This is a genomic window from Mycobacterium sp. GA-1199, from assembly GCF_001500045.1.
Taxonomy (GTDB): Bacteria; Actinomycetota; Actinomycetes; order Mycobacteriales; family Mycobacteriaceae; genus Mycobacterium.
Map to the genome: position 1 here is coordinate 452,770 of NZ_LQIX01000012.1, position 57,671 is coordinate 510,440.

The 57,671-nt window shown below is 63.0% G+C and carries 13 protein-coding genes and 4 pseudogenes (1 of these 17 running past the window's edge); 13 read left to right on the forward strand and 4 right to left on the reverse strand.

Annotated elements, in window-relative coordinates:
- The 7 genes and pseudogenes from AU198_RS11265 to AU198_RS11290 all read left to right on the forward strand — a co-directional run.
- Window positions 1-935, forward strand: partial view of an MMPL/RND family transporter gene (locus AU198_RS11265; protein WP_064348148.1) — the 3' portion only. Its footprint begins 1,945 nt before the window's first position; 935 of the gene's 2,880 nt are visible here — the last part of the coding sequence; the start codon falls outside the window, past its left edge; its stop codon occupies window positions 933-935.
- A 48-nt stretch (window positions 936-983) separates the two neighbouring features.
- Entirely contained in the window at window positions 984-3,857 is a 2,874-nt protein-coding gene (locus AU198_RS11270; RefSeq protein WP_064348149.1) for an MMPL/RND family transporter, read from the forward strand.
- Between the two features lie 364 nt (window positions 3,858-4,221).
- The gene (locus tag AU198_RS11275; protein WP_064348150.1) at window positions 4,222-4,560 is read left to right on the forward strand and encodes a hemophore-related protein; all 339 of its coding nucleotides are present in this window, start codon (window positions 4,222-4,224) and stop codon (window positions 4,558-4,560) included.
- Between the two features lie 680 nt (window positions 4,561-5,240).
- Window positions 5,241-5,471, forward strand: a complete 231-nt coding sequence (locus AU198_RS11280; protein ID WP_064348151.1) for an MbtH family protein — start codon at window positions 5,241-5,243, stop codon at window positions 5,469-5,471.
- Window positions 5,472-5,606: 135 nt separating this feature from the next.
- A pseudogene (locus AU198_RS27020) lies at window positions 5,607-6,632 on the forward strand (condensation domain-containing protein); the annotation flags it as partial.
- Window positions 6,633-6,788: 156 nt separating this feature from the next.
- On the forward strand, window positions 6,789-32,882 hold the full coding sequence (locus AU198_RS11285; protein ID WP_502689281.1) for a non-ribosomal peptide synthase/polyketide synthase: 26,094 nt from the start codon (window positions 6,789-6,791) through the stop codon (window positions 32,880-32,882).
- A pseudogene (locus AU198_RS11290) lies at window positions 32,873-43,174 on the forward strand (amino acid adenylation domain-containing protein); the annotation flags it as partial. The gene AU198_RS11285 and the pseudogene AU198_RS11290, both read left to right, overlap by 10 nt.
- Before the next feature lie 297 nt (window positions 43,175-43,471).
- On the opposite strand, the gene asnB reads toward AU198_RS11290, so the two are convergent.
- Complete coding sequence (gene asnB / locus AU198_RS11295; RefSeq protein WP_197416080.1) at window positions 43,472-45,262, reverse strand: asparagine synthase B; 1,791 nt, start codon at window positions 45,260-45,262, stop codon at window positions 43,472-43,474.
- A 170-nt stretch (window positions 45,263-45,432) separates the two neighbouring features.
- Between asnB and AU198_RS11300 the strand changes: the two genes are divergently transcribed.
- The 3 genes from AU198_RS11300 to AU198_RS11310 all read left to right on the forward strand — a co-directional run bounded on the left by AU198_RS11300 (window position 45,433) and on the right by AU198_RS11310 (window position 49,689).
- On the forward strand, window positions 45,433-46,911 hold the full coding sequence (locus tag AU198_RS11300; protein WP_156431555.1) for a VOC family protein: 1,479 nt from the start codon (window positions 45,433-45,435) through the stop codon (window positions 46,909-46,911).
- A gap of 185 nt (window positions 46,912-47,096) precedes the next feature.
- Window positions 47,097-48,065 carry a sulfotransferase family protein gene (locus AU198_RS11305; RefSeq protein WP_064348238.1) on the forward strand — a complete coding sequence of 323 codons (969 nt, stop codon included), beginning with the start codon at window positions 47,097-47,099 and terminating at the stop codon, window positions 48,063-48,065.
- Between the two features lie 43 nt (window positions 48,066-48,108).
- Window positions 48,109-49,689: an MFS transporter gene (locus AU198_RS11310; RefSeq protein ID WP_082690965.1), complete on the forward strand. Its 1,581-nt coding sequence runs from the start codon at window positions 48,109-48,111 to the stop codon at window positions 49,687-49,689.
- 57 nt (window positions 49,690-49,746) lie between these two features.
- Here AU198_RS11310 and AU198_RS11315 read toward each other — a convergent pair whose 3' ends face one another.
- Window positions 49,747-50,721: a TauD/TfdA family dioxygenase gene (locus tag AU198_RS11315; RefSeq protein ID WP_197416081.1), complete on the reverse strand. Its 975-nt coding sequence runs from the start codon at window positions 50,719-50,721 to the stop codon at window positions 49,747-49,749.
- A 454-nt stretch (window positions 50,722-51,175) separates the two neighbouring features.
- Between AU198_RS11315 and AU198_RS11320 the strand changes: the two genes are divergently transcribed.
- Both AU198_RS11320 and AU198_RS25770 read left to right on the forward strand, forming a co-directional pair.
- Window positions 51,176-52,057, forward strand: a complete 882-nt coding sequence (locus tag AU198_RS11320; protein WP_197416082.1) for a cupin-like domain-containing protein — start codon at window positions 51,176-51,178, stop codon at window positions 52,055-52,057.
- A 294-nt stretch (window positions 52,058-52,351) separates the two neighbouring features.
- Window positions 52,352-52,543: pseudogene (locus tag AU198_RS25770) on the forward strand (IS481 family transposase); the annotation flags it as partial.
- A gap of 241 nt (window positions 52,544-52,784) precedes the next feature.
- Here the strand turns inward: AU198_RS25770 and AU198_RS11325 are convergent.
- Window positions 52,785-53,876: pseudogene (locus tag AU198_RS11325) on the reverse strand (IS110 family RNA-guided transposase).
- A gap of 275 nt (window positions 53,877-54,151) precedes the next feature.
- Here AU198_RS11325 and AU198_RS11330 point away from each other — a divergent pair.
- Entirely contained in the window at window positions 54,152-54,922 is a 771-nt protein-coding gene (locus AU198_RS11330) for a phthiotriol/phenolphthiotriol dimycocerosates methyltransferase (RefSeq protein ID WP_064348158.1), read from the forward strand.
- A gap of 947 nt (window positions 54,923-55,869) precedes the next feature.
- Here AU198_RS11330 and AU198_RS11335 read toward each other — a convergent pair.
- Window positions 55,870-57,381: an MFS transporter gene (locus AU198_RS11335; protein ID WP_082690968.1), complete on the reverse strand. Its 1,512-nt coding sequence runs from the start codon at window positions 57,379-57,381 to the stop codon at window positions 55,870-55,872.
- Between the last annotated feature and the right edge of the window lie 290 nt (window positions 57,382-57,671).

Consider the following 57,671-nt stretch of genomic DNA (forward strand, 5'->3'; position numbering starts at 1 on the left):
CCGGAACGATATCTCTCATGGAGGAGGGCAGCGAGAACGCCACCGCTATGGGTAAGGCATTCGACGCGGCCAAAAATGACGACTCCTTCTACCTCCCGCCGGACATATTCAAGAACAAAGACTTCAAGAAGGTCATGGATGTTTTCCTGACGCCGGACGGGAAGGCTGCGCGGATGCTCATCACGCAGCGCGACGACCCTGCGTCACCGGAAGGCATCTCGCGGGTGGAGCCAATAAAAACGGCTGCCGAGGAGGCGCTGAAGGGAACGCCTCTAGAAAGCGCCAAAATCTCAATGGGAGGCACCGCGGCGCTCGCGAAGGATCTGGTCGAGGGCTCGACATACGACCTGTTGATTGCGGGTGTGGCGGCTCTTTGCCTGGTCTTCATCATCATGCTGATCATGACTCGGAGCTTTGTTGCGGCGTTGACCATTGTCGGCACGGTCGCGATGTCGCTCGGTACGGCATTCGGGCTATCCGTCCTCATCTGGCAGCACATCCTCGGCATCCAGATCCACTGGGTGGTCCTTGCGATGTCGGTGATCGTCCTCTTGGCTGTCGGTTCCGATTACAACCTCTTGCTGGTCTCCCGGATAAAGGAGGAAATAGGCGCCGGGTTGAATACCGGCATCATCCGGGCGATGGCCGGTACCGGTCGGGTGGTGACCGCCGCAGGCCTGGTGTTCGCCTTCACGATGTTCGCGATGTTGGTCAGCGACCTCCGAACGTTGGGCCAAGTGGGCTCCACCATCGGGATCGGTTTGCTCTTCGATACGTTGATCGTGCGTGCGTTGATGACACCGTCCATCGCTGCGCTGCTCGGACGCTGGTTCTGGTGGCCGCGCCGTGTACGCCCCCGCCCATCTAGTCAGATGCTTCGGCCCTTCGGGACTCGTCCACTAGTACGTTCCCTGCTGCTGAAACAGGACCGTTAGGGCATTGGTGACCGTGAACGATCCGTCTTTGCGCGTGCCGAAGACAGTATGAGCGACCCGCAGACCGCCAGCAGACCGCCGTTCATCGCGCGGGCGGTTTACCGACTTTCGGTGCCGATCATCATTGTCTGGTTGGCGATCACTGCGTACCTGTTCTTCGGGATCCCTTCGCTCGAGCAGGTCGGCAAGGAACGATCCGTATCGCAGGTACCTGAAGATGCCCCGTCGTACCAGGCGATGAGGCATATGGGCGAGGTGTTCAAGGAATCCGATTCCGACTCCTTCGCGATGATCGTGTTGGAGAGTGACAAACAGCTCGGGCCCGACGCGCATGTCTATTACGACGAACTGATTCGTCAATTGCGCGCCGACCCAGGACATGTGAACCATGTCCAGGATTTCTGGGGGGACCCCCTAACGGCGCCTGGTGCGGAGAGTAGCGACGGCAAGGCCGCCTACGTTCAGGTCAATCTCGCGGGTGACCAGGGCGAGGCGCTGGCGAACGAATCCGTTCGGGCAGTTCGAGACATCGTCGATCGAGTGCCCCCGCCACCGGGCGTCTCCGCCTACGTGACAGGTCCCGCGCCGTTGGTGGCCGACATGAACAGGGCCGGCGACGACTCCATCCTGAAGATCACCATAGTGACCCTCGTGGTCATCCTCGTGATGCTGCTTTTCGTCTACCGATCGATCGTGACGGTCTTCTTCGTACTGCTCAGCATGGGCATCCAGGTGCAGGTGGCCAGAGGAGTCGTCGCAATCCTGGCCATGCACGAGATTATGGATCTCTCGACGTTCGCCGTCAGCCTGTTGGTGTCACTCGGCATCGCGGCGGGCACGGATTATGGGATCTTCTTCTTCGGGCGATATCACGAGGCGCGCCAAGCCGGTGAGGACCCGCGGACCGCGTTCTACACCACCTACCGCAGCGTCACCAAAGTCGTATTGGGTTCCGGTCTGACCATCGCCGGCGCGATCTACTGCCTGAGCTTTACCCGACTGCCGTACTTCGAGACGCTCGGCGTTCCCGGGGCGGTGGGCATGCTCATGGTGGTCGCGGTGGCGATCACGCTCGTTCCGGCAGTGATCGCGGTGGGTGGCAGGCTAGGACTGTTCGAGCCCAAGCGCAGGGTCGCCGTTCGACGGTGGCGACGGTTGGGCACGGCTATCGTCCGGTGGCCCGGCCCCATTCTGGCTGCGACTTGCGCGGTAGCGCTCGTGGGACTGCTGGCGCTCCCGGCATATCGGAGCAGCTTCAACGACCGCGAGTATGTGCCGCAAGACATTCCCGCCAACCTTGGGTATGCAGCCGCTGAGCGGCACTTTCCTCAATCCCGGATGATGCCTGAAATTCTGATGATCGAGGCAGACCATGATATGCGTAATCCCACGGACTTCCTGGTCCTGCACAAACTCGCCAAAAGCGTTTTTGCTGTGCCCGGAATTGCGCGGGTGCAGGGAATAACGCGGCCCGAAGGGACCCCAATCGAACGCACCTCGATACCGTTCTTGATCAGCATACAGATGGCCAGTCAAAAACAGATGTTGCCCTTTCAGCAAGCCCGCATGGAGGGTTTGCTGAAGCAAGCTGACGATATGAGCAAGATGATCGGCTTGATGCAGCGAAATTTTGAACTGACGCGGCAACTTTACGAGATCACCCACCGCATGAACGGCCTCACGCACGAGATGGAAGATACGTTGAATGAGTTGCGAGACAACATCGCCGATTTCGACGACTTTTTCCGCCCACTTCGCAATTACTTGTACTGGGAGCCGCACTGTTTCAACATCCCCATTTGCTGGGCCATCAGGTCCATATTCGACACTCTCGACGGCGCCGATAGAGTCAGCCTGAAATTGCGCCAGCTGGTCACCGAAATGGATCACCTCGATCAGCTTATGCCGCAATTGCTGGCCGTGATGCCCGAGATGATCGAGTCGATGAAGACGATGCGGATGATGGTCTTGACCATGCACAGCACCATGTCGGGATTCCTCAGCCAGATGGAGGAATCGACTGAGGATGTAACCGCCATGGGCAGGGCTTTCGACGCCGCAAGAAACGATGACTCCTTCTTTTTGCCCCCCGAAGTCTTCGAAAACGAGGACTTCAAACGCGCCATGGACCTCTTCTTCTCACCGGACGGCAAGGCGATGCGTCTGATGATTTCGCATCGCGATGAGCCCGGGACGCCGGAGGCGCTCGCACGAATCGATGCAGTACGCGTCGCTGCCGAGGAGGCGCTCAAGACGACACCACTCAAGAATGCGCAGATCTACCTCGGCGGAACTGCGGCGACATATAAGGACATGCAAGACGGCGCTACCTTCGATCTCTTGATCGCAGGCGTAGCGGCGCTGTGTCTCATTTTCGCCATCATGCTGATCATCACGCGAAGCCTGATGGCCGCACTGGTCATCGTGGGGACCGTTGCGCTTTCGCTCGGAGCGTCCTTCGGAATCTCAGTCCTAATCTGGCAGCACATTCTCGGAATCGAATTGCACTGGCTTGTGCTCGCGATGTCGGTGATCATCCTCTTGGCGGTGGGGTCGGATTACAACCTACTGCTGGTATCGCGGATGAAAGAGGAGATAGGCGCCGGTCTGAACACCGGCATCATCCGGGCAATGGGCGGTACGGGGAAGGTCGTCACGTCCGCGGGCCTGGTGTTCGCGTTCACGATGATGTCCATGGTCGTCAGCGACCTCCGCATCATCGGTCAGGTGGGCACCACCATAGGGGTCGGTCTTCTGTTCGATACCTTGGTGGTCCGGGCGTTCATGACACCGGCGATCGCCGCGCTGATGGGACGTTGGTTCTGGTGGCCGCAGAGAGTGCGACCCCGCCCGGCAAGCACGATGCTCGACCCGTACGGCCCACGACCCCTGGTTCGTGCGTTGCTTGGCCAACAGCGGTAACGCCGGAACTGGGCTGGCTCTCCGGGCTCTCCGATGGCTCGCAGATGTGGGTCACAGTCGTCTAGCGTTGTTCGCGGCCACGCTCGCGCGCCGTTGGATTCTTTCTATCACCGGTTGATTTGCTGACTCGCTGTTTGGTTGTCGGCGAGCTGGTATCGTCGATCGAGCGTCAACGTGGGTAGCGTGGCAAGGCAAGACCGGCGTTTCATAGCGAATCGGGCTTGTCGCCGGCAGCCGATAGTGCACGAGGGGGGCTTGGGGGAGTTGGTTTGAGCGCGCCGATCGCAGGGCAATGAAACGTTCGAAGGCGGCCGAACGATCAAACGCAATGGAATCTGCATTCATCCGAACGAGAGGTACACACATGATCAGACTGACGATGACCCGAGTTGCCGTTGGCATCGCGGGCCTGGCGCTGTCGGTGAGCGCGGGGGCCGGGGTAGCGTCGGCAACTCCTGACCTCGGTCCGGCTGTAAACACCACCTGCACGTACCCGCAACTCATGGCGGCGTTGAACGCCGCAGATCCAGTGGCCGCGTCGGTTTTCAATGCGTCTGAGCCGATGAAGGCCGGTCTGCAACAATTCCTCGCCTCCCCACCGGATCGGCGCCAGCAGATGGCACAGCAGATTGCGTCGTCGCCGGAGAACCAGCCGTACATCGGTCTCTACCAAACAGTCTTCACCACTTGTAACAACTTCTAGGACACCGGGAAACTCGCTTCGATCCAGGCGCCAACCGTGCGGGCTGCACGGCGAGCCATGCTGAATGGTTGAGCTTATTTACTTACGCCTGGCATCGAAATCGATTTGATCGGGTCCAGTCGGCGTGCGGGCTGATTCGAGTAGTACTCCTCGTGTCAGTCCGCACGCTGTGCTTTCAACCAGTGCGTCTTTGCGAGACACTCGTGACGCCGCCTGCCAGTTGTTTGCCTGTGAGACAGGACTGCATTTCCTGTGGGGCGCCGCTTTTCGCGGCACGGGTTCGCTCGCGCTGCTGACGTGTGTGCATGATTTTGCTGGCCGACGACCATCTCGGCCGGCAGATGAGCATCGGGTGAACCCAGCGTCATATAGCTGCCGCGGAGTCTGGCCCAGGGCCCGACATTTCGGCTTTTCCATTTGTATCCCTGCCTGAAGGCCTCGGGTTCGTGGGCAACGATCTCCTGAGTCAGGGGCGGACACCGGCCGTCAACTCGGCCGACGGTTCGCCGCAGCACAGCCTGATCTCGCTGTGCTCATCCGCCAACATCGTTTGCTGAAACGCTCCGCACCTGCGGAGATGAGGTCGCAAGAAAAAATTTGCCAAACGCCTGAAACGCGTCGGCTCACTTAAGTATGGTTTGGTGCGGTCGCACCCATTAGACGACGCGGTCAGGAGGACTGTGAGTACCAATCCATTCGACGACGACAATGGCACCTTCTTCGTATTGATCAACGAAGAGGAACAACACAGCCTGTGGCCGACTTTCGCCGATGTTCCAGCGGGCTGGCGCGTCGTTTACGGAGAAGCCGATCGCACGTCGTGTCTTGACTACATAGAGCAGAACTGGCCCGACATCAGGCCCAAGAGCCTTCGCGACAGGCTCGCACAGGCCCGAGGTTCTGAAGCCTAAACCGACTGGTTTCTTGGGGGGCTGGTGGATAGCGACAACGAAACACTTCAGCTGACACGGGGGAACGCTTCTGCCTCGCTCGGTGAGGCGCTTCAGCTGACGCGGGGACAACTCGATATATGGCTTGCACAGCAGATGGGCCAACTCGCTACGGAGTGGCACGTCGGCCTGTTCGTGAGGATCGACGGTCGGATTGACCGCGACGCTCTCGAGTGGGCGATCGCCCGTGCGGTGCGCGAAGCCGAGCCGGGGCGGGCTTCGTTCTTCGAAGAAAACGGCCAGGTACTTCAGAAGGCGGTCGATTATCCCGACATCGAGTTGCCGTTCTATGACCTGACCGACTCTGACAACGCGCTGGAAGAAGCCTATCGGATGGCGTTGTCGATCCAAGACACGCCGATGCCTCTCAGCGGGCCGCTGTTCAGATACGCACTGTTCCAGACGCGCGCAGATCAATTTCATCTGTTCGCAGCGTGCCATCACATCGTCGCAGATGGAGCTGGGCTCGTCCTGGTTGGCCATCGCGTTGCATCTCTCTACTCGGCGATCGTTTCCGGTACGCCGATCCCCCCCTCGGTGTTCGGCTCGCTGCGAGACTTGGTGAATTGCGAGTCGGAGTACCAAGCGTCCGATGCATATCAGGATGATCTGGAGTATTGGACCAAGAACATTCCGGGCGAGAGCGCGACCTCCTATCAACTGCCCGGGACGCCGCACCAGCAGGATGCGCAATCGTCCTCCGTGCCAGTGCCATTGGATCGGACGCTGCTCCAGCGAGTCGACGAGATGGCCGACGCCTGGAAGGTGCCCCGATCGTCGGTGATCACCGCGGCATGCGCCCTCTTGGTGTGCGAGTGGAGCGTCGAGGGCGCAGAGGTGGTGCTCGACTTCCCCGTCAACAGAAGGGTCCGTCCCGAGCTGAAGACGCTTCCCGGCATGGTTGCCGGTGTGGTTCCGCTGGTTCTGGCGGTCTCGCCGGAGTCCACGGTGGCCGACTTCTGCGGGTATGTCGACACCCGAATCCGAGAAGCGTTGCAGCATCAGAGGTTTCCGGTTCGGTCCCTCGAGCGAAGGACTCGTGCAGCCGGTCCCCTCCAGTCGGGCGACCGGGTGACGGTCAATTTCCTCCCGTCCATATTCAATCTGTCCTTCGCGGGCGTTGCGGCGTCTGCGTCGTTCACCAATCCTGGCGCCGCCGGCGACGGCTTCGGGTTGCTCTTTCTCAGCGAGGGTGACCAGCTTTTCCTAGGTGTTTCAGGGGCTCTGCAGCCATTCTCGAGTTTTGACGCCGCGGACTTGACGGGCCGCTTGGAGCAAGTGCTGACGGCGATGACCGTCAATCCGAATCGGCGCCTTTCGTCGATTGAACTGCTCGCTGGGACCGAGCGTGCTGATCTCGATGGGTGGGGCAATCGGGCGCTGTTGACCCGGCCGCCAAGTTCGACAGTGTCGATTCCGGTCATGTTCGCAGAGCAGGTAGCGCGCGCCCCGGAGGCGGTGGCTATCCGGTGCGATGGGCGAACGTGGACTTATCGGGAATTGGACGAAGTCAGCAATCGTCTGGCGCACCTGCTGATCGCGCAAGGAGCAGGTCCGGGCCGATGTATCGCCATAATGTTCCCGCGCTCGGCCGATGCCATCATCGCGATCCTGGCGGTCCTGAAAACGGGCGCGGCCTATCTACCGATCGATCCCGCACATCCGCCTACGCGGATCGAATTCATGGTCGCCGACGCGGCGCCGCTAGCGGCAATCACCATTTCAGAACTGGCGGACCGACTGGCTGGCTGCGACCTACCGGTGATCGACATCGCCGAATCAAGCATCGACAGGTACCCCGCCACGAGCGTGCCGGCGCCCGCCGCAGACGATATCGCCTACATCATCTACACCTCCGGGACGACCGGCACCCCCAAAGGGGTGGTGATCTCACATAGCAACGTCACCGAATTGATCGGCTCTCTGGATCCCGGTCTGGTCGGACCCGATCAGGTCTGGTCTCAGTGGCACTCCTACGCCTTCGACATCTCCGGCTGGGAGATCTTCAGTGCGCTTCTGCATGGCGGGCGACTCGTCGTGGTGCCTGAATTGGTGGCCAATTCGTCAGAGGACTTCCACGACCTGGTGGCGGCCGAGAAGGTCACTATCTTGTGCCAAACTCCTTCTGCCCTGGGGATCTTGAAGCCAGAACTTCTGGACTCGGTCACCGTGATGGTGGGCGGAGAGGCTTGTCCCACCGAGGTTGTCGATCGGTGGGCTGCCGGGCGGGTCATGATCAACGAATACGGCCCGACCGAGGCGACGATGTGGGTGGCGCTCAGTGCACCGCTTGCCACGGGTACGGATGTGCCGCCGATCAGCCCGCCGTTGCCGACTGCGGCATTTTTCGTGCTGAACAAGTGGTTGCACCCGGTGTCGGCCGGCGTGGTCGGCGAATTGTATTTGGCTGGTCCCCAGCTGGCGTACGGGTACGTGCGACGCGCGGGGATGACCGCTTCGCGGTTCGTGGCCTGCCCCTTCGGGGAGTCCGGGGCGAGGATGTATCGCACCGGGGATCTGGTGTACTGGGCCGCTGACGGCCAACTGCGGTATCTGGGACGAGCCGACGAGCAGGTCAAGATACGCGGGTATCGCATCGAACTCGGTGAAATCCAGGCCGCGCTGGCCGGTCTCGATGGGGTGCAACAGGCGGTGGTGATCGCTCGGGAGGATCGGCCCGGCGACAAACGTCTGGTGGGGTATTTCACCGGAACTGCAAACCCAGTCGACCTTCGTGCCGCGTTGGCGGACCGGCTGCCTCCTTACATGGTTCCAGCCGCTGTCGTGGCGATCGAGGCGCTGCCACTGACGGTCAACGGCAAGCTCGACAAGCGCGCCCTGCCCGCGCCGGAGTACAAAGCGGTCGATAGCTATCGCGCTCCGAGCACCCTCACGGAGGAAATCCTGGCGGGACTGTACGCCCAGGTGCTCGGTGTGGAGAGAGTCGGGGTCGACGATTCGTTCTTCGACCTGGGTGGAGATTCACTGTCCGCGATGCGAGTCATCGCCGCCATCAACACCAGCCTGGATGCCGGTCTCGCGGTGCGCGCGTTGTTCGAGGCGCCCACGGTAGCCCAGCTGGCTCTCCGTATCGGGGGAGATGCGGGTCGGCGTAAGCCGCTGGTGGCCGGTGAGAGGCCTTCGGTGGTGCCCCTGTCATTCGCACAGAACCGGTTGTGGTTCCTCAACCAGTTCGAGGGCGGGGCTGCAACATACAACATTCCGACCGCTTTCCGGATCACAGGTGCGCTGGATGTAGAAGCGCTCGACGCTGCCCTCGACGACGTCATCGCCCGCCATGAAGCTCTGCGCACCACCTTCCCAGACATCGACGGAGTCCCGTTCCAGGAAGTGCTGCCCGCCGGGCGGGGGATGTGGCGACGCGGACCCGCAGTGGTCTCGGCCCGCGAAGAAGATGTGGCCGCCGAGTTGGTGGCGCTGGCGGGGTACAAATTTGATCTGTCCGCTGAGATCCCGATCCTCGCGCGAATCTACTCGGTGGGGCCAGAGCATTACGTCGTCGGAATTGTCGTACACCACATCGCTTTTGACGGATGGTCGCTGGCGCCGATGGTACGTGACGTGGCTGAGGCGTATCGCGCCCGCCAACAGGGGCACGCGCCTGAGTGGGAGCCGTTGGCGGTGCAGTACGTCGATTACACCTTGTGGCAACAGGATTGGCTCGGTTCCGAGCACGATCCCGACAGCGTGATCGCGAAGCAACTGCAATATTGGCGACAGGAGCTGGCGGAACTCCCGGAACTGGTCACGCTTCCACCGGACCGAGCACGCCCGCCGGTCGCCAGTTACCGCGGCGACGAAGTGGAACTCCGCATCGAACCCCAGTTGTGGGCCGGGGTCAAGCAGTTGGCGGCGGCGCATAACGCAACGGCTTCGATGGTGTTGCAGGCCGTCATGGCGGTTGTGCTGCACCGCGCCGGCGCAGGCGAAGACGTGGTCATGGGCACCCCAATCGCCGGACGGTCCGACCAAGCGCTCGACAACCTTGTCGGATTCTTCGTCAACACCTGGGTTTCGCGGGTGGGCGTCAAGTCGGGACAGCCGTTCAGCGATGTGCTGGCCGAAGTGCGTCGTAAAGCTCTCGATGCCTACAGCAACCAGGATGTTCCGTTCGAGTTGCTCGTCGAACAGCTCAACCCGACGCGGTCGACTTCGCACAACCCGCTCTTCCAGGTGCTGATGGTCTTCCAGAACAACATGCGTCCCGAGGTTCTGGCGCTGGACGAGGTCGGCATCGAACAGCAGGCGGTCACCACCCGCACGGCCAGGTTCGATCTCGATATCGAGCTGGGGGAGGTACCCACCGAAGATCCGGCCGCGCCGATGGCCGCCGGAATGGTGTTGTACGCCACGGACTTGTACGAACGAGCCACCATCGAGCGGTTTGTCACCTGGTTCGGTCGAGCGCTCGAGGCAGTGGTCGCCGATGCCTCGGTGGTGGTCGGAGACGTGGCGCTGCTCGAGGACGACGAGCGTCAACTGGTGCTGCAGGAGTGGTCGGGTAATTCGGTGACGGCGCCGGTGGGAGTGGCGCCACAGCTGCTGGCAACCACGGTCGCCAGCGACCCGGATGCCGTGGCCCTCGTCGATGGCAACAGGGAATGGTCGTATCGCGAGCTGGACGAGTGGTCGACGCGTCTGGCGCGGGCACTGATCGAGACAGGTGTGGGTCCGGAGCGCGCCGTTGGCGTGGCGATGGAACGCTGCGCGGAACTGGTCGTGGCTTGGTGGGCGCTGATGAAGGCCGGTGGGGCGTACGTGCCGGTGGACCCCGCCTATCCAGTGGAGCGGATCACCACTGTGTTGAATGCGGTTTCCGCGGTGTGCGTTCTGGCCTTCGGAGAGGGCAGCATAGCCGGAACAGGGGACCGCCCGGTGCTGCGTATCGACGGTCTGGATCTATCGGCGCAACCCGCGGATCCCATCACCGACGCGGATCGGTTGGCACCGCTGAAGGCGCACAACACCGCTCACGTGATCTTCACTTCGGGATCCACCGGCACCCCGAAAGGAGTGGCGGTCAGCCACGCCGGCCTGTTGGGAGTTGCCGCGCTTCACGAGGTGTACAGGATGGGCGCGGACACGCGCCTGCTGTTGGTGGCCGCGCCGACCTTCGATGTGTCGATCGGAGAGGTGCTGCTGGCGGTCGGTTCGGGCGCGGCTTTGGTGGTGGCGCCACCCGATGCATACGCCGGTGAGGCGCTGACCAGACTGCTGGAAAACCAACGGGTCAACGCCGCAACGCTCACGCCGACGGTGCTGTCCACGCTGGATCGTAGTCGACTCCGCGACGTGAGCACGCTCATCACGACGGGCGAAGCGTGCCCGACGGAACTGGCGGCCGCCTGGGCGAGGGGTCGCCAGATGTTCAACGCCTACGGCCCCACCGAGACCACGATCTGGGCCACTTCCAGTTCGACGCTGGAGCCTGGGGAGGCAGTGGGAATAGGCGCCCCCATCGCCGGGGTGTCCGCTCTTGTCCTCGACGCGCGGCTGAACCCGGCGCCGGTCGGAGTGGTGGGCGAGCTCTACCTGGGCGGTCCCGCGCTGGCGCACGGTTACGTCGGTAGGCCGGATCTGACCGCCGATCGGTTCGTCGCAAACCCCTATGGGCCGGCGGGAACACGCATGTACCGAACCGGCGACCTGGTGCGTTGGACCCGCACCGGGACGGTGGACTACCTTGGTCGCGCCGACACCCAGATCAAACTCCGCGGACAGCGCATCGAGCTGGGTGAAATCGAGAACTCACTGCTCGCATGCGAGCAGGTCACCCAGGCCGCCGCGCTGGTCCATCGCGGCAACACCGGTGCACACCTCGTCGCCTATGTCACCCTCGATCGCAGCCGCGCCGGCGATCACGACGCCGAAATCGTCAATCAGTGGCAGCACGTCTACGACGAGTTGTACGACACCGAGGTCGACGCGCGCGACTTCGGGAAGGACTTCCGGGGTTGGAACAGCAGTTTGACCGATGGCCCGATTCCGCTCGAGGAGATGCTGGAATGGCAATCGGCCACCGTCGACCGGATCATGGCCCTACGGCCGCAGCGGGTGTTGGAGATCGGTGCGGGCTCCGGTTTGGTGTTGTCTCAGATCGCTCCGCTCTGCGACGAATATTGGGCGACAGACTTTTCCGCACCGACGATTCAGGCCCTACAAGCGGCGGTGGCTGCTCAGCCGTGGGGCGAGCGGGTGCACCTGTTGGTGCAGCCGGCCGATGTGGTCGATGAGCTCCCCCAAGACCATTTCGATGTGGTGGTACTCAACTCGGTCATCCAGTACTTCCCAAGCGCGGCGTACCTGACCGAGGTGCTCGCGGTGGCGATGCGGTTGCTCGCGCCCGGTGGCTCACTGTTCATCGGTGATGTTCGCAATCACACGCTGCACGGTGCGCTCCAAACAGCGGTTGCATTGGCCCGTACGGAGGCCGGCGATACCAACGAGATTCGTGAGCGCGTCCAGCGCGCTCTCGTCAGCGAGGTCGAGTTACTGCTGGCGCCAGAGTTTTTCACCGCCTGGGCTGCCGATCAGCCAGTCGTGGCCGGACTCGATATCCAGACCAAACGGGGTCGAGCCGACAACGAACTGACCCGCTACCGATATGACGTCGTAGTCCACAAGTCGCCTGTCGCGGTGCGCTCGATGGCTGAGGTGCCGTCCTGGGAGTGGAGCGACTGTGCGGGCCTTCGTGGACTGCAGGACCAGTTGACCGCCCAGCGCCCCGTGGTGGTCCGAGTCACAGAGATCCCCCGAGCCGGTCTCGTCACAGACGTCTACATCGAAAAAGCCTTGGCTGCAGGCGAATCTCTCGATGATGCACTCGCCGAAGCGATCGCGGTGAACCAAGAAGCGGTGACGCCTGAACAGCTGCACCGCATCGGTGAAGCTGCAGGTTATCGAGTCGCGGTCACCTGGGGTGCGGAACCCGGTTCCGTCGACGCCGTTTTCCTGGGGGGACAACAGGATTCACTGCTGACTGACCTGTATTCCCCCTCCAGCGGGGTGCGTCAGCGGATCACCACTGCCAACGACCCGGACACCAACACAAAGCTCACCGCGGTGCGGCAGCAGCTGAGCGCGCGGTTGCCCGAGTACATGGTTCCGTCGCAGATCGTGGTGCTCGAGGAGTTCCCCCTGACCTCGTCGGGGAAGATCGACCGGAAATCGCTGCCGGAACCGGTATTCGCTGCGACCCCCTTCCGGGCGCCGGAGACCGAGACCGAGGAGATCGTCGCCGGCATCTTCGCCCAGGTGTTGGGGTTGGAGCGGGTCGGAGTAGATGATTCGTTCTTCGATCTGGGTGGCGATTCGCTACTCGCTATGCGGGTGATCGCTGCAGTCAACGCGGGACTGGATGCCGGGCTTTCGGTGCGCGCGGTGTTCGAGTCGCCATCCGTGGCACAGTTGGCGTCCCGCGTCGGTGACGAATCAACGCAGTTGGAGCCGTTGGTGCCGGTGCAGCGGCCTGCGGTGGTGCCGTTGTCGTTTGCCCAGAACCGGTTGTGGTTCATCGACCAGTTGCAGGGGCCGTCACCGATCTACAACATGGCGGTAGCGTTTCGACTGAGTGGTGCCCTCGACGAAGGCGCGTTGGCTGAAGCGTTCTGGGATGTGGTCGCCCGCCATGAGAGTCTGCGCACGTTGTTTGTGGCTCCCGATGGAGTTCCGCAGCAGTTGGTGGTTCCGGTCGATGAGGTTGATTTGGGTTGGGGCGTCATCGATGCCAGTGAGTGGCCGGATCACCAACTGACCGAGGCCATCGACGCTGCGGTGCAGCACCCCTTCGACCTAGCCAGTGAACTTCCTTTGCGGGCAACGCTTTTCCGGGTTAGCGACCGTGAGCGGGTGTTGGTGGCAGTGGTCCACCACATCGCTGCGGATGGCTGGTCGATCACGCCATTGGTCACGGATATCGCGGTCGCGTACGCCGCCAGGTGTTCCGGTCGGCCTCCGGGCTGGGAGCCCTTGCCGGTGCAATACGTCGACTACACGCTGTGGCAGCGAGTGCAGTTGGGGGATCTGACCGATCCGCACAGCCGTATCTCTGAGCAGTTGGCTTACTGGGAGCAGGCGTTGGCCGGCCTTCCGGAGCGGTTGGAGCTGCCGACGGACCGGCCGTATCCGCCGGTGGCCGATTACCGCGGCGCCACCGTCGAGTTGGAGTGGTCGGCGGAGTTGCAGCAGCGGGTCGCCGCGGTGGCGCGCGAGTACGACGCCACCAGCTTCATGGTCGTGCAGGCGGCGCTGGCGGTGTTGTTGGGCAAGGTCAGCGCCAGCAGTGACGTCGCGGTCGGCTTCGCGATCGCCGGCCGCAGTGACCCGGCCCTCGACCGCCTCGTGGGCTTCTTCGTGAACACATTGGTGTTGCGAGTCGACTTGGCGGGCGATCCCACATTTGCCGACCTGTTGACGCAGGTGCGGGGACGCAGTCTGGCTGCCTATGAGCACCAGGACGTGCCATTCGAGGTGTTGGTGGATCGGCTGAATCCGGCCCGCTCACTTACGCATTCGCCGCTGGTGCAGGTGTTGTTGGCGTGGCAGAACTTCACTGGTCAGGACAATGACGTCGCCGGTTTGGGCCTGGGTGACGCAGACGTCACACCGATGCCGGTGGACACTCGTACCGCGCGCGTGGACTTGACCTTCACGCTGGGGGAGTACTGGAGTGGTACCGGCGAACCCGAGGGCATACGCGGCGAGGTGGAATTCCGCACCGATGTGTTCGACCCCGCCAGCATCGACACGCTGATCGAGCGGTTGCAGCGGGTGTTGGTGGCGATGACCGTCGAACCGATGCGGCGACTTTCGTGGGTGGACCTGCTCGACGAGGCTGAGCATGCCCGCATTCACGGGTGGGGGAACCTCGCGGCGCTGACCCGGCCGGCATCTGAGACATTGTCGATACCGGCGCTGTTCGCAGAGCAGGCGGAGCGCACCCCCGAGGCGGTGGCGCTGATCCATGGGCAGCAGTCGTGGACCTACCGGCAGTTGGACGAGGCATCGAACCGGCTGGCGCACTTATTGATTGGGTATGGTGCGGGCCCCGGACAGCGGGTCGCGCTGCTTTTACCGCGGTCGGCCGAAGCGATCACAGCGATCGTGGCGGTACTCAAGAGCGGGGCGGCCTACCTGGCGATCGACCCAGCGCACCCGGACGCGCGGATCGAGTTCATGCTCGGCGATGCTGCGCCGATCGTCACGATCACCACCAGCTTGTTGGCTGAGCGGGCGCCGCTCCTCGGGTCGGTGACCATCGACATCAACGACGCCAGAATCGAGGACCAGCCGAGCACGGCCCCGCCCGCGCCGATGCCCGACGATATCGCGTACCTCATCTACACCTCAGGCACGACCGGTACGCCCAAGGGCGTGGCGGTACCGCACAAGAACGTGATCCGGCTGCTGGAGACGTTGGATTCCGAGGTGCCCGCCGCTGGCGTGTGGTCCCAATGTCATTCTCTCGCTTTCGATTTTTCGGTATGGGAGATGTGGGGCGCGCTGCTGCGCGGGGGCCGGCTTGTCGTGGTGCCCGATACGGTCGTCCGTTCGCCCGAGGACCTCCACGCACTCTTGATCAGTGAGGAAATCAGTGTCCTGAGCCAGACGCCGTCGGCGTTCTATGCGCTCCAGGCCGCCGATGCCTTATCACCCGAGGCGAGGTATCGAATCGCGCTCGAGACCATTGTGTTCGGCGGCGAGGCGCTCGAACCACATCGTCTCCGGACATGGCTGCAAAGTCACCCGGGAGCGCCTCGGCTGCTCAACATGTACGGCATCACCGAAACCACGGTGCATGCCTCATTGAGGGAAATCGTCTCGGGTGACACCGGCAGCGTAGTCAGCCCGATCGGGGTTCCGCTGGCCCACCTCGGCTTCTTCGTGCTCGATGGTTGGTTGCGTGCGGTGCCCGTCGGTGTGGTCGGCGAGTTGTACGTCGCCGGGTCCGGGTTGGCATACGGGTACGTGGGTCGTGGCCCGTTGACTGCCTCGCGGTTCGTGGCGTGTCCCTTCGGCGCGGCGGGTCAACGGATGTATCGCACCGGCGATCTGGTGCGGTGGGGCCCCGATGGACAGGTCCAGTATCTGGGGCGCGCTGATGAGCAGGTCAAGATTCGCGGCTACCGCATCGAACTCGGTGAGGTCCAAGCAGCGTTGAGCGCTCTAGACGGAGTGGAACAGGCGGTAGTCGTCGCCCGTGAGGATCGCCCCGGCGACAAGCGTCTTGTCGCCTATGTGACGGGCGATGCCGGACCGTCCGAGATACGGGCCGCGCTGTCTGAGGGGCTTCCGGCCTACATGGTCCCCGCGGCGGTGGTCGTCATGGCCGCGATACCCCTGACAGTCAACGGCAAAGTCGACAAGCGAGCCCTGCCCGCACCCGAATACGCCGACGTCGATCGTTACCGCGCGCCGGCGACGTTGACCGAAGAAATCCTGGCCGGCATTTATGCCGAGGTGTTGGGATCGGAGCGGGTCGGAGTCGACGACTCGTTCTTCGACCTCGGTGGCGACTCGCTGTCGGCGATGCGGGTGATCGCCGCGATCAACAAGGCGTTCGATGCCGGGCTTTCGGTTCGCGCGTTGTTCGAGGCTCCCTCGGTCGCCCGATTGGCTTCGCGTGTGGGTGAAGGCGGCGCGGTGGAGCCGTTGGTTCCGGTGCAGCGGCCTGCGGTGGTGCCGTTGTCGTTTGCGCAGAACCGGTTGTGGTTCATCGATCAGTTGCAGGGTCCCTCGGCGATCTACAACATGGCGGTCGCTCTGCGGTTGGCGGGGCGTCTGGACACTGACGCGCTGGGTGCGGCGTTGGCGGATGTTGTGGCCCGCCACGAGAGTCTGCGCACGATGTTCGTGGCTCCCGAGGGTGTCCCGCAGCAGCTGGTGCTGCCGGTCGAAGAGGCTGACTTCGGCTGGCAGGTTGTCGATGCCAGCGGTTGGCCTGCAGACCGGCTGACCGAGGGCATCGATGCGGCGAGGCTGCACACGTTCGACCTGGCGAACGAAGTCCCGCTGCGCGCAAAGCTTTTCCGGCTCGCTGACGATGAGTATGTGCTGGTTGCGGTTGTGCACCATATCGCCGCGGACGGTTGGTCGGTGACCCCGCTGGTTACCGACTTGGGGGTGGCCTATGCGGCGCGGTGTTCGGGTCAGACCCCGAGCTGGGATCCGCTGCCGGTGCAGTACGTGGATTACACGCTGTGGCAGCGCGCTCAGCTCGGGGACATCAATGATCCAGACAGCCGCATCACGACCCAGTTGACGTATTGGGAGCAGGCGCTGGCCGGAATGCCCGAACAGTTGCAGCTACCGACCGATCGGCCCTACCCGCCGGTGGCCGATTACCGGGGAGCTTCGGTGGCGCTTCAGTGGCCTGCCGAGTTGCAGCAGCAGATCGCCCGGCTGGCTCGTCAGCACGACGCGACCACCTTCATGGTCGTCCAAGCCGCCTTGTCGGTGCTGTTGGCCAAGTTGAGCGCCAGTGATGATGTGGCCGTAGGGTTTGCGATCGCCGGACGCGGCGACCCCGCACTCGAGAAATTGGTCGGTTTCTTCGTCAACACGCTGATACTTCGCGTTGAACTGGAGGGTGACCCGACCGTCGCGGAGCTTCTCACGCAGGTCCGCGCGCGCAGCCTCGCCGCCTACGAGCACCAGGATGTGCCGTTCGAGGTGCTGGTGGAGCGGCTCACAACCACGCGGTCTCTGACACGCTCGCCGTTGGTCCAGGTGCTGTTGGCCTGGCAGAACTTCGCCGGCCAGGACAACGACTCGACCGGTCTGACGCTGGGAGATCTGGAAGCGACACCGTTGCCATCGGAGACCCGCACCGCCCGCATGGACCTGACGTTCTCGATGGCCGAACGTTGGAGCGAAAACGGTGAACCCGCCGGAATTGCGGGATCCGTGGAGTTCCGCACCGATGTGTTCGACGCAACCAACATCGAGAGACTGATCGGACGGCTGCAACGGGTCTTGGTGGCGATGACCACCGCGCCGACCCTACGGTTGTCGTCGATCGATCTGCTCGACGAGGCCGAACACGCGCGCCTGGATCAGCTTGGTCACCGAGCAGCGGTGATGACCGCGCCGGCGCCGGCGTCGGTTTCGGTCCCAGCGGCGTTCGCCCGGCAGGTCGCCACTACGCCTGGAGCGGTGGCACTCAGCGATAGCGGACGTTCGTGGACATATCGCGAACTGGACGAAGCGTCGAATCGCTTGGCGCACTTACTGGTCGAATATGGGGCGGGCCCAGGTGAGTGCGTGGCGCTGATGCTGCCGCGCTCAGCTGAAGCGATCGTGTCGATTCTGGCGGTCCTCAAGGCTGGTGCGGCGTACCTGCCGATCGACCCGACGCTGCCGTCAGCCCGAATCGAGTTCATGGTGGGCGATGCCGCGGTGATCGCGGCGATCACCAATAGCAGGCTTGCCGAGCGTCTGGCCGGATGTGACGTGCGGATCATCGACACCGACGATCCACGCATCGAGGTCAAACCGGCCACGGCTTTGCCCACGCCCGCGCCCGATGACATCGCGTACCTGATCTACACGTCGGGGACCACCGGTGTGCCGAAGGGGGTGGCGGTTGCTCATCGCAACGTGACCCAGTTCGTAGCGGGTGTCGACGCCGACGTCTCGGTGGCGGGCGTTTGGTCGCAATGGCATTCGTTGTCTTTCGATGTCTCGGTGTGGGAGATCTTCGGGGCGTTGTTACATGGTGGCCGGTTGGTGGTGGTGCCGGAACGGGTGGCCGCTTCACCGACCGACCTGCACGCGTTGCTGGTGGCCGAACAGGTCGATGTCCTTTGTCAGACCCCGTCCGCGGTGGGCATGTTGTCGACGGAGGGGCTGGAGTCGACCGCGCTGATGGTCGCCGGTGAGGCGTGCCCGACCGACGTGATGGATCGGTGGGCCCGGGACCGGGTGATGATCAACGCTTACGGTCCGACCGAGGCCACCGTGTACGCGGCGATGAGTGCGCCGCTGATCCCCGAATCGGGTATCGCGCCGATCGGCTCGCCGGTGTCGGGGGCGGCGTTGTTCGTGCTCGATGCAGGTTTGCGCCCGGTGCCCGCAGGTGTGGTCGGCGAGTTGTATATCGCCGGTGGCGGTGTCGCAGTGGGGTATTGGCTGCGCAGCGGACTGACCGCGTCGCGGTTTGTGGCGTGTCCGTTCGGTGCGTCGGGTCAACGGATGTATCGCACCGGGGATCTCGTGCGCTGGGGTGCCGACGGGCAGTTGCAGTATTTGGGGCGCGCTGACGAACAGGTCAAGATCCGCGGATTCCGAATCGAACTCGGCGAAGTGCAGTCCGCGTTGGCCGCGTGTGAGGGTGTCCGGCAGGCGGTGGTGCTTGCCCGTGAGGACCGCCCCGGTGACAAGCGTCTCGTGGGCTATGTGACCGGCACCGCCGATCCGTTCCGGACTCGCGCCGCGCTGGCCGAGCGCCTGCCGGCCTACATGGTGCCCGCGGCGGTGATCGTGATCGAGACGCTGCCGCTGACTCCGAACGGCAAGCTGGATCGACGCGCCTTGCCGGCGCCGGAATATCAGGACGTCGGCAAGGTCTATCGGGCGCCGACAACTCCCACCGAAGAGATCCTGGTCGGCATTTACGCCGAGGTGTTGGGACTGGAGCGGGTCGGTGTCGACGACTCGTTCTTCGAACTCGGTGGCGATTCGCTGTCAGCGATGCGCGTGATCGCAGCGATCAACACGAGCCTGGATACCGCCGTTTCAGTGCGCACCCTGTTCGAAGCGTCGACGGTGGCGCAGTTGGCGCCCCGTCTCGGCGAGGAGTCAACCCGCCTCGAACCCTTGGTGCCGGTGCAGCGACCTGAGGTGGTGCCGCTGTCGCTCGCGCAGAACCGACTGTGGTTCATCGATCAGCTTCAGGGTCCCTCGCCGATTTACAACATGGCGGTGGCGCTGCGATTGACCGGGGACCTTGCTACGGCGGCGCTGGCGGCGGCGCTGACCGATGTGGTCGGCCGTCACGAAAGCCTGCGCACGGTGTTCCCGACCGTCGACGGTGTGCCACAGCAGATTGTGCTTCCTGTCGAGGAGGTCGATTTCGGGTGGGAGGTCATCGATGCCACCGGGTGGCCGAAGCACCGCCTGCACGACACCATCGATCAAGCAGCCGGCTACACTTTCGATCTGGCGGGGGAGATTCCGTTGCGGGCGCGGCTTTTCCGCGTTGCCGAGGATGAGCATGTGTTGGTGGCGGTGGTGCACCATATCGCCGCCGACGGCTGGTCGGTGACCCCGCTGGTTCGCGATCTCGCGGTCGCCTATGGCGCCCGGTGTGCCGAACAGGCGCCGGACTGGGACCCGCTGCCGGTGCAGTATGTCGACTACACGTTGTGGCAGCGAGCACAACTGGGCGATCTGAGCGACGGTGGCAGCCGCCTCGGCACCGAGGTGGCGTATTGGGAGCAGGCGTTGGCCGGGCTGCCGGAGCGCTTGGAATTGCCCACCGATCGGCCGTATCCGGCGGTTGCCGATCACCGCGGAGCCACGGTGGAGCTGCGCTGGCCGGCGCAGCTGCAGCAGCAAGTGGCTGCGGTGGCGCGCGCACACAATGCGTCGAGTTTCATGGTGGTGCAAGCGGCGTTGGCGTTGCTGTTGGGCAAGGTCAGCGCGAGCAGTGATGTGTCGGTCGGGTTCGCGATCGCTGGACGGCGCGATCCGGCGCTCGAAGACTTGGTGGGCTTCTTCGTCAACACGTTGGTGTTGCGTGTTGACCTGGCCGGCGATCCCACGGTGGGTGAGTTGGTGGCGCAGGTGCGCTCGCGCAGCCTTGAGGCTTACGAGCATCAAGACGTGCCGTTCGAGGTGTTGGTGGAACGTCTCAATCCCACCCGGTCGTTGACGCATCATCCGCTGGTGCAGGTGATGTTGGCGTGGCAGAACTTCGCCGGGCAGCGCACCGCTCCGGCCGAACTGAGCTTGGGGCAGGTGCAGGCCACGCCTCTGCCGATCGAAACCCACACTGCCCGCATGGATCTGACGGTGTCGCTGGGCGAGGAATGGATGGAGACAGGCGAGCCCGCCGGGATCGCTGGGGTCGTGGAGTTCCGCACGGATGTGTTCGATGCGGCCAGCGTCGAGGCGCTGATCGGGCGGTTGCAGCGACTGCTGGCAGCGATGACCGCCGAGCCGACCCAGCGGGTTTCCTTGGTGGATTTGCTCGATGACGCCGAGCACGCTCAGCTGGATCAGATCGGTCATCGCGCGGTACTGACGCAACAACCGGCGCGGGAGCCGGTGTCGATCACCGAATTGTTCGGCGATCAGGTAACGCGCATACCCGATGAGGTAGCGCTCCGATGCGGGGACCGTTCGTGGACCTATCGGGAGCTTGACGAGGCCTCGAACCGATTGGCGCACTTGTTGATTGGCATTGGCGCTGGCCCCGGTGCATGTGTTGCACTGCTGTTGCCGCGCTCGGCCGAGACGATCGTGGCGATCGTCGCAGTGCTCAAGACCGGAGCCGCTTATCTGGCCGTGGATCCGGCGCATCCCGACGTGCGGATCAAATTCATGCTCGACGACGCCTCACCTGTCGCGGCGGTCACTACCGAAGGCTTGCGGGCGCGGTTGGACGGGTACGTCCTGCCGGTCGTGGACGTCGACGATCCCCGTATCGACGCGGAAGCCAGCACTGCACTACCCGGCCCGGCTCCCGATGACCTCGCCTACATCATTTACACGTCCGGCACCACGGGGGTGCCCAAGGGGGTGGCTGTCAGCCATCACACCGTGACCCAGATGTTGGGGTCGATGCCGGCGCATCTCCCGCTGTCCGGCGTATGGACGCAGTGGCATTCTTATGGCTTCGACGTCTCGGTTCAAGAGATCTGGGGTGCACTTCTTCACGGCGGTCGGCTGGTGGTCGTGCCCGACGCTGTGGTGCGCTCACCGGAAGAGTTCCACGCTCTGCTGATCGCTGAGCAGGTCACGGTTCTGAGTCAGACCCCATCTGCCTTGGGCGTGCTTTCGTCGCAAGGCTTGGATTCGGTCGAGTTGCTCATCATGGGCGGCGAGGCTTGCCCCGTCGAACTGGTGGATCGGTGGGCCCCGGGCCGACTGATGATCAACGTCTGCGGTCCGACCGAGACATCGATGTTCGCGGCGATGAGTGCACCGCTGACCCCCGGTACGGGTGCGCCGCCGATCGGGTCCCCTGTGCCGGGTGCGGCGTTCTTTGTGCTGGACCAGTGGTTGCGGCCAGTCCCGATGGGTGTGATCGGCGAGCTGTACGTCGCCGGGCGGTTGGGGACGGGTTACGTGCGGCGGCCCGCGCTGACCGGGTCGCGGTTCGTGGCGTGTCCGTTCGGCGGGGCGGGCGAGCGGATGTATCGCACTGGGGACCTGGTGCGCTGGGATCCCGACGGTCAGCTGCAGTACCTCGGACGGGCTGACGAACAGGTCAAGATCCGTGGATACCGCATCGAGCTCGGTGAAGTGCAGGCGGCGTTGGCGGGATGCGAAGGTGTGGAGCAAGCCGTGGTGCTCGCACGCGAGGACCGCCCCGGCGACAAGCGGCTGGTGGGTTATGTCACCGGCACCGCCGAGCCGGCCGAGATCCGCAGCGATCTGGCCGAGCGGCTTCCGGCCTATATGGTGCCGGCGGCCGTGGTGGTGATGGCCGCGCTTCCGCTGACACCGAATGGCAAACTCGACAAGCGTTCTCTACCGACGCCCGAATACACCGACGGCGAACAGTACCGCCCGCCGGCCACTTTGATCGAAGAGATGCTCGTCGCGATCTTCGCTCAGGTGCTGGGACTGGAGCGGGTCGGCGTGGATGACTCGTTCTTTGACCTGGGCGGGGATTCGTTGTCGGCCATGCGGGTGATCGCCGCGATCAATAAGTCCTTCAATGCCGGACTTTCGGTGCGCGCCTTGTTCGAATCGCCTTCGGTGGCGCAGTTGGCGCCGCGCGTGAGCGAGGGCGGCGGGATGGAACCGTTGACGCCGGTCCAGCGGCCCGCTGTCGTGCCCTTGTCGTTCGCGCAGCAACGGTTGTGGTTCATCGATCAACTCCAGGGACCGTCCGCGATCTACAACATCGCGGTCGCACTGCGACTCAGTGGGCGTCTGGATACCGGTGCGTTGGGTCAAGCGCTGGCCGACGTCATTGGCCGTCATGAGAGTCTGCGCACGTTGTTCGTGGCGCCTGAGGGGGTCCCCCAGCAGCTGGTGATTCCTGTCGAGCGCGCGGAGTTGGGCTGGCAGGTCATCGACACCGCCGGTTGGCCCGAGGGTCGGCTGGAAGAGGCCATCGACGCCGCGGTGCGGCAGCCTTTCGACCTGGCAGCCGAAATTCCTTTGCGGGCACAGCTGTTCCGCATCTCCGAGGACGAGCACGTAATGGTGACGGTGGTACACCACATCGCCGCCGATGGTTGGTCGGTCAGGCCGCTGGTGGCAGATCTCGCGACTGCTTATGCGGCCCGGTGTGCGGGGCAGGCTCCGCATTGGGCCGACCTCCCGGTGCAGTATGTCGACTACACGCTGTGGCAGCGGGCGCAACTTGGTGACATCAACGATCCCGACAGCCGCATCGCCGCGCAGCTGAATTATTGGGAGCAGGCGCTCGCCGGAATGCCCGAGCGACTGGAGTTGCCCACCGATCGTCCGTACCCGTCGGTGGCGGATTACTGCGGTGCCCGGGTGCCCGTGGAATTGCCAGCAGAGCTGCAACTGCAGGTTGCCCGCCTGGCCCGTGAGCACAATGCGACCAGCTTCATGGTGGTGCAGGCGGCCCTAGCGGTTCTGCTGTCCAAGATAACGGCCGGCAACGACGTCGCAACGGGTTTCGCGATCGCCGGGCGCGGCGAGAGCGCGTTGGATGCTTTGGTTGGCTTCTTCGTCAACACGTTGATACTCAGGGTCGACCTGTCTGGGGACCCCACAGTCGAAGAGGTGCTGACCGAGGTGCGCGGGCGCAGCTTGGCTGCCTACGAGCACCAGGATGTTCCGTTCGAGGTGTTGGTGGAACGGCTCAACCCGACCCGGTCCCTGACGCATTCTCCTCTGATTCAGGTGCTGTTGGCCTGGCAGAACTTCACCGGTCAGGCCGGTGACCCCGCCGGCGGTATGGCTCTGGGTGATCTGGATGCAACGCCGCTGCCGGTGGATACCCGCACCGCCCGTATGGATCTCACGTTCTCTCTCGGCGAGCACTGGAGCGAGGACGGTGAGCCGACGGGGATCCGCGGAGAGGTGGAGTTCCGCACCGATGCCTTCGACGCGGCCAGCATCGAGGTATTGATCGACCGGTTGCACCGGGTGTTGACCGCGATGACATCGACTCCCTCCCAACGGCTCTCGTCGATCGAACTGCTCGATCACCTCGAACATGCCCGCCTCGACGAGATCGGCAACCGGGTCGCATTGACACGGTCGATGACCGAGTCGCAATCGATCCCAGCGTTGTTTGCCGCCCAGGTCGCACGTACGCCGGAGGCGGTCGCGGTCACTTGCGGTGAGCGCTCGTGGACCTACCGTGAACTCGATGAAGCGTCGAATAGGTTGGCGCACATGCTACTCGAGTACGGGCTGGGTCCCGGGCAATGTGTAGCGCTGCTCCTGCCGCGGTCGGCTGAGATGATCGTCGCCATCTTGGCGGTGTTCAAGAGTCGAGCTGCCTATCTTCCTATCGACCCGGCGCTGCCGAAGGCCCGCATGGACTTCATGGTGGCCGATGCCGAACCGCTCGCGGCGATCACCGCCGGGGGGCTAGCCGACCAGCTGAAGGCTGGTCTGGCGGTCATAGATATGGATGACCCTGAGATTCACCGTTATCCAGCAACGGCTTTGGCGGCACCGGAGCCCGATGACATCGCATACCTCATCTACACCTCGGGCACGACGGGTGTGCCCAAAGGCGTCGTTGTCAGCCACCGCAATGTCACACAGCTCCTGCGAGTTCTAGGCGACTACCTGCCGGTGGCGGGGGTGTGGACTCAATGCCATACCTACGGTTTCGACACGTCCGTGTGGGAGACGTGGTCGCCGCTGCTGCACGGTGGCCGCGTGCTGGTAGTGCCGGACTCGGTGGTGCGGTCGCCTGAAGACTTCCAGGACCTGTTGGTCGCCGAGCAAGTCAGCGTGCTCACCCAGACCCCCTCGGCGGTGGGCATGTTGTCGCCGGAGGCTCTGGGTTCGATGGCGTTGGTGGTGGCCGGTGAGGCCTGCCCAACCGAATTGGTGAATCGGTGGGCGCCGGGTCGGACGATGATCAACGCATACGGCCCGACCGAGACGACGATGGTCGTAATGCTCAGTGCGCCGCTGGCGCCTGCTTTGGACGTCGTGCCGATCGGCTCGCCGGTGCCTACCGCCGCCTTGTTCGTGCTCGACACCGCGCTTCGTCCCGTACCCGTTGGTGTGGTGGGTGAGTTGTATGTGGCCGGTGCTGGGTTGACGAGTGGATATGTTCGCCGACCGGGATTGACGGCCTCGCGGTTCGTCGCCTGCCCGTTCGTCAGTGCTGGTACAACAGGCCAAAGGATGTACCGCACCGGTGATTTGGTGCGTTGGGGCGCGGACGGACAGCTGCAGTACCTGGGGCGTGCTGATGAGCAGGTCAAGATTCGCGGCTACCGCATCGAACTCGGTGAGGTACAGACGGCATTGAGTGCAGTAGCCGGGGTGCAGCAGGCGGTCGTGATCGCCCGCGGGGATCATCCGGGTGACAAACGCCTGATCGGGTATTTCATCGGAAGCGCCGACCCCATCGAGGCACGCGCCGAACTGGCCGAGCGGCTGCCTGCGTACATGGTGCCCGCGGCGGTGGTGGCGCTCGACGCGTTGCCCTTGACGGTCAACGGCAAGTTGGACGTCCGCGCCCTACCAGCGCCGGAGTACCAGAGGGCCGAACATTACCGGGCCCCGAGCAACGCCATCGAGGAGATTCTGGCCGGCATCTACGCCCAGGTGCTCGGGTTGGACAGGGTTGGTGTGGACGACTCGTTCTTCGAACTCGGCGGGGACAGCATCTTGTCGATGCAGGTGGTCGCCCGAGCGCGAGCGGCCGGCGTCCGGTGCCGTCCGCGAGACCTCTTCGTCGAGCAGACGGTTGCTCGGCTGGCGCGGGTGGCCCAGGTGGCCGATGACGAGGCCGGGCCGGTCGACGAGGGCACCGGCGCAATCATCGCGACACCGATCGTGCGTTGGCTGCAAAGCGTCGACGGCCGGGTTGACGAGTTCAACCAGACGATGGTGGTGCAGGCACCGGCCGATGTGACCGAGGCCGATGTGGTCGTGGTGTTGCAGGCTTTGATCGATCGGCACGCGATGCTGCGTTGCCGCGTCGAGGATGACGGCGCGGGCGAGTGGTTGCTGCGGGTGCCGGAGGTCGGCTCGGTGAATGCTCGCGAGTGCCTGCAGTCGGTGGAGGTGCTCTCCGAAGAACTGCTCGTTCATGCACGGTCCCTTTTGAACCCCAGCACCGGAACGATGGTCAGCGCGGTGTGGGCGGACACCACCGGTCAGCTGGCATTGATCGTCCACCACCTTGCGGTCGATGGCGTGTCGTGGCGAATCCTGTTGGAGGACCTCAACATTGCGTGGGCGCAGCATCACGGTGGCCAACCGATTGCGCTGCCTGCGCCGGGAACCTCGTTCGCCCGGTGGGCATCGCTCCTGGCTGAACATGCGCTGACGACGGAGGTGGTGAAGCACGCCGAGGTGTGGCGGCAGGTTGCGACGACCCCGGCGGCGTTGCCCGCCGTCCAGCCGGCGGTGGATACGTTCGCCACGGCCGGTCGGTTGTCGGCGGCGCTGGACGTCGAAACGACACGGATGCTTCTCGGCGAGGCCCCGAGGGCGTTTCACGCTGGGGTGCAAGACATTCTGTTGATCGCGTTCGGGTTGGCCTGCGCCGAGCTGTTGAGCCTTGGGGATTCCCCGCTGGCTATCGACGTCGAGGGCCACGGTCGCGACGAGGACTTGGCCAACGGAATAGACCTGACACGTTCTGTCGGCTGGTTCACGACCAAGTACCCGGTGCGGTTGACCGTAGGTGGGTTGAACTGGGCGCAGGTGATCGCGGGCGAGGCGGCGCTCGAATCGGTGATCAAGGATGCCAAGGAGCAGCTGCGCGCCCTGCCTGACGGGCTGACATACGGGCTGCTGCGTTATCTGAACCCCGATGTCGACCTGAGCGGGCCGGACCCGGCCATCGGGTTCAACTACCTGGGCCGGCTCGGCGCGGCGGCAGCCGAGCTCTCTGAGGACCTGTGGCGAATCAGTCATGAGGGCTCGTCGTTGACCGGCGCGGTCGCAAATACGCCAATGCCGTTGGCGCACACGGTCGAGCTCAACGCCGGCACCGTGGAGACCGACAGCGGTCCACAGTTGCACGCCAATTGGACGTGGGCATTCTCAGCGGTTGCCCCCGACCAAGTCGACCGGCTGAGCCGGCTGTGGTTCGAGGCCCTGGCCGGTATTTGTGCGCGTGTGCGCGCCGGTGGCGGCGGGTTGACCCCTTCGGACATCTCACCGGCTCATCTGAGTCAGCCGCAACTCGATGAGCTGCAGCGGCAATACCGCGTCGCCGATGTGTTGCCGCTGACCCCGCTGCAGCAAGGGTTGCTGTTCCACGCGAGCACCGCCCAAAACAACGACGATCTTTATGCGGTGCAGTTGAATATCACCATAACCGGCAGGCTCGACGCGGACCGGCTGCGTGATTCCGTCGGTATGGTGGTGACCCGGCATCCGAACCTAGTTGCCCGCTTCTGCACGCAGTTCGACGAGCCGGTTCAGGTGATCCCGGCGGATCCGACGGTGGCGTGGCGTTATGTCGATCTGCGTGCAGAGCACGACGAGCTCGACCGCGAAGAGCGGGCGCAGGCGTTGTGCGCCGCCGAACGTGCCGCCGTATGCGATCTCGATCAGCAGTCGGCACTGCGGGCGATACTGATCCGGACCGCCGAAGATCGACACCGGTTCGTCCTGACCAATCACCACATCGTGATGGATGGCTGGTCTCTGCCAATCTTGCTGCAGGAAATCATCGCTGGGTATTACGGGCAGCGACTGCCCGCGCCGCCGTCGTACCGCAGCTTTGTCAGCTGGCTGGCCGACCAAGATCGGGCTGCCGCACAAGCAGCGTGGGCCGAACTGTTCGCAGGATTCGAAATCCCAACGCTTGTCAGTCCGCCAGGACGGGTGACACTCGGGCCACGGGGCGTGTTTTCGCATCGGCTCCCTGAGCAGACCATGCAAGCCCTCACTGAGTTGGCGCGCTCTCACCACACCACGGTCAACATCGTGCTGCAAGGCGTCTTCGCGCAGCTGCTGTGCCAGCTGACCGGCCAACACGATGTTGCTTTCGGCACCGCGGTGTCGGGGCGTCCGGCCGAGGTACCGGGCGCGGAATCGATGGTGGGTCTTCTGCTCAACACGGTGCCCGTGCGGGCCAAGCTGACTGCGACGACCACGACCGCCGACCTTCTCGATCAGTTGCAGCGTGCGCAGAACCAGACCCTCGAGCACCAGCACGTTGCGCTGCCGGACATCCATCGCATCACCGGACATGACGAATTGTTCGACACGCTATTCGTTTTCGAGAACTATCCGATCGACACGTCCGCGCTGGCGGGCGCCCACGACATTTCCATCGCCGACTTCTCCACTCGCGAATACAACCACTACCCGTTGACCGTGGCGGCCCTGCCGGGCCGTGAGCTCGACCTGCGCGTCGAATACGACACTGATGTGTTTGATGCTGTTGGTGTTGAGGCGCTGGTTGGTCGGTTGGAGCGGGTGTTGGTGGCGATGGCGGGGGAGCCGGGTCGGCGGTTGTCGTCGGTGGATGTGTTGGGTGTTGGTGAGCGTGTTCGTTTGGATGAGGTGGGTAATCGGGCGGTTTTGGTTGGTGGGGCGCGGGGGTCGGTGTCGATTCCGGTGTTGTTCGCTGAGCAGGTGGCTCGTGCTGCGGATGCGGTGGCGGTGAGTTATGGGGCGCGGTCGTGGACGTATCGGGAGTTGGATGAGGCGTCGGATCGGTTGGCCTATGTGTTGATTGGCCGTGGGGTGGGTCCTGGTGAGCGGGTGGGGTTGTTGTTGCCGCGTTCGGGGCAGGCGGTTGTGGCGATGTTGGCGGTGTTGAAGTGTGGGGCGGCTTATGTGCCGATGGATCCGGCTCATCCCGATGCGCGTATTGGTTTTGTGGTTGCTGATGCTGGGCCGGTGGTGGTGATCACGACTGCGGAGTTGTGTTCGCGGGTCGATGGGCATGGTGTTGGTGTTGTGTTGGTTGATGATGTTGGGGTGGGGCAGCGGGGTGCGGTGTTGCCGGTGCCGGGGCCCGACAGTGTGGCGTATGTGATTTACACCTCGGGTACGACTGGTGTGCCGAAGGGGGTGGCGGTTCCGCATGGCAATGTGACTCGGTTGTTGGAGACGTTGGATGCTGATGTGCCCGGTGCGGGGGTGTGGTCGCAGTGTCATTCGTTGGCGTTTGATTTTTCGGTGTGGGAGGTTTTTGGGGCGCTGTTGAGTGGGGGCCGGGTGGTGGTGGTCCCGGATGCGGTGGTGCGTTCGCCAGAAGAGTTGCATGCGTTGTTGGTTGCTGAGCAGGTCAGTGTGCTCAGTCAGACGCCGTCGGCGTTTTATGCGTTGCAGGCCGCTGATGGGTTGGCTCCGGAGTTGGGTGATCAGCTCAAGCTCGAGACGGTGGTCTTTGGTGGGGAAGCCCTTGAGCCGCATCGTCTTCGGCCGTGGTTGCATCGTCATCCGGGGTTGCCGCGGTTGTTGAATATGTATGGCATCACCGAGACCACGGTGCATGCTTCGTTGCGTGAGATTGTGGCCGCTGATGTCGAGGACACGCTCAGCCCGATCGGGGTGCCGTTGGCTCATTTGGGGTTCTTTGTTCTCGATGGGTGGTTGCGGCCGGTGCCGGCGGGGGTGGTTGGTGAGTTGTATGTGGCCGGTGCGGGGTTGGCCTATGGGTATGTGGGTCGGGCGGGGTTGAGTGCGTCGCGGTTTGTGGCGTGTCCGTTCGGTGGGGCGGGGGCGCCCGGGCAGCGGATGTATCGCACTGGGGATTTGGTGCGTTGGGGTGCTGATGGGCAGTTGGTGTATGCGGGTCGTGCTGATGAGCAGGTCAAGATCCGTGGGTATCGCATCGAGCTCGGTGAGGTGCAGGCGGCGTTGAACGCTGTCGATGGGGTCGAGCAGGCGGTGGTGATCGCTCGTGAGGATCGGCCCGGGGATAAACGGCTGGTCGGTTACATCACCGGCAGCGCCGATCCTTCCCAGGTGCGCGCGCGGTTGGCAGCGCAGTTGCCGGCCTATATGGTGCCCACCGCGGTCGTGGTGCTGGCGGGGTTGCCGTTGACTGTCAACGGCAAACTCGATACCCGCGCCCTGCCCGCACCTGAATACAGCGACATCGACAATTACCGCGCTCCGGCCAATGCGATCGAAGAAATCCTGGCCGGCATCTACGCCCAAGTCCTGGGCCTAGACCGCGTCAGCGTCGACGACTCCTTCTTCGAACTCGGCGGCGACAGCATCTTGTCGATGCAGGTGGTGGCCCGGGCCCGCGCCGCCGGTGTGCTGTGCCGGCCGCGCGACATTTTCGTCGAGAAGACGGTGGGCCGGTTGGCCAAGGTGGCCAGGGTCGCCGACGGCACGGGTGAGCCGGTCGACGAGGGTATCGGCCAGGTGATCGAAACCCCGATCATGCGTTGGCTGCACGACATGGATGGGCCGGTAGAGCAGTTCAACCAGACCATGGTCTTGCAGGCCCCGGCTGGCGTAAGCGAAACCGAGGTAGTCGTCATACTGCAAGCCTTGCTCGACCGACACGCGATGTTGCGGCTGCGCGTCGAGGACGACCGCGGTGAGGGTCGATCGCTGTCGGTACCCGAGATCGGCTCGACAGACGCGCGCGACTGCTTGCGGTCTGTGGACGTGCTGTCCGAGGAGGCGGTGCTGGCGGCGCGGGCGCGGTTGAATCCGGCTTCGGGAATGATGCTCAGCGCGTTGTGGGTGACTTCCACAAGCCAACTGGTGATGGTCATTCATCATCTGGCCGTCGACGGGGTTTCGTGGCGAATTCTGTTGGAGGATCTCAACATCGCCTGGGCCCAGCATCACAGCGGACAGTCCGTGGCGATACCGTCGCCGGTGACGTCGTTCGCTCGATGGTCGGAGCTGCTGGCCGAACACGCCCACCACCCAGATGTGGTGCAGCAAGCCGAGGTATGGCAGAAGGTGGTTGCCATACCGGCGCTGGTGCCGCCGGTGCAGCCCGCGGTGGATACCTTCGCCACGGCCGGCCACTTGTCGGTATCGCTGGACGCCGAAACAACCAACCTCCTCCTGAGTGAGGTGCCGGCGGCCTTCCACGCCGGGGTGAACGACATCTTGTTGATCGCCTTTGCCATCGCGTGTGCGGAGTTCCTCGACTCCGGGCGGATGCCAATCGGTATCGATGTCGAGGGTCACGGCCGTCACGAAGAGCTGGCCGCAGATGTGGATCTGTCGCGCACGGTGGGGTGGTTCACCACCCTCTACCCGGTGTCTCTGGCGGTGGGCGGACTCGATTGGGCCCAGGTCGCGGCCGGTGAGGCCGCGCTGGGCGCGGTGGTCAAAGATGCCAAAGAACAGCTGCGCGGCTTGCCCGACGGCCTGACCTATGGTCTTCTGCGCTACCTGAATTCCGATGTAGCCGTGGGTGAGTCGGAACCGATGATCGGATTCAACTATCTGGGCCGACTCGGCGCGGCGGCAGCCGACTTGTCAGGTGATCTGTGGCGTGTGAGCGAGGAAGGGCTGGCGCTGACGGGTGCCGCTGCGGCTCTGCAGTTGCCGCTCGCGCACACGCTTGAACTCAATGCCGTCACCTCCGAGTCGGAAGCAGGCCCGAAGCTGCACGCCAACTGGAGGTGGGCGCAGTCAGCGTTCGCCCACGCAGAAGTGGACACCTTGAGCCGGTTGTGGTTCGAAGCCTTGGCGGGTATCTGCACGCATGTCAGATCCGGCGGCGGCGGCCTCACTCCTTCCGATATCAGGCCCGCCCGGCTCAGTCAGGAGCAGTTGGATGAACTGCAGGCGCAGCACCGCATCGCCGACGTGCTACCGCTGACGCCACTACAGCAAGGATTGCTCTTCCACACGAGCACCTCACAAGAGCACGGCGACGATGTGTACGCCGTTCAACTCGATATCACGATCACCGGCGCCCTGGATGCCGACCGGTTGCACGACGCCGTGCGCACAGTTGTCTACCGGCACCCCAACCTGGCCGCGTACTTCTGTGACTGGTCCGACGAACCGGTGCAGATCATCCCCGCCGAGCCCGAGGTCCCGTGGAGGTACGTTGACCTAACCCTCGGCGAGCTGGACGTCGACGCGCAGGTCCAGGAAACGGCCGCCTGCGAACGCGCAGCCGTCCGCGACCTCACCGAACAGGCGGCCTTCCGGGCGGCGCTGATCCGGACCGCAAACGATCAGCATCGGTTCATCCTGACCAATCACCACATCCTGCTCGACGGCTGGTCAACCTCGATACTGCTGCGCGAGATAATCGCGAGCTACTACGGGCAGCGCCTGCCCGCGCCCGCTTCATACCGGAGCTTCGTGGAGTGGCTGGCTGACCGGGACGGCGCTGCTGCACAAGACGTCTGGCGCAAGGCATTCGCCGGGTTCGAAACCCCCACCCTGGTGGCTCCACCGGAACGGTCGGGCATGGGACAGCGAGATGTCGCATCGTTCCGGGTTCCTGAGGAAACCACCCGAGCCCTTGGCGAATTGGCCCGTTCCCGCGACACCACTGTCAATATCGTTCTGCAGGCGGCGTGGGTCCAGCTTCTCGTATGGCTGACCGGGCAGTACGACGTCACCTTCGGCACGGCCGTCTCGGGACGACCGGCTGATGTCACCGATGCGGACTCGATTGTGGGGTTGCTGATCAACACGGTTCCGGTTCGGGCGTACATCACCCCGGCGACCACGGTCGCCGAGCTGCTCGATCAGCTCCAAGACGCATACAACGACACATTGGATCACCAGCACGTCGGGTTGAGCGAAATCCACCGTGCCACCGGGCATGACCAATTGTTCGACACCCTCTTCATCTACGAGAACTACCCGATCGACAGTGTCGAATCGTCAGGAGTCAACGAGTTGGCAATCACCGCGATAACGCCGCGCGAATACAACCACTACCCGCTCTCGGTGCAAGCCGCCCCCGGCCGCGAACTGGACCTCCGGATCGAGTTCGACACCGACGTGTTCGACACCACCCGCATCGCCGCGCTCGTCAAGCGATTCAAGCGGGTATTGGTGGCAATGACGGCGGATTCGGGTCAGCAGTCATGACCGCCGATACCACGAGGCGGCTACTTGCCATCGATCTCCTCGATGACGACGAACATGACCAACTCGATGAGTGGGGTAATTGCTCCGCGCTGACCGCGCCGCCGACCGCAGGCGCTTCGATTCCAGTGATGTTTGCCGAGCAGGTGGTTCGCGCGCCCGAGGCGATTGCGCTCAGTGACGGCCAGCGGATTTGGACATACCGCGAGCTCGATGAGGTGACTAATCGGCTGGCGCATCATCTGGCCGGAGTCGGCGCATGCCCGGGACAGTGTGTGGCACTGCTGTTTTCGCGCTCCGCCGAGGCGATCATGTCGATACTGGCGGTACTCAAGACGGGCGCGGCGTATGTACCGATCGACCCGGCGCTGCCGACGGCGCGAATCGCATTCATGGTTGCCGATGCCGCACCGGTCGCCGCTGTCACGACGACCGGGTCAATGGACCGCCTCGACGATGGTGATCTGCTGGTCATCGATGTCGAAGACGTCGCCGTTCAAACGCAGCCCAGCACGGCCCTCGCGGGACCAGCGGCCGATGACATCGCCTATCTCATCTACACATCGGGCACTACTGGTGTGCCCAAAGGTGTTGCGGTCGCCCACCGCAACGTAACCCGACTGATGGCATCGGTGGACATCGCGGTGCCGCCGGTGAATCAGCGGGTGTGGTCGCAATGGCATTCCCTGTCGTTCGACGTGTCCGTGTGGGAGATCTTCGGAGCCTTGTTGACCGGTGGACGGCTGGTGGTGGTGCGGGAAGAGGTCGCGGGCTCGCCCGAGGACCTCCACGCCTTGCTGCTCGCCGAGCAGGTCAGCGTCTTGTGTCAGACGCCATCCGCAGCAGGAATGCTGTCGGCAGAGGGGCTCGAGTCGACGGTCTTGATGGTAGCCGGTGAAGCCTGTCCGATCGAACTGGTGGAACGGTGGGCCCCCGGTCGGAAGATGATCGACGCTTATGGTCCGACCGAAGCCACGGTGTATGCGGCGATGAGTGCGCCGCTGCAGGCCGGCTCGGATGTCGTGCCGATCGGGTCTCCGGTGGTGGGTACGGCACTGTTCGTGCTCGACGCTGGATTACGACGGGTGTCGCCGGGTGTGGTTGGTGAGTTGTACATCGCCGGTGGCGGTGTGGCGGCTGGGTATTGGCTGCGGGCCGGGTTGACGGCATCACGGTTCGTGGCCTGTCCGTTCGGGTCCCCCGGGGCGCGGATGTACCGCACCGGTGATCTGGTGCGCTGGGGTCCTGGCGGGCAGCTGCAGTATCTGGGGCGAGCCGACGAGCAGGTCAAGATACGCGGGTTCCGCATCGAGCTTGGCGAAGTACAGGCCGCATTGGCCGGCTGCGATGGAGTTGATCAGGCGGTGGTGATCGCCCGCGAGGACCGCGCCGGCGACAAGCGTCTGGTCGGTTACTTCACCGGATCTGCGGACCCGGTCGCCGCGCGCACAGCGCTGTCCGAGCGGTTACCTGCGTACATGGTTCCTTCAGCCATCGTGATGATCGACGCGTTGCCGTTGACTCCGAACGGCAAACTCGACAAGCGGGCTCTTCCCGCGCCGGAATACCAGGCTGCGGACCGTTACCGGGCGCCGGCCAGCCCTACCGAAGAGATTTTGGCCACGATCTACGCACAGGTGCTGGGGCTCGAGCGAGTCGGGACCGACGACTCCTTTTTCGAACTCGGCGGCGACAGCATCTTGTCGATGCAGGTGGTGGCGCGGGCCAGGGCAGCCGGTGTGCGGTTCCGGCCGCAGGATGTCTTCGTCGAGCAGACCGTGGCCAAGCTGGCCCGAATTGCCAAGGCTGTCAATGGTATCGGCGGACCGGAGGACCAGGGCATCGGGCCGGTGGTCCCGACCCCGATCATGCATTGGTTGTACGGCATGGAGGGCCCGGTCGAGCAGTTCAATCAGACGATGGTCCTGCAGGCTCCTTCCGAGGTGACCGAGGCCGACGTGGTGGCGGTGTTGCAAGCATTGGTGGACCGACACGCCATGTTGCGCCTGCGCGTCGATGAAGACGACACGGGGGACTGGTCTCTCAAGGTGCCAGAGGCGGGGACGATCGACATTGGTGAGTACGTGCTCACGGTGGACAAGTTGTCCGATGACGCTCTGGTGGCGGCGCGGTCACGGTTGAGCCCGGCTTCCGGTGTAATGCTCAGTGCGCTGTGGGTGACTTCCACGAGCCAGCTGGTGATGATCATCCACCATTTCGCCGTTGACGGCGTCTCCTGGCGAATTCTGTTGGAAGACTTGAACATAGCATGGGCTCAGCATCACAGCGGTCAACCCGTGATCCTGCCGGCCCCTGGGACGTCGTTCGCAGGGTGGTCCTCGCTGCTGATTGAGCACGCGCGCTCCAGCGCGGTCGTGGAGCACGCAGAAGCGTGGCGGCGTGTGGCGGCAACCAGGACCGCACTGCCGGCTGTGCAGCCGGCAGAGGATACGTTCACCACGGCCGGATTCTTGTCGGTAGAGCTCGACACCCATACGACCCGGATGCTGATGGGTGAAGTGCCGACGGCCTTTCATGCTGGCGTACAAGATATTTTGTTGATCGCGTTCGGATTGGCGTGCTCGGAATATCTCAGCATCGGCAACGCGCCGGTCGGTATCGACGTCGAGGGCCACGGCCGGCACGAGGAACTGGCCGACGATCTGGATCTGACACGCACGGTGGGATGGTTCACCACCAAGTACCCGGTTTCGTTGGCCGTTGGTGGGCTGAGCTGGGCGCAAGTGATCGCCGGTGAACCTGCGCTGGGGACAGTGGTCAAAGATGCCAAAGAGCAGTTGCGAGCGTTGCCGGACCCCTTGACCTATGGTCTGTTGCGCTATCTGAACCCCGAAGTCGAACTGGCCGAGGCAGATCCAGTGATCGGGTTCAACTATCTAGGACGGCTCGGAGCAGCAGGCGTTGAGCTGTCTGAGAATTTGTGGCGGATCAGCGCCGAGGGGCTATCGCTCACTGGCGCAGCCGCAGCCATTCCGGTGCAGCTGTCGCACACCGTCGAGCTCAATGCGGGCACGGCCGACACCGACGCCGGCCCGAAACTGCACGCCAATTGGAGGTGGGCGCGATCGGCGCTCGACCGGTCGCAGGTCGGCAAGCTGAGCCGACTGTGGTTTGAGGCCCTGAAGGGCATCTGCGCACATGTTCGGTCCGGTGGCGGCGGATTGACCCCGTCGGATCTGGCGCCGACCCGGCTGAGTCAGCAACAGCTTGATGAGCTGTGCCGGCAAGACCGCGTCGCCGACGTGTTGCCGCTGACCCCGCTGCAGCAAGGTCTGTTGTTCTACACAAGCAGCGCGGCGGGCGGAAGCGACGATGTATATGCGATTCAGCTCGACGTGACCGTGACCGGCCCCCTTGAACCGAACCGGCTGCGCGACGCCGTGCAGACGGTGGTCGGTCGGCATCCGCACCTGGCGGCCCGCTTCTGCTCACAGTTCGACGAGCCGGTGCAGGTCATTCCGGCCGATCCCACCGCACCTTGGCGGTACGTCGAACTCACCGACGAAGCCGTCGATGCCGAGGATGAGGTTCAAATCGTCTGCGCGGCCGAGCGCGCCGCCGTCTGCGATTTCGACGATCCGCCCGCCTTCCGGGCGGCGCTGATCCGGACCGCGCCGGATCAGCACCGATTCGTGCTCACCAATCACCACATCGTCATGGACGGCTGGTCGCGGCCGATCCTGCTGCAGGAGATCATTGCCGCCTACTACGGTCAGCGCCTACCCGAGCCTGTCTCCTACCGCAGCTTCGTCAGCTGGCTGGCCAGTCAGGATCGAGTTGCGGCGCAGGAGTGCTGGGCTTCCTTGTTCTCCGGTTTCGACACACCGACTCTCGTCGGCCCGCCCGGCGGGGCGGGGCTGGGGCGGAGAGGCGTTTCTTCGCACCTGATGTCGGAGCACACCACGCGGGTGCTCGGCGAGTTGGCCCGTTCACGTCATACCACCGTCAACATCGTCTTGCAGAGCGCGTTCGCGCAGTCGGTGGCTCAGTTGACCGGTCAGAGTGACGTCGCGTTCGGTATCGCCGTTTCGGGCCGGCCGGCTGAGGTGCCCGGCTCGGAATCGATGGTTGGCATGCTGATCAACACCGTGCCTGTGCGCGCGACCCTCACCGCGGCGACCACCACCGCCGACCTACTCGGCCAGATGCAAAGCGCACACAATCGAACCGTCGAGCATCAGCACCTTCCCCTGAACGAGATCCACCGTGCTGCCGGACACGATCAGTTGTTCGACACTCTCTTCCTCTACGAGAACTATCCGATTGACACCGAGGCGCTGTCGGGCGATCACGAATTGGCGATCCCCAAGATCAACGCTTACGAGTACAACCATTACCGGCTGACGGTGGCGGCGCGCCCCGGTCGCGAGATCGGTCTTCGCGTTGAATATGACACCGATGTATTCGACGCCGCCGACGTCGCGACGTTTATAGGGCGGTTCGAGCGGTTGCTGGCAGCCATGGCAGCCGACCCGGAGCGCCGGTTGTCGTCGGTGGATTGCCTCGATGCCGCCGAGCACGCTCGGCTGAACGATCTCGGTCACCGAGCGGTGTTGAGTGAGTCCGCAGGGTCGCCGGTGTCGATCCCCTCGCTGTTCGCCGTGCAGGTGGCCCGTGCGCCGGAGGCGGTGGCGCTCAGCGAGGCACAGCGAACTTGGACATACCGCGAGCTGGATGAGGCCGCCAACCAATTGGCTCACTTGCTGGTCGCCGAGGGTGCCGGCCCGGGTGAGTGCGTGGCCCTGTTGTTGCCGCGGTCGGCGGAGGCGGTCGTGGTGATTCTGGCCGTGCTCAAGGCTGGGGCGGCATACCTGGCGATCGATCCGATGCACCCTGATGCGCGAATCGGTTTCATGCTCGCCGACGCTGCACCGGTGCTAGCCGTCAGCGCGGCGGGCTTGGCCGAACGGTTGGGTGGCACATTGCCGGTTATCGATATCGACGATCCCCGCATCGGGGGCCAGCCGACCACCGCATTGCCAGGCCCCTCGCCCGACGACCTGGCCTACGTCATCTACACATCGGGTACGACCGGTGTACCCAAGGGAGTGGTGGTTTCTCACCACACCGTCACTCAGATGTTGGCGGCTCTGCCCGACTATCTGCCGTTGACCGGGGTGTGGTCACAGTGGCATTCCCTGGGGTTCGACGTCTCGGTGCAGGAGATTTTCGGTGCGCTTCTGCACGGGGCTCATTTGGTGGTCGTACCCGACGAGGTGGTCCGTTCGGCCGAGGACTTCCATGACCTCTTGATCGCTGAGCGCGTCACGGTGGTGAGCCAGACTCCCTCTGCTCTGGCGGTGTTGTCGCCGGAGGGGCTGGAGTCGGTTCAGTTGCTGATCATGGGCGGCGAGCCATGCCCGGCTGAGTTGGCCGACCGGTGGGCGCCCGGTCGGGTGATGATCAATGTCTGCGGCCCGACCGAGACGTCGATGTTCGCGGCGATCAGCGCTCCGCTGGTCGAGGGGTCGGATGTGGTGCCGATCGGTACTCCGGTGCCCGGAGCGGCGTTCTTCGTGTTGGACCAGTGGCTGCGTCCCGTGCCGGCCGGAGTAGTCGGCGAGTTGTATGTTGCCGGCCGTCTTGGCTGCGGCTACGTGCGCCGGGCAGCGCTGACCGCCTCGCGGTTCGTCGCGTGCCCATTCGGTGGGGTCGGGGAGCGTATGTATCGCACCGGTGATTTGGTGCGTTGGGGCGCTGATGGTCAGGTGCAGCATTTGGGCCGGGCCGATGAGCAGGTCAAGATCCGCGGCTACCGAATCGAACTCGGTGAGGTGCAGGCGGCGTTGGCCGGCTATCCCGGGGTCGAACAGGCGGCGGTGATCGCACGCGAGGACCAGCCCGGCGACAAACGGCTGGTGGCGTACGTGACCGGGCCCGTGGATACATCAGAACTCCGCGATGCGTTGGGAGAACGCCTGCCGGGCTTCATGATTCCCTCGGCTGTGGTGTCGATGGACGCGCTGCCGTTGACGGCCAACGGCAAACTTGACAGGCGTGCGCTGCCGGCGCCGGAATACGCCGACGTCGATCGGTACCGCGCGCCCAGCTCTCCGACCGAAGAGATTTTGGCCGGAATCTTCGCCCAAGTGCTCGGCGTGGAACGGGTCGGTGTCGACGACTCCTTCTTCGAGTTGGGCGGCGACAGTATCTTGGCGATGCGAGTTATCGCCATGGCCAACAAGTCTCTGGCAGCAGGTCTCGCAGTCCCCACCTTCTTCGAAGAGCCGACGGTGGCGCAGTTGGCGTCCCGGGTCGGTATGGACGGCGGCGGGTTGGAGCCTCTGCAGCCAATGGAACGGCCGGCAGCGGTGCCGTTGTCATTCGCCCAACAGCGGTTGTGGTTCATCGACCAGTTGCAGGGACCGTCCGCGATCTACAACATCGCGGTGGCCTTCGGTGTTCGTGGGAGGCTCGATGCCAAAGCCTTGGGTCAGGCCCTAGCCGATGTGGTGGGCCGCCACGAGAGCCTACGGACACTGTTCGTCGCGCCCGAGGGGACGCCGCAGCAACTGGTCGTGCCGGCCGAAGACGTCGATCTCAGCTGGGATGTGGTCGATGCCGCAGGATGGCCCGAGGACCGCCTCACTGAATCCATCAACACAGAGGTACGTCGCCCGTTCGACCTGGCAACTGATATCCCGTTGCGGGCCAAGCTTTTCCGCCTCGCCGACGAAGAGCATGTTCTGGTGGCCGCCGTGCACCATATCGCCGCCGACGGCGTCTCGATCGAACCGCTTGTCGGTGATCTGGCGGTCGCATACGCCGCGCGGTGCGCGGGACGAGCCCCGCTGTGGGAGCCGCTACCGGTGCAGTATGTGGACTACACGCTGTGGCAGCGAGATCAACTGGGGGATGTTGAAGACCCCGAGAGCCGCATCTCCGCGCAGGTGGCTTACTGGGAGAAGATGCTGGCCGGAATGCCCGAGCGTCTGCAGCTGCCGACCGAGCGCCCGTATCCGCCGGTAGCGGACTACCGGGGAGCGTGGGTCACGCTGAACTGGCCGGTCGAACTGCAGCAGAAGGTGCGCGAGGTGGCTCGGGCGCACAATGCGACCAGCTTCATGGTCGTGCAGGCTGCGCTGGCGGTGTTGCTGTCGAAATTGGGCGCCACCAACGATGTAGCAGTCGGGTTCCCGATCGCCGGGCGACGCGATCCGGCGCTTGACGGCCTGGTCGGATTCTTCGTCAACACCTTGATACTGCGGGTGGAGATCGCCGGTGACCCAACAGTTGCAGAGCTGCTGGGACAGGTGAGAGAACGCAGCCTGGCGGCTTACGAACATCAAGATGTGCCGTTCGAGGTGCTGGTGGAGCGGCTCAACCCGACCCGATCGCTGACTCACCATCCGCTGGTGCAGGTGATGCTGGCCTGGCAGAACTTCGCCCGGCATGTCACCGATTCCTCCGCCGAACTGCCGTTCGGTGATGTGCAGGTCTCCCCGCTGCCCGCCGACACCCAGACCGCCCGCATGGACCTCACCTTCTCGCTGGCCGAGCAGTGGACGAAAGACGGTGAGCCCGCAGGCATTTCGGGAGCGGTCGAGTACCGCACTGATGTGTTTGATGCTGTTGGTGTTGAGGCGCTGGTTGGTCGGTTGGAGCGGGTGTTGGTGGCGATGGCGGGGGAGCCGGGTCGGCGGTTGTCGTCGGTGGATGTGTTGGGTGTTGGTGAGCGTGTTCGTTTGGATGAGGTGGGTAATCGGGCGGTTTTGGTTGGTGGGGCGCGGGGGTCGGTGTCGATTCCGGTGTTGTTCGCTGAGCAGGTGGCTCGTGCTGCGGATGCGGTGGCGGTGAGTTATGGGGCGCGGTCGTGGACGTATCGGGAGTTGGATGAGGCGTCGGATCGGTTGGCCTATGTGTTGATTGGCCGTGGGGTGGGTCCTGGTGAGCGGGTGGGGTTGTTGTTGCCGCGTTCGGGGCAGGCGGTTGTGGCGATGTTGGCGGTGTTGAAGTGTGGGGCGGCTTATGTGCCGATGGATCCGGCTCATCCCGATGCGCGTATTGGTTTTGTGGTTGCTGATGCTGGGCCGGTGGTGGTGATCACGACTGCGGAGTTGTGTTCGCGGGTCGATGGGCATGGTGTTGGTGTTGTGTTGGTTGATGATGTTGGGGTGGGGCAGCGGGGTGCGGTGTTGCCGGTGCCGGGGCCCGACAGTGTGGCGTATGTGATTTACACCTCGGGTACGACTGGTGTGCCCAAGGGGGTGGCGGTTCCGCATGGCAATGTGACTCGGTTGTTGGAGACGTTGGATGCTGATGTGCCTGGTGCGGGGGTGTGGTCGCAGTGTCATTCGTTGGCGTTTGATTTTTCGGTGTGGGAGGTTTTTGGGGCGCTGTTGAGTGGGGGCCGGGTGGTGGTGGTCCCGGATGCGGTGGTGCGTTCGCCAGAAGAGTTGCATGCGTTGTTGGTTGCTGAGCAGGTCAGTGTGCTCAGTCAGACGCCGTCGGCGTTTTATGCGTTGCAGGCCGCTGATGGGTTGGCTCCGGAGTTGGGTGATCAGCTCAAGCTCGAGACGGTGGTCTTTGGTGGGGAAGCCCTTGAGCCGCATCGTCTTCGGCCGTGGTTGCATCGTCATCCGGGGTTGCCGCGGTTGTTGAATATGTATGGCATCACCGAGACCACGGTGCATGCTTCGTTGCGTGAGATTGTGGCCGCTGATGTCGAGGACACGCTCAGCCCGATCGGGGTGCCGTTGGCTCATTTGGGGTTCTTTGTTCTCGATGGGTGGTTGCGGCCGGTGCCGGCGGGGGTGGTTGGTGAGTTGTATGTGGCCGGTGCGGGGTTGGCCTATGGGTATGTGGGTCGGGCGGGGTTGAGTGCGTCGCGGTTTGTGGCGTGTCCGTTTGGTGGGGCGGGGGCGCCCGGGCAGCGGATGTATCGCACTGGGGATTTGGTGCGTTGGGGTGCTGATGGGCAGTTGGTGTATGCGGGTCGTGCTGATGAGCAGGTCAAGATCCGTGGGTATCGCATCGAGCTCGGTGAGGTGCAGGCGGCGTTGAACGCTGTCGATGGGGTCGAGCAGGCGGTGGTGATCGCTCGTGAGGATCGGCCCGGGGATAAACGGCTGGTCGGTTACATCACCGGCAGCGCCGATCCTTCCCAGGTGCGCGCGCGGTTGGCAGCGCAGTTGCCGGCCTATATGGTGCCCACCGCGGTCGTGGTGCTGGCGGGGTTGCCGTTGACTGTCAACGGCAAACTCGATACCCGCGCCCTGCCCGCACCTGAATACAGCGACATCGACAATTACCGCGCTCCGGCCAATGCGATCGAAGAAATCCTGGCCGGCATCTACGCCCAAGTCCTGGGCCTAGACCGCGTCAGCGTCGACGACTCCTTCTTCGAACTCGGCGGCGATTCGCTGTCGGCGATGCGGGCGATCGCCGCCATCAACAGAGCGCTGGACTCTCATCTCGCAGTCCGCACGCTGTTCCATGCCCCCTCCGTCCGCAGTCTGAGCGAACAACTCGACAGAGACGACAGCGGAGTGGAATTGATTCCTGTCGAGGTCTTCAAGGAGGGAACGGGCGTCCCGCTGTGTTGCATCCATGAAGGCAACGGACAGAGTTATGCGTACCGCGGTCTGCGCGAGTATCTCGACTGTCCGATCATCGGTATCAACCAGATCCCCCAGGACGGCGAGGCCGTACCCCGATCCATCCGAGACATGGCGAGGAACTACGCGGATCGAATTCAAGCAATCTATCCCGAAGGGCCCTACAACCTTCTCGGATGGTCTTTCGGAGGTCCGGTAGCCCATGAACTAGCCGTGGAGCTTCGCCGACGGGGAAGTATCGTCAAGCACCTCATCATGCTCGATCCGGTGCTCAGCTCCGATGATGGAGAAGAGCGAGGTATTGACGACGAGGGCCCGGCCGAGGGTCGTCTGCTGACCCTGTTCTTGCGATCCAGCGGTATAGATATCCCCGAAAGTTCCGAGAAGCTGACCTACCGGCGGGCTGAAGAACTGATTCGTCAACAGGGACGAGTGGTCGAATTCGTCCTTCCACCGAAGCCGATCTTCGAGTTCGCGGTTTACAACCACAACACCAATCTCTCGTATCTACGTGAGCATGTACCTGACGTATTCGACGGCGACATGATCGTGTTTTCCGCTGCGCGGGGCGACAATCCGAACAACCCGCAGGATTGGCGGCCTTACATTTCCGGCGACATGACTGTGCACTCGGTCGACTGTGGGCACGACGAGATGACCTCCGACGAAGCGTTGAGTACATACGTCGAACAACTCAAACTCTCGTTGGAATCCTGAGGCGTTGTGGTGAAAGATTCGGGGGCTCGATCCGTAGTGGCACGACTCCCACAAACGCATCTCGTCGAAACTCAGCTATCGCCTTCTTCCGCCCACCAGGTCGGCGAAAGACGCGAACATCAAACCTCGGGCCCCGCTCGAGGGTCAGTCCCTTTGAGAGGGTGAGCACGCAGATTTAATGGTTGGGGGGCAACTGGAGTGATGAGCCGAACCGCAGGTTGTGCGGGCCAAAGGCCTTGCGCCATCGGTTTGTACTCTGAGGTCTCCACACGCAGAGTCGGCTGTCGCGCTCCGTCCTTACGCTTCGGCGATCGCAACCTGATGGACGCCAAGCACCGCGCGACCCGACGGGTCTGCGTTCTGCGCAAAGCTCATATCCCAAGCGATGGCTGCGGGAGTGCTGCAGGCAATACTTGGTCCTCCCGGGACGCAGGCTGCTGCGGCGTGACCGGGGAAGTGCGATTCGAAGATCTCCCGGTACATGTACGCCTCTTTGGTGGCCGGAGGATTATCCGGGAATCGGTATCTCGCGCTTTGCATTTGGTAGTCGGACACCCGCGCCTCCGCGACCGCCTTCAGCGAATCGATCCACCGATAGCCGACACCGTCGGAGAACTGTTCCTTCTGTCGCCAGAGAATCTCATCGGGCAGTTGGCCCTCGAATGCTCTCCGCAGCGGCCACTTCTCCATCCGGCCCTGCCCGACCATTTTCTCGCGGGGATCGAAAGACATTGCAACGTCGAGGAATTCGCGATCAAGGAACGGTACCCGTATCTCAACGCCCCACGCAGCCGCTGCCTTGTTCGCACGAAGACAGTCATACTTGTGAAGCAGGTCCAGCTTGCGGATCGTCTCCTCATGGAATTCCTGCGCGCCAGGAGCCTTGTGGAAGTAGAGATAACCGCCGAAGACCTCGTCGGCACCCTCACCAGAGAGCACCATCTTGATCCCCATCGCCTTGATCCGTCGCATCATCAGATACATCGGAGTCGAAGCGCGGATGCTCGTCACGTCGTACGTCTCGATGTGGTAGATCACATCCCAGAGCGCGTCGATCCCCTCTTGCACCGTGAACTGAAATTCGTGGTGCACAGTGCCGATCGCCGTAGCGACCTTTCGGGCGGCGGCGAGATCGGGAGAGCCTTCGAGGCCGATGCAGAACGAATGCAGCCGAGGCCACCAGGCCTGGGTCCGGTCGCCGTCTTCGATCCGGTTCTCGGCGAAGCCGGCGGTGACCGCCGAGATGACGGACGAATCGAGTCCTCCCGAAATGAGAACTCCGTAGGGAACGTCGGACATCAACTGTTGATGAACAGCGGCTTCGAGCGCCGTTCGCAGATGCGTGGTGTCGAGGGGGCGCCCAGTGACCGCCGAGAAATCGCGCCATTCCGGATCGTAATAACGCCGGGGCTTGTCAAGGCCGCGTGTCAGATAGTGGCCCGGTGGGAAGTCCTCGATGTGCCGGCAGTATCGAATCAGCGCCTTCATCTCCGAGGCGACGTACAGGTTTCCATTCTCGTCTCGCCCTGTGTAGAGGGGAATGACACCGATGGGATCCCGGGCGACGAGAAAGTCGTTGGTCCGCTTGTCGTAGAGCACGAACGCGAAAATCCCGCTGAGGCGATTGAGGAAGTGGGTCCCGTACCGCTCGTAGAGCGGGATGATCGCCTCACAGTCCGATGCGGTCTTGAATGCGTAGTCGGGGAATTCAGCTCGGAGGCTTTGATGGTTGTAGATCTCGCCGTTGACTGCGAGCACGAGTTGGACTGCCTGATCCGTCAAGGGCTGCGCACCATGCTCCACGTCGACAATCGAAAGTCGCTCGTGGGCGAGGACCGCATTCTCGTCGGCGTAGATCCCGCTCCAGTCCGGACCCCGGTGGCGCAGCAGGCGAGCCATCGTGATGGCCCGCTCACGGAGTACCCGGGGGTCACCCCGCACGTCGAGGATGGAAGCGATTCCGCACATGAGCCCCCCAATCTGAACCGATCGCAAACGCGACCAGCAAAAGCGTACTGTGCGAGCCGGTTCCCGGAGTCGACGATTTCGGAAATGCCGCGCCTCCGGAGCAAAGAAAATGGCCCGCATCGACACGATTGTGCATCGAACGCCGGATTCAGCCTGGGGGATGGACACTCGACCTCACGCGAGGAACCCAGATGGCGCGAAGTCCCGGGCCGTGCCTGCGTACTGGGTGGCCGGTGGCGCAACTCCTTGCTTACTCGAATTCGGCAGACGATCGTGGAAGGAGGACTGAGGTGACGGACAGCGCTGTCCAAGGACTCGTATCGGTCGAGCTTGTCTCGGCGGATCCGGAAAAGCTGGCCGAATTCTATCGTCGAGCCATAGGGATCGAGTTCCACCGTGAGGTCTACGGATACCCTTGCCCCTATTTCGTGAGCACCGGCCCGATAGGCCGAGGATTGGTGATACACGACGCCAAGAGTTTCCGACCGGATAGCGCCACCCCGGGCACTGCTCGATTTCTCCTACAGATCCGAGATATGGATGACGTCAGAGACCGGCTGAAACGGCAGAACATCGAACTCGAGGAGCCGCCGAGAAACCTTGGATTCGAGCGCCTCCCCTGGTTCAGTTATTGGGGCAGATGGCTGCTCTCGATAAGAGATCCCGAGGGTAACGTCGTAATGTTTCGCCAGTTCCGAGAGGAACTGCCGAAATCCCGATTCGGGTTGTTTCGGCATACAGTCGCATCAACTCTCACCGATCTCAAGACTGTCCTGAACTTCAAGATCGTCGATCGTTTGGTATACCGATCAAGTCTGGTGCCTGTGCGCAACAGGGATCTCACAGGCTATACCCACGTCGTGGCATCACGGGAGGGACTGTACGCCGTCAATGAACGGCAGTGGATGAAGATCATGGGCGGGGTGTTCTTCGGTGTCACCATCAAGGACGGATGCATCTACTGCTACCAAGCGCATGACATTTACGACACCGGAATCCTCCTGAACCGCATACAGTTTCGGGGCAAACCGCTACAGCTACGAGGCAGATTGCATGGCCGCGTGATCAAATTGGAGATCGAAGGCAATCGAATTCACCGTGAGTCGGTGGTCATCAGGGGTTTGCATACCAACTGCCATCAAATGGATTTCATCGGCGACAAGCTCCATATTATCGATACGTTCTGCCAGAAAATCTTGCGCTTCAATGAGGCCTTCGAACTGGAAGAAGAATTTTTCCCGCTCGGATCGGAATTCGCGGGTTACAAGACGGGTCCCAATCGTTACATAGTCCCGGGTGGAAAGTACGCTCACATCAACTCCATCGTCGCCGAACAGGGCTCCATATATCTCCTCTTGCAAAATGGGCTGTCGAACGGGAAATTCAGCGAGTTGGTGCAGACAGACGAGAACTTCGAGATGAAAAACCGGTTCACGGTGCCCGGCGCGGGTTGTCACAACGTTGTGTTCCTCGAAGACGGCGAATGGTTGGTATGCGATTCACGCGGGGGCAACCTCGTCAACCGTCACGGTGTGGTCACGCACGTGGGCGAATTGCTTACGCGCGGACTTTCGGTGGACAAGGACACGGTGGTTGTCGGGGAGTCCGGGTACGCAACGAGATTGGGCAGAAGGTATGTGCCGGGCAACGTGCACTTCTTCGATAGAAGCTACAACCGTTTGTCGAGCCTGCGATTGCCGGCCGCGCCAACCGATATCCGACGAATCGATGGAAGGGATCTATCCCTGTCCAACGTCAGCGAGCTCTGAAGCATGCCGCGATCTGAAGTTGTGGAAGCCGCAACGCAACCCACCACAAAGGAGGCCGACGTGCGAGAACGCTCATGCGGTCAGTGTCGGGCGCCCAGATTCGGGGATGTTGAACAGTTGATCACGATATTAGGGGGACCTCCGTGGAAGAGGATCTGACAATGGAATACCCGGCTCCTTCGGACATGAAGGCCCGGCGGCTAGTTTTGTTTGTGCTCGGTCAGGGCCGGTCTGGAACCTCGGCGCTCGCGCGGGTGCTGTCGCTGTGTGGAGGCGCGCTTCCGGCCGACGTAAGGCCCGCAGATGACCACAATCCACGTGGCTACTGGGAGCCGCGCGCAACACTCGTTCTCAACGAGACGATCTTGCGTCGGCACGGGAGTGCGGGGTTCGACCCGTCACTGCGCTTGCTGGAGGACGGCGCCTTCGACGCCGAGGAGAAAGCGGCGTGGACATCCAAGATCGGTGCATTTCTTTCCGAACTACCGGATGGGCCACTGGTGGTCATCAAAGACACTCATATAACGGCGCTGTGTGATTTGTGGTTCGAGGCGGCTCATACAACCGGACTGGACGTCGCGGCGGTGATCGCGTTGCGCCACCCGCAAGAGGTCATCGCGTCCCTTGCGGCAGCTGGTCCGACCACGCCCGAGCTTTCGAGCGCCCTATGGCTGAAGAATTGTCTGCTGGCTGAGCGAAACACGCGTGGTGTGGCGCGAGTGTTCATCGACTATGCCAACCTCCTCGAAGACTGGCGCCGGGAGATGTCGCGGATCTCCGCTGCCATCGGCGTCGATTTGGATGCCCGGGATGAGAACGCAATAGAGGAATTTCTCGCGCCGAGCCTCCGGCGTCAGCGTTTCACCGGACAGGTGACAGAGCGCTTCGGGACGGACTGGATCTCTGCGGTTTACGGTGCGATGCGCGCGGCGGCGCGAGATGAACCCTGGGATAGTGCCGTGCTGGATCGCGTGTTCGAGGAATACCGGGTCTGTGAGCACGATTTCCGCACTGCAATTGAGAATTCGCGAGAATTGTGGGCCATGGGCGCCGACCGCGCCTACTCGAATTCTTTGCTGTACCGGCTGTCGATCCTGCGGATGATGCGCGCCCCCCGGGCGATGGTCAACCGGCACAAGGGGCTTCGCGCTTGACCGGCCTGCCGCGGCAGCCGCGTTTGCTGTAGGGTAAGCGACTATGGCGTTTCTCAACGACGGGGAGCGGGCGGCCGCTCACTCAAACGACGAGAACGCAATGCAATTGGGCTCGACTGCCGTCGATCAGACCACCTCGGATGGCGGAAAAAGGTTCGTTCCGGCTTTGCTGAGGTCTCGACGATTCGTTGCCGTAATTCTGGCGATCGGTGGCACTCAACTGATGGCGTCGATGGACGGCCCCGTCGTGATCCTCGCCCTCTTCACGATTCAAAATGAACTGGGCCTCTCAGACGGTATGCGCAGTTGGGTCATCACCGCCTACGTACTCACATTCGGCGGTCTGATGCTGGTCGGTGGTCGGCTCGGGGACACAATCGGCCGGAAGCGCACCTTCATCATCGGGGTTGCGATGTTCACGCTCGCCTCGGCCATGTGCGCGATCGCTTGGAATGGCGGAGCCCTTGTGATCGCCCGTCTGGTACACGGCGCGGCGGCGGCGATCATCGCGCCGACGTGCATGGCTCTGGTTGCGACCACCTTCCCGAAAGGTCCGGTACGCAACGCTGCGACCGCGGTGCTGGGCGCGATGATCGGTATCGGTTCGGTGATGGGGCTCGTGTTGGGCGGCATGCTCACCGACATGTCGTGGCGACTGGTGTTCTGGGTCAACGTGCCCATCGGGCTGCTGGTGATCTTCGTGGCCCGCGCAATGCTGCAGGAAACGCAGAAGGAGCGGATGAAGCTTGATGTCGCGGGAGCGGTACTCGCCACGTTGATCTGCACCGCGGCAGTTTTCGGATTGTCGATGGGACCGGAGAATGGATGGCTGTCGGCCTTGACCATCGGCTCCCTTGCGGTGGCTCTTGCCGCTTCCCTTCTGTTCATCATGGTCGAGCGCAACGCCGAGACCCCCGTCGTACCTTTCAGCCTGTTCACCGATCGCAATCGGCTGGCGACCTACGCATCGATGTTTCTCTCCGGCGGGACGGGCTTTACGCTGGCGGTGCTCATCGCGCTGTATGTGCAGGACGTCATGGGCTACACGCCGCTGCAGGCGGGCATCAGTTTCATTCCGTTTGCCCTCGCACAGGCAACCGGTATGGGGGCATCATCGCAGGTGGTGAAGTGGTTCCCGCCACGGGTAGTGGTGATAGCCGGCGCTATCTTGCTGTTGGGTGCGATGCTGTACGGCTCCACGCTCAATCGCGACGTTCCGTACTTTCCGAATCTCGTGGTACCGCTCGTCGTCGGGGGGATCGGCTTGGGCCTGCTCGAAATTCCGCTCATGCTGTCGCTGATCGCCAGTGTCGGCTCGGACCGGATAGGGCCCGCTTCTGCCGTCGCCGTGATGGTGAGGATGATCGGAGGTCCGCTTGTGCTGGTTGTCATCCAGGCCGTCATCACATTGCGCACCCTGCACCACGGCGGGGTCACCGGGCCCGTGGTGTCGATGAACGACGCCCAGTTGAGTGCGCTGGACCGCGGCTTCACCGATGGTTTGCTGGGGATAGGCGTAGTGGTGGTCCTGTTGGCGACGGTGGTGATGTTCGTCGGCTACACCGCGGAACAAGTGGCGCGGGCGCAGGAAGCGAAGAAGGCCAACGACGCCGCCAAGCCCTAGGACGTCTGCCGGGTTAGCTGGTGGCGCTGTGGCCGGCAGGAGCCGACCACGTCACCGCTACCTTTGGGACCAAGGTTCTGCCATGCCGACCACGATCTTCCGGGGCGGCTTGTACGTGTCCCGGCTGTGGGCGACGAGCATGTTGTCGAGCATCATGATGTCGCCTTCCTGCCACGGTATCGAAACCGTTTCTGCGTCGTAGGCGGCGCGCAGTTCGTCCAGGGCTTCCGGCTCGATGTCCTCGCCGTCACCGTAATAGGTGTTGTTCGGCAGGTTCTCTTTCCCCATCGAGAGCAACGCTTCGGCCACCATGGGGTCGAGCGTGGAGACATGGAAGAAGGTGAGATGGTTGAACCACGTCTTTTCGCCCGTCTCCGGGTGTGTCGCGGACACCGGCCGACGCTGCCGAGTGGTGAGTTCGTCCCCGGCTCCCCAGGTGAGGTCGATGTCGTTGTCGGCGCAATAGCGCTCGACCTCCGCGCGGTCTGCTGTCTGGAAAGCCTCCTGCCAACTGACGCCGAGTGTCGGCGTGAAGTGGCGGACGTAGAGGTAATCGCGTTCCTCCAGCCGTTGGCGCAGTTCGGGTGAGATTCGCCGATAGATGTTGCGGCTGTCGGCTATCGGCGTGGCACCACCGCTGGCCGGCGGTGTCACACAATGAAAGAAGAGTCGCAGCGGCCAGGTCTTGCTATAGGACGATTCGTTATGGAGCGGAATACGCGTGTGCGGGGGATAGTCGGTCGACGTGTACACGCGGTCGCCCACTTCATGTCGTGGCGAGGTCCTGCCGACGTAGGGGAGGGGCTCGCCTGACACAGCCGCGATGAACTTGCGGAACGTCTCAACCGATGCTCCGGTGAACCCTCGAAAGACGATGCCCCCGTGGCGAAGTAGGAGTTCGTGAAGCGGCGCACGCTGTGCTTCCGCCCAAGCCACGACGTCCAGCCCATCTCTAGTTGGCTCTATGATGAGCGGAAGCGGCGGTCCCGGAACAATTTTTGCGTCCGTCAACGTCAAGACTTCGGATTCCACGTCGATCCCTCCCTCACTCGACGGCCCCCTCGAAGCCCGTGTGTGAATCCCCGGTAGCGGTCACTGTGATCGAGGCCAGGATGCCCGCAACCTCGAGTGGCCGTTCGCGTCAGGCTACTACGGCGAATGTTGCATTTCTGCGCTTTGCCGGTCAGGTCGAATATCGACGGGCCGAACCGTTGCGGTCACCATTTCGCTGAGTTCGTGAGCACGCGCGCGTCAATCTGTCAACGGGGTCAACCCCCGTTGACGTGCTCGGTCGAGCGAGGGTTTACTGGTGGCACCACGGGTGAACGTCCGCACGAATCGAGCCGACAGGACCGGCGTAGAAGATTTGCACGGTCCGCCCGACAACCCGGCACTGCCCGATCGCTGGGAACCGTAGTGGCTGCACTGCGTGTGGTAGTTTGCCACGATTGCGGTGCAGGATCACCGCTCCATAGGGAGGGAACGCTTGTTCGACGTCAGTAACACCTTCGAGGTGCCCAGGGTGGAATGCCCCAGCCGCGGTGAACTGGAGGAGCATTTCATCGGCCCACAGCGCCCGGTTGTCATCTCCGGAGCGACGCAGGGCTGGCCGGCGCTGGAGCGGTGGACAAACGACTACCTCACGGAGAAGATCGGTGCCCGCCCGCTAAGCCCCTCCAAGGTCACTACTGCGGGCACTCACATCCCCGACGCAAAGAGCGGGACCATGGCGAGCGCGTCTGAGATGAAGTTCGCGGAATACATAGACCTGCTTGCAAGCGGCGCCATCTCGGACGGCGAGCTTTACGCCGTGCAACTCCCCATCGAGACGGCCCTGCCCGAACTCTGGCCCGATGTCCGATTTCCCGCTTTCGTCGACGAGGACAAGTTCGCCGCAGTCAACCTCTGGTTCGGCCCGGGCAACAACTTCACGTCACTGCATTACGACTATGCCGACAACTTCCTCACGCAGGTCCGCGGTAAGAAGCAAGTGATGCTCTGCCCTCCTCGGGAGATTGCCCGCGTCTACCCCTACCCGTTCGGTTACATCGGCAACAACCTCTCCCGAGTCAACGTGGCCGACCCGGATTTGGCTGAATTCCCCGATTGGGCCGACGCCGACCGCGCTGTCGTCGAGCTCGGGCCGGGCGACATGCTCTATATACCGTTGTTCTGGTGGCACGCCGTGTGGGGCGTCGGCGAAAACATGTCGATCAACTACTGGTGGCAGTCCAGCTATGCCAATTTTCTGAAGCACCCTCGCCAGACGGCCCGATGGCTCGGAAGCGTTGCTGCTGGCGTTCGCGGCGCCGCCAGTCAGGTGGTGCAGAACGTCGCAAGCAGCGCAGGGCTCCAAACTGTCCGCTGACCCGAAACCCTAAGAGCTACTGCGAATCTCGAATAGAGCGCGCACTGGACGTGGCGGCTGATTGGCGTACGCGTAACCGTCGACACGCAAAGAAATGACATTGGCACATGCCTACATCGAGGTCATAGCGCATCGGTGTCGTTCGTGATAGCACGATGTCTAGGTGCGGTGTGCGCCCCAGTGGCTACCGCGAGTATTTGGTCCGCTGCGAGGACTGTGAGCGCCGGTTCGCGGTGACAAAGAACGTGGCGCTTGTCCCTGTCGCTGACGTCCAAGCTGCTGGCTTAGAGGCGCGGCATCACAGTACGCGATGTGTTGACCGACAACGGGTCCTGCTACCGCTCCAACGCTTTTCGCGATTACGAGCTCGGCGAGGCAAGACACCGTCGGACACGTCCTTATCGCCCTCGGACAAAGAGCAAAGTAGAGCGCTTTCACCGCACACTCGCACACGAATGGGCTTATGCTCGCCTCTACACCAGCGACGCTTTGATCGATGTCAGTCGGTGCGGCGGCGGTCGTTGGTCAACGACGGTGGTGTCAGACTGATATGCGCGGGTTGGTTACCGCAAGACGATGGTTCGGCGCGAACGGTGGCTGCTCTCTAGGGACGGGCGTCACATCAGCACTTATGAATGCCGTTGTGACTCATAGCTGTAACGCAGATCCAGTTCCGCCTACCTCCACGCCGGCCGGCCGACTCCGATCAAGCCTGTGTGCTGGCCAGTTAGTTCAGAGCGACCAGTGACCAGCACCAGCCGGCCAGCTCGCGGGCGACCGCGACATTGGCCACCACATGATGCTTCTTGCGTTCGTTGAAACGGCGCCACTGCTGGTGTAGACGACGATTGCCGGCGTGCCCGCGTGCTTTGAGCGCGGGGTCGACCTTTGCCCAGCGAGCTCGCACCGTCGGACCGGGATTGCGATAGGCGGACCGGTGGTGCCAGGCCGCCTCGATCAGCAGTCGCCGCACGTGAGCATTGGCGGCTTTGGTGACGAGCCCTGATCTCGTGAGGTGCCCGAGGAGTACTGGGTAGGAACCAGGCCAACGTAGGCGCCGATCGAGGATCCGGTGAACCGGGTCCAGTCCCGATCTCAACGGTTAGTGCCAAGCCGGTATACGCCGAGATGCCGCGCAGACGCCCAGCCGGTCGACCAGGTCAGCCCACCGCGGTGAGGCAGCGATCGTGATGATCTGTTCGTCGAGACGGTCGCGAGCCGCGGTCGCGGTTAACACGGTTTCGAAGTGGTGGTCAAAGGCTGCCGTGGTATGAGCATCGTCGAAACGTGACCGATGCAGCCAGGTTTCGTGAACGCCATTCCGGGCCTGCCCATCTGAATACACCCGGCCGTGACGCAGCAGCAGTTTTGACAACGGTGCTGTACCCGCATCAGATCAGCGCGGGCATCCTCGCGGGCGCGGACCAGATCGCACACCGCCTCAACGTCGGCCTTGGGAACGGTCACCGCGGTGATCCCACCAAAACGCAGCAGCCGGGTCAGATGCGCGGCATCACGGGTATCGGTCTTGACTCGTCCCCGCCTAGACGGATCAACTTCGACGGTGCAGCGACCACGCTGTCGATCTGGGCAGCAGCCAACGCCCGCGCTAGACCTAAGCGTATAGGTTCAGCCTCATAGGCCACAGGAACCGGAGCGCGCAGGCGGCGCAACCAGCCCAGGATCTCACCGTGAACTGGGCACAACCGTGCCCGCTCGACTCGACCCGTCTCTTCCTCCACGGCATGGGCAACCACTGAAGCGCATGCACATCCAACCCGACACTCGTACCGTAGAAACTTACCGGAGGCCTCCTGATCTGCCAGTGCGAGTGTTCACTCGATACGGCACCCCACGTCCGATTGCAGGCCGAGGCCTTCGGCCTCAAGTCGCCTTCCATACCGTCTAGGACCGGCTGATGGTTGGTTCCTAGAACCCCTACAGGCTGACCGACGACTGTCTTATCGGCCCGGTCGGTGACTTGTTGGCGTGAGCGTTACGGCCGGCTGTTAGGGTTCGGTGTAAAGGGAAGCCAAACAAGGGCCAGGGAGGTTTTTGCTTGTGGTAGATACGCGTATCGCTTACCGGCCCACGATGTGGAACCTGATGAAGCGGGCCACGAAACTGTCGTACCCGTATTTCACGCGGAAGCTGGAACGCCACGACGTGGTGTTCATGAATTACGGCTACGAAACCACCCCACCCCTCGCCATCCCACTCTCTGAGGCGGATGAGGTGAACCGCTACCCCATCCAGCTCTACCACACGGTCGCCGGTCAAACCGACCTCACCGGGAAGCGCGTCCTGGAGGTGGGGTGTGGGCATGGTGGCGGCGCCTCCTACCTCACCAGAACCCACCAACCAGCTTCTTACACAGGACTGGACCGCAACAGAAAGGGCATCGAGTTCTGCCGACGTCGCCATCGGATGATCCCAGGATTGACGTTCACCGAAGGGGACGCCGAAGCCCTCCCGTTCCCCGACGGCTCGTTCGATGCGGTCATCAATGTGGAATCGTCGCACTGCTATCTGCACCCCGAACGATTCTTCGACGAGGTGGCCCGCGTCCTGTCTCCGGGCGGCGTGTTCCTGTATACCGATGCGTGGCCGAGGGAACGCCACCAAGACTGGAACCACTACCTCGAACAAGCCTCACTGCGCATCGAAAACCACATTGACATCAGTGCTGAAGTGCAGGCGGGCATGCTGGCACAGGCCGACAAATACCGTGACGTCGGAAACAGTGGGGCACTGCAAATACTGTTCGGACTCAAGGGCGATCAGGACATGGCCCGCTCTCAATTTTACCGCGAGTTGGACGGCGGCGACTTCGCTTACCGCATGTGGCTACTGCAGAAACCCTGACACACACCCCCACATGTAGTAGCAGAACAGCGGGATCGTCATATAGGCCCGGAGCGTTAGTGGTGACCCAACACCAAAAACCATAAGCCGAGGTCAGAGCGTTTCCGGCCTGGGTATCGCCATTTCAGGGCAAACGAATGCCTACTGTACTTTCATGTGCCGCACGACTTGAAACCGCTTTAGAGCAAGCACGCCTCGCTCGACATCATCCAACGTGTCGACGCGCTCTCTACCGCGATGCTTCCGGCGTACTGCAGGAGTTAGGTAGTCAGAAATGATAATCGCATCCTGACGACCGAAATGCGCGAGGCCCCAGCAAACAATCACCAACCTAGCCGACCTGCGGAAGTCTGTATATTTACGTACCGACTAGTCGTCAGCAAAGCCGATAGGGGCCGCATGGGACAGCGAAGAGCGGATGCGGATTCTTCACGAGCGGCAGCAAGTCCGTCCGTATCAGCAAGCGGGGAGCCCTCACCATCGGTGGTGAGAGTTCATGCACTCTATCGCCGCGGATGGCGTAAAGGTGAGTGGGTCCGTAGCCGGGATCTGCTGACCCTGACGCTTCTGGTCGGTGAGGAAACGTTCGACCATAAGCAACCCAGGTGCGTGAGGAGATTGCGGGAACCGCCTTCGGAACAAATAAACTATTGCGGCCACAGCGCATTCGCGACTTGACAATACCCGCTGCTCGATCAATCGCGTGACCCAGCCATCGCTTCCGAATGTGATTCGAATCGCTCCGCAACGAGGCAAGATCAACGATTCGGTGCTGTCCCCTGATACCCATGAGCACTGCTTGTACGCCAACGACACAGGCGTCCCCCATATGACCCTGAACCCGAACCTGTGGGTCGCTTAACGATGAGAACTCATCCTAGTCCGAACACACGACGTCCAATGAGGAGGATGCGGAGCGCTCCAGCGACAGATCACTTAGTGCAGGCCTACATATCGCCGGCATCGATGGCTTTCTTGACTTCGTGTGCGTGCGCTACTTGCTGCGCGGTGTAGCCGATAAAGAGTGCAATGACGCCGACGATTACGGTCACTCCAGCCAACCACAGTAAGCCATAGGTGATCCCTTGGTCCAGCGCGTGCAACTGAGCGGCGTCCATGAACTTCACCGGGCCGTTGATTCCGCCCAAGGAAAGAGTGCGCGACGTGATCACGGCTTGGATCGCGACGAGCACTACCGGTCCCCCTAGGGTGGACAGCATCAGTGCGATCGCGGACGTGGGTCCGATGCGGTCATCTCCGACACTGGCGATGGCCGAGAGCATGAGGGGGAGGTTGACCAGGCCGATCCCGACGCCGCCCACGACAAGCGGCAGCACCAAGTTCGGGAAGTAAGAGACGCCCATGTTGAGCGTGAGGCCGCTGGCCACCACTGCGCCCAACACAAGCAGACCACCGGCGATCACCAGCGCTCGGGGTGGGAAGCGCATCACCAGCCGCGACGACGCGCCCATCCCGATACCGACCGCAACGACGAACGGAATGAATCCGAGGCCGGCGTGCAGCGTGCTGTACTTCAGAACTTGCTGAACATATAGGGCAACTAGCACGGTCAGGGTGAATAACACCCCACCAGCGAAGAAGATGGTAACGAAGGTCGCCAGCCGATTGCGGTCGACGAACAAATCGAAAGGCACGATGGGGTTCTCGGCCCGGCGCTCAACCACGACGAATGCCACCAGGGAGCCTAGTGCCACTACGCCTGAACCGGTCGCCATGGCCGACATCCAGCCCTCTTGAGGCGCTACGGACACGCCGAGGACCACGGCGGCACAAATCAATGTGGCCAGCACAGCTCCAGCGACATCAAGCTTCATCCGCTCCGTCCGAGTCTCCCGCAGCGCGGCGCGCGCGAGCCAGATCACCACGAGTCCGATCGGCACGTTGACGATGAAGACGAGTCGCCATGACACGTCGGTGAGTGCCCCGCCCACCGTCAAGGCCAACACGGAGCTGATTCCTCCCATTGCGCCGAATATCGCCGTCGCAACATTGCGCCCGGGCCCCTTCGGGAATGTAGTCGCTACCAGCGCCATACAAGTGGGTGTGAGGATACCGGCAGCTATGCCCTGCACCACCCGACCCGAAAGGAGGCTGGCCGCATCCCAGGCCACCCCGCACAGTCCTGAGGCAAACGTGAACACTGCACCAGCGATCAGAAAAGTGCGCTTGCGCCCGATCGCGTCTCCAAGGCGGCCACCCAGAAGCATCAGGCCGCCGAAGGTGAGTATGTAGGCGGTGACCACCCAACCCCGTGCGGCGTCGGAGAGACCGAACTCGTTCTGGATCTTGGGAAGAGCGAAGACCGCGATAGTTCCGTCCATCGCCGCCACTAGGCTCATGCCGCTGAGGGCGATGACTGCGGCAGCATACCGGCCACGCGACAGCGGAGTCTGGAGGAAGCCGCTTTTATCCCTTAGCGTGGTCGGTTCGGCGGGCATACAGTCGCTCCTTTCGCGTGCCCAACCGTCGATTGACGTTGCGCTGTCACGTCGCTCGCCGTCATAGCGGACCACGCTACAGCAATCTCAAAGTCGTCGGCCGTGAGCCCGACGAGTCAAGCGCTGTCATGTGACTTCCGGACTCAATCTATATCCGCCGACCGCGTGGTTGCCGAACTTCGGCTGCAGCCGTACGGAAAGGGATGGTGTTTATGGTTCGGGCACTGAGCCTGGCGTCGCAAACTCGCAAATCCCTCGCGAAACGTGCAGGAGTTGGAAGCGCGATAGGC

Bases quoted from the DNA above. Each gene is read 5' to 3' on its own strand.
- AU198_RS11270 (WP_064348149.1), top strand. From the start codon at position 984: ATGAGCGACCCGCAGACCGCCAGCAGACCGCCGTTCATCGCGCGGGCG.
- AU198_RS11275 (WP_064348150.1), top strand. From the start codon at position 4,222: ATGATCAGACTGACGATGACCCGAGTTGCCGTTGGCATCGCGGGCCTG.
- asnB (WP_197416080.1), bottom strand. From the start codon at position 45,262: ATGCGGGCCATTTTCTTTGCTCCGGAGGCGCGGCATTTCCGAAATCGT.
- AU198_RS11305 (WP_064348238.1), top strand. From the start codon at position 47,097: ATGAAGGCCCGGCGGCTAGTTTTGTTTGTGCTCGGTCAGGGCCGGTCT.
- AU198_RS11310 (WP_082690965.1), top strand. From the start codon at position 48,109: ATGGCGTTTCTCAACGACGGGGAGCGGGCGGCCGCTCACTCAAACGAC.
- AU198_RS11330 (WP_064348158.1), top strand. From the start codon at position 54,152: ATGTGGAACCTGATGAAGCGGGCCACGAAACTGTCGTACCCGTATTTC.
- AU198_RS11335 (WP_082690968.1), bottom strand. From the start codon at position 57,381: ATGCCCGCCGAACCGACCACGCTAAGGGATAAAAGCGGCTTCCTCCAG.